The sequence below is a fragment of the Caballeronia cordobensis genome (genome assembly GCF_001544575.2).
Classification (GTDB): domain Bacteria; phylum Pseudomonadota; class Gammaproteobacteria; order Burkholderiales; family Burkholderiaceae; genus Caballeronia; species Caballeronia cordobensis.
The window spans coordinates 1-57,671 of the sequence record NZ_FCNY02000030.1; the positions used below are offsets into that span (position 1 = coordinate 1).

Consider the following 57,671-nt stretch of genomic DNA (forward strand, 5'->3'; position numbering starts at 1 on the left):
CAACGATCCGTCGGCGCTGATTCTGGGCGACAACATCTTCTACGGGCACGATCTGGCGAAGCAACTCGATGCCGCCAACAGCCGCACCGATGGCGCGACGGTGTTCGCCTATCACGTGCACGATCCGGAGCGATACGGCGTGGTCGAGTTCGACCAGAAGTTCCGCGCGCTGTCGATCGAAGAGAAGCCTGCGAAGCCGCGTTCGAATTACGCGGTGACGGGGCTGTATTTCTACGACAATGAGGTGTGCGACATTGCTGCGGACATCAAGCCGTCGGCGCGCGGCGAGTTGGAGATCACGGATGTGAATTCGCGTTATCTCGAGCGCAAGCGTCTCGATGTGGAGATCATGGGACGTGGCTACGCGTGGCTGGACACGGGCACGCACGATTCGCTGATCGAGGCGGCGACGTTCATCGCGACCTTGCAGAAGCGTCAGGGACTGGTGGTGGCGTGTCCCGAAGAGATTGCGTACCGCAAGAACTGGATCGGCGAGGAACAACTGCTCGAACTCGCGCGACCGCTTGCGAAGAACGCTTACGGTCAGTATTTGCTCAACCTTCCGAAGGACCAGGTCGCATGGCAATTCAAGTAACCGCTACGGCGCTGCCCGAAGTCAAGATCATCGAGCCGAAGGTGTTCGGCGATGCGCGTGGCTTCTTCTACGAGAGCTTCAACGCGCGCGAATTCGCGGAGCACGTGGAAGGCGGCGTCGAGTTCGTGCAGGACAATCACTCGCGCTCGGCGAAAGGTGTCCTGCGCGGGCTGCACTATCAGATTCAACATGCGCAGGGCAAGCTCGTGCGCGTGGTCGAAGGCGAAGTGTTCGATGTCACCGTGGACATCCGCAAGAGCTCGCCGAACTTCGGCAAGTGGGTAGGCGTGCATTTGTCGGCGGAGAATCACCGTCAATTGTGGGTGCCGCCGGGATTTGCGCACGGCTTCGTCGTGCTGTCCGAAACCGCGCAGTTTCTCTACAAGACGACCGATTACTGGTATCAGGCGCACGAGCGCAGCATCGTGTGGAACGATCCGGATATCGGCATCGAATGGCCGATTGACTTCGAGCCCATGCTCGCGGCGAAGGATGCGGCGGGGAAGCGTTTGTCGGAAGCTGAGGTGTTCGCTTGAATGAAGAGAAAGTCATGACCGCCCGCGCGCAACGCACGATTCTCGTCACGGGCGTGAACGGTCAGGTGGGCTTCGAACTACGACGTTCCTTGCAAGGACTCGGACGAGTCGTCGCCTTGGACCGAGCCGCGCTCGATCTCGCCGATCCGGCTAGCATTCGCGCGTGCGTTCGGTCGCTGAAGCCTGCGGTGATCGTGAATCCCGCTGCATACACCGCGGTCGATCAGGCCGAAAGCGATGCCGCAGCCGCACGCGCCATCAACGTGCAGGCGCCCGCGCTCCTTGCCGAAGAAGCGAAGCGCCTCGACGCCTTGCTCGTCCACTATTCGACGGATTACGTGTTCGACGGCGCGGGCACGCATGCCTATCGCGAAGACGACGCGACTGCCCCGCAAAACGTCTACGGTGCGACCAAGCTCGAAGGCGAGCAGGCGATTGCCGCTTCGGGCGCATCGCATCTCGTGTTCCGCACGAGCTGGGTCTATGGATTGCGCGGCCGCAACTTTCTTTTGACGATGCTCAAGCTCGGGCGCGAACGCGACGAACTGCGCGTCGTGGCCGATCAAATCGGCGCTCCGACCTGGTCGGCGACGATTGCTGCACTGACGGCATCGGTCATCGCGCAGGGCGTCGCGAACAGAACGGATTTCGCCGATTGGGCGCGAGAGAAGAGCGGCGTTTTCCATCTCACGTCGAGTGGTTCGACGTCGTGGGCCGGTTTTGCAGAGGCGATCTTCGCCGAAGCGCAGCTCGAACATCCGCCACGCGTGATTCCGATTCCGTCGTCGGATTATCCGACGCCTGCGCGGCGCCCGTCCAACTCCCGGCTGGATGGCGCCAAACTGGCCCGCACGTTTGGTCTGGTTGCGCCGGATTGGCGCGAAGCGCTCGCGCTGTGTCTGGCGTCGCGCTGAACGTGCCGCATCGCGCAGATGAAGCGAGCCTCGACCGGCTCGGCGCCGTGGTGGTTTTTTACAACCCGGATTCGAGTTGCATCGACAGGGCGAACCGGCTTTCGCGCTGGTGCCGATGCATCGTCGTCGACAACACGCCCGCACGCGCGGAGAGCGAACGCACCCGCGTGTTGCTCGACGAATCCGTCGTGTATCTTCCGAACCACGCGAATGTCGGCATTGCCACGGCCCTCAATCAGGGCATCGAGCGGCTGATCGCGGATGGCTTCGAGCTTGCCATGCTGTTCGACCAGGACAGCGAATCGACGCTCGAGCTCATCGGCGGGCTGAAGGACGTGATGCGCGCATGCCTCGCGCGTGGCGAGCGCGTGGCGCTCGTCGGACCGGCTTATGAAGATGCGCGTCTGCGCGGGCTTGCCCCGTTCGTGCGCTTCGGATACTTCAAGCTCCAGCGTGTGACGCCGGCGGGCGACGTGCCGCTCGACGTCGACTTTCTCATCAGTTCCGGTTCCTGCGTGAATCTCGCGTGCTGGCGCGATGTCGGTCCGATGGACGATGCGCTTTTCATCGATTTTGTCGATACGGAGTGGTGCATTCGCGCGAAATCGCGAGGTTTCCGTGTGCTGGGCGTGCCCTGGATCAGCATGACGCACGAACTTGGCGAAGAGCCCGTTCGTGCGTTCGGGCGAAACTATCCGATGCACAGCCCCGTGCGGCATTACTACCTTTTCCGGAACGCCGTCACACTGCTCAAGCGCGGCTATGTGCCGTCTACGTGGAAATCCACCGAGCTCATCAAGCTGCCGGTGCGCCTCGTGATCTACGCGTGCTTCGTTCCCGATGGCCGCACGCACGTGAAGATGTCTCTACGCGGCTTGTGGCACGGGCTGATCGGACGGCTCGGCCCGCTGGCCTGAACGCGCGCGCAAGCCCGCTCAGTCGAATTGCCCGATGCGCGGCTCGTCGGCAAGCGCGAACGGGCGCTTCGACGTGTCGAGGGAGAGATTCGGGTTGTAAGCCGGATCGCGCAACAGGCTGTCGCCCCAGCGGGTTTCCATGAGCCGGACTTCGCGCTGAAAGCGCTGAAACTTTTCCGGCGCCATGTCGGAGCCGCGCGTCGCCGATTCGTGATGGTACAGCTCCGCATGCGGCGTCCACACGTTGCGATAGCCCGCTTCGCGCACGCGGATGCAGAAATCGACATCGTTGAAGGCAACGGCGAACTGCTCGTCGAGGCCGCCCACTTCCTCGTAAATCGACTTGCGGATCACGAGACAGGCGGCCGTCACGACGGAAAGATTCTGCATGGCGACTGCGCGCCCGAAGTAGCCGAAGGTGCCGCGCCGCATCTTGTAGTGCATATGGCCCGCGATGCCGCCCAGCCCCAGCACGACCCCGCCGTGCTGCAAGGTGTCGTTGGGATACCAGAGGCACGCGCCGACCGCGCCGTTTCCGGGCTGCGCGGCAATCGACACGAGTTCTTCGAGCCAGTCGGGCGAAATCACTTCGATGTCGTTGTTCAGCAGGCAGACGAATTCTCCGCGTGCGAGCGCCACGGCCGCATTATTGAGCGCCGAGAAGTTGAACGGGCGGTCATCACGGATCACGCGCACGTTCGGCCGCGCGCTCAGCGTGTCGAAATAGGCGAGCGTCTCGGGCTTCACGCTGCCGTTGTCGACCACGATGATCTCGAAGTTCGGATACGTGCTCTTCGCGAAAACGCTCTCGATGCACTGTCGCAGCAAGTCGACGCCGTCGCGCGTCGGAATGACGATGGAAACGAGTGCCGCGGGCGAGGGCGGCGCATAGCGCACGCGCAGCAAGCCGATATCGCTCGCGACCTGTCCGACCGTTGCGCGCACGCCGGCGCGCGCGAGATGTTCTTCGACCGCGCGGATGCCGGCCGTGAGCGCGTAGGGCTTTTCAGTGCCGGCGCCCGCGGTGCTGCCCGGCACGATGCGCCAGTGATAAAGCACGTGCGCAATGTGATGGACCGCGTCGTGCCCTGCGATTTCGATGCAACGTAGCGCCAGATCGTGATCCTGACTCCCTTCGAAACCCTTACGGAAGCCGCCGGCCTGTCGCATGAGCGCCGTTTCGTACACGCCCAGATGCGAGAACAGATTCTGTACGAGGAACAGCTCGGGGTTCCAGTCGCTCTTGAAGTAGGGCGCGCTGCGCCGGCCTTCGGGCGTGAGTTTGTCCTCGTCGCTATAGAAGAGGCGCGCGCGGGGATGTGCGTTGATGGCCGCGGCGACGTTATACAGCGCGTGTTCGGGCAGGATGTCGTCGTGATCGAGCAGGGCGACGAATTCGCCCGTGGCGAGCGCCAGCGCGCTGTTGCTCGCCTCGGAGATGTGGCCGTTCTGCTCGCGAAGCGTGATTCTGATGCGTGAATCGCGCGCGGCGTACTCCCGCAAGGTCGCTACGACCTCGGGATGCGGCGAGGCGTCGTCGGCGATGCAGAGTTCCCAGTGCGGATACACCTGCGCCAGCACCGATTCGATCATCGCGCGCAGAAACGCAATGTCGCTGTTGTAGGTCGGAACGAGGACGGAAATCAGCGGCTGCCTCGGCAGCGCAGCTGCCCGCGCGCGCAGGATGTCACGCTTGGCGTCGTCGATCGTGTCGTGTTGCTCGATCCAGCTCGCATAGGCTTCGGGGCTGTCTTCGAACTGCTCGCTCGCGAGAATGCGGCGTCCGCGCCGCACGATGCCGTCGATGCCTTCCTTGCGGAAGATCGCGTAGTAATGCGCGAGCGCTGAACGCAGGCCGCCGCGCATCCTGACGGCGCGCGCGGCTGACTCGAACGACCGGTTCGCCTGTTGCGCGCGCACCGATGCGGCGCGCAGCGGCGCCGTCACGCGCCACGACAGGGACGTGCGCAGCGCGGTCAGTTCTGCTTCGAGCAACGCAATGGTCTTCTGTTGATCCTCGGCGGCCTGATCCGCGCGCCCGGAAGACGCGAGCCGCCGTTGCAACCCGGCGACCGTTGCTTCGAGCGCTGCGATGCGATCGGCCTCCGACGCGCCGCCGGGAACGTGCTCCGGCACGGTATCGGTGTTTTGCGGGGGCGGGGCGGTGCCGCGCGGAGTAGGTAGGGTCATTCGGGTGCGGGCTGCCTGCGGCCGGCGGGCGCCGTGCCATCTCTCGTGCCCGTATTTCGGGCGGATCGCAGATTATATCGGACCGGAACCGGACGCCGGGACCGCAAAAAATGCTTCGAAAAGTAACGCGGATGAACCGGACGGGTCCCGGACGGTCGGAAGTCCGTCGAGAGTGAGCGCAGAGCGAGCTGTATGGCTGCCGCGCGTGCGCCTGCCGCACGTTGGAGATTCGGGGCCTCGACCATTACAATACGGCCTCGATATTCAGGCAGGCCGCCTTCCAGGCGTGCCGGTCGCGCGGCGTGGGCCGCGTTCAGTTCCGCCTAGCGCAGAGCATGCGCGCCGTTACTCGCTGCGCTCCGGGCTACGATCGCCGCATGGCGGAACCGCTCATCTGGAATTTAAAGGGTCTAACTTTACAATGCAACGACAAATTACGGTACGAGGCGGCGAGACGAAAGCAGCGCTTGCCTCGCGCGACGTGCTCGACGGCATTCGAGCCTATACGATCTGGTCGACGCTCGCATGGCAGGACATTCGCCAGCGCTACCGGCGCTCGGTGCTGGGGCCGTTCTGGATCACGCTCACGATGGTCGTGACGATCGCCGGCATGGGCCCGCTTTACGGCGCGCTCCTCAATATCAGCACGGAGGAGTTCGTACCTTACCTCGCGCTCGGCATCATCACGTGGGGTCTCATTTCGACGCTGATTCTCGACGGCTGTATGGTGTTCATCGGCTCGGACAGCATCGTGCGGTCGGTGCGCCTGCCAATCACGCTGCACGTTTTCCGCACCGTGTATCGCAACGTGCTCTTCTTCGCGCACAACATCCTCGCGTATATCCCGGTGATGCTGTACCTGAGACTCGCACCGCGCGTCGAGTGGCTCATGGCGATTCCGGGGCTCTTCATCATCGTGCTCGCCGCGATCCCGCTCAACATCATTCTCGGCATTTTCTGTGCGCGCTTTCGCGACATGCAGCCGATCGTCGGCAGCGTCGTGCAACTGGCCTTCTTCCTTACGCCGATCTTCTGGAAGCCGTCGGCGCTCGGTCATCGCGCGTACGTCATGGATTTCAATCCGCTTTACATGTTCGTAGAACTCGTGCGCGCGCCGATGTACGGCGCCGGGCTCAATCCCAAGGTTTATATCGGTGCCGGCATCACGACACTGGTCCTCTATGTGATTGCGATTCCGCTCTTCATTCGCTTCCGTTCTCGCATCGCGTTCTGGATCTAAGACATGGCATTCCTCAAACTCGAAAACTGCAGCCTGCATCTCCCGGTCTATGGCGCAGGCAATCGCTCGCTCAAACAAATGGTGCTGTCGGCGGCGACCGGCGGGCGCATCGCCGCGGACAGCCGCAAGCTCACCGTCGTCGAGGCGCTGCGCGACGTCAGCCTCGAAGTGAGCGCGGGCGATCGCGTGGGTCTCGTCGGCCATAACGGGGCAGGCAAGACCACGCTCTTGCGCCTGCTCGCGGGCATTTACGAGCCAACTGCGGGCTCATTCCGCTCGCAGGGACGCGTCACGAGCCTGCTCGATCTCACGCTCGGGCTCGATTACGAAGCCACCGGTTACGAGAACATCGTGCTACGGGGCTTGATCCTGGGCGCGTCGAAGGCGGACATGATGCGCCTCACGCCGCAGATCGCCGATTTTTCCGAGCTCGGCGACTACCTGAACATGCCGGTGCGCACGTATTCCAGCGGTATGGTGCTGCGCCTCGCGTTCGCGATCGTCACGAGCGTGCACGCCGACGTCCTGCTGATGGACGAGTGGCTTTCCGTCGGCGACGCGAACTTTGTCAAGAAAGCCGAGGCGCACATGCAGGAGTTCGTCGGGAAGGCGGATATCCTCGTGCTGGCGTCCCATAACGCGAAGATCATCGAAGATCTCTGCAATGTGATCGTCGAGCTGGAGCATGGCACGGTCAAGGACGTGCGCCGCATCTGAATCTGGACGCAGGCTCAACGCGGAGCTGCGATGCTGGCGCCCGCGGCGGCATGGTTCGGCTTCCTGATTCATGGCAAACCTCAGTCAAATATCGAATAGCCTATGCTGGGTTTGACCGTTTTCGTTACGAGCGAGTTGTTCCCCTTCACGCAGGGCGGTATCGGCCGCGTGTTGACGAACATGCTCGATGCGCATCGCTCGACGAGCACCGAGGCGCACGGCACCGCCGTCGTGTTCCTCGGCGAGCCGATCGACGCGTCGCGATTCGCGGAGCGCTTTCCGGGCGTGTTGCTTGTCGATGCGTCGCCGGCGACTTACGCGGAGCGGGATGACGGCTTTCGCTACCCGCCGGCCGGGCAATATACGACTCATCCGCTGCACGTGGATTCCGTTCGCGCGATGCAGGCGTTGAAGCGCCTCGAGCGCGAGCACGGTCCCCTGCGCTACGTCGAATTCCCCGATTGGGGCGCGGTCGCATTCGCCTCCGTGCAGGAAAAGCGCCTCGGGCTCGCGTTCGAAGGGGCTACGATGGCCGTGCGCCTCCACACTTCGGGCAGCGTGCTAAACGCGATGGAATCGAATCCGGTCGATCGCTCGTCGCTCGCGCTCTACGATCTCGAACGCAAGGCGCTTTCCGATTGCGACGTCGTCATCGGGCAAGTGAGCGCCACCGCGCGCGCGATGCAGACCTTCTTCGATTTCGCCGATGACGAATGGCTGCCCCGGCTCGTCATCGATGCGCCGCCGGTCGTGCTCGATCACGGCGCGCCCGCGTCGTCATCGATCGTGCCGGGCAACGACACGCCCATCGCGTTTTCGTCGAAGATCCAGCGCATCAAGCGGCCTGACGTTTTCGTTCGCGGATGCAGCGACTTCCTGCGCAAGCATCCGGAGTATCGCGGCATCGTGCATGTGCTCGCGATGGCGCCCGATCCGGTCTATCGCGAAGAAATCCGCCGTCTCGTGCCGGCCGATCTGGCACATCGCTTTTCGTTTCAGTTCGATGCCGACAGCGAGGCGCGGCATGAACTGATACGCCGCTCGGTCTGCGTCTTCCCGAATACGTTCGAATCTTTTTGCCTCGCGGCCTACGAAGCGTCGTTGTCCGGTGCGCTGTGCATCGTGAACCGGTCCAATCCCGCATTCGCCGAGGCGACGCCGTGGACCGACGACGAGAACTGCGTCAAGTTCGACGGCACGCCCGCCGATCTCTCGCGCGCACTTACGAAAGCGTTCGCGGCCGGCGCTGCTGTGGCCGTGGCGCGGTCGCCGGCGCATGCGCGCCCATGGGAGTCGATCGCATTGCACGAGGCCGAACCAGCAACGGCCGTTACGGCGCTTCCGCTCGTCAGCGTGCTCGTGCCGCATCACAATCTTGGCGCCTATCTCGAAGCGTCGGTCACGAGTGCGCTCGCGTCGGACCATGCGAATCTCCAAGTCATCGTGGTCGACGATGCATCGACCGATGCAGAAAGCGTCGAAGTCGTCGAGCGTCTGGCGGCGAGCGCCGATCCGCGGATTCGCGTCGTCCGGTCACGGCAGAATCTCGGGCTTGCGGCGACCCGCAATCTTGCGCTCGCGCATGCTCGCGGCATGTACGCCCTCACGCTCGACGCCGACGATCTAATCGACCCGCGCTTCGTCTTTGTTGCCGTGAAGGCGCTCGAGCGTCATCCCGAAGTATCGTTCGTCGTGCCGCAAACCGCTTATTTCGACGATGCGCCGGACGCTGATCCCGCGCGCTCGCCGTGGCCGCAATGCATGACCTTCGTTGGCGAAGCGCGCGCGTCCGGACTGCTGCAGAACCGCTTTTCAACCGCGACGATCATGGGACGCATCGAGGCGTTCCGCGGACTGGTCTACGATGAATCGCTGAGCGCGTACGAGGATTGGGACTTATATATGCGCGCGGTCATGGCGCGCCGGCGCTTCATCGTGACCAATGCCGTGCACTTCTACTATCGAAGGCGCGCCGGCTCGATGATTCACAGTGAGGCGGCATTGCGCCGTATCAACTCGTATTACCACGAGATCGTGCGTCGAAAGGAAATCAGGATCGGTCAGAACACCTTGCCGATGTATATCGTGGAAGGGGCGGCCGACAGTGACGCTCTTGCGCTCCTGCGCGCGCAACTGGCCGCCTACGAGAACAGCGCGGTCGTGAAGGCGGCGCTGCGCGCGCGCGAACTTGCGAGCCGCTTGCCCAAACCCGTGCAACTGGGGTTTAGACGCGTTGCTGCCTTCGTGATGAAGGCCCGCGCCGGACATCGTGCGAAATAGCGCCCGGCGCAGGACCGGATGCGGCCGAAAATATCAGGATAACGTATGACACCCGATAACCCGAACTCTCGCGAGTCCGCGCAGGCGGAGCGCCGTCTGTATGATCTCGCTGAAGCAAACACGGTTCTCGCCAGGCAGGTCGAGGCATTGCAGCGCACCATCGACGACCAGCAGCGCGAAATGAAATCGCTGCGGGACAATCAGGACTTGCGCAAGCGGCTGTTTCAGACCATCGCAAAGGTGCATGCGGAGTGTGAGCCGATACATGCGGTTCCCGAGGCAAGCGACGACTCCGCGCAAGCAAGCTTCGCGCGTGCGTTCCCCGCCGAGCGCACGTTTGAGTGGCAGGCGACGCGCGACACGATGTACGCCAATCCCGACGAGCGTTTCCGGAAGGTCTGCCACATCTTTCATCACGACTGGGTGGGCATGCGTTCGGCTGTCGGCGCGTTGCCGGGTTGGAAGCTTTCGATTCCTTCGACGAGCGGCATACCGGTGCGCGAGATCGAACTCATCATGGGGCTGCTGCAGGAGCAGGGCGTCGAAAAGCTCGTGCTGCATGGCATCTCCGATCCGATGTACGCACTGTCGCGCTCGCTGACGCAAGCCGGATACGACCAGCAATATCTGGTCTGGCACGGCACCACGACGCAGTGGGTGTGGGATGACGAGCGGCGTTTCGCGCAACGCGCCATTCAAATGGCGCGCGAAGGCAAAGTCCGCCGCTTCAGCGCGATCCGGCGCGGCCTCGGCCCGATCGTCGGCGAGCGCAATTTCGCGCCGCAACTCGTGAACATGCCGCCGCGCTTCGCCGATGGGGCGATCGCGCATCGTGCGCACCGCGGCGATAAATGCAGCGCGCTCGCCCCGTCGTGGAACGATTTGCGCAAGAACCTCGCGACCAATGTGCTGGCCGCGCAGACCGTGGATCGCGTCAGCGAGGTTTTCGTCGTCGCGAAGGACTTCGATCTGCCCGAGTGGCTCGCGCCGAAAGTGCAGAAAGTGCCTTATCGCGATCACACGAGCATGCTCGAAATGATGGCGACGATGGACATCGTCCTTAACGTGACGACCATCGACTGTCATCCGATGGTGGACCTCGAAGCGATGTCGGTGGGAACGCCGTGCGTGCGCGGCCCGCTCTTTCTCGACGGGCTGGAGGATCACGCGTATGTCCGCGCCACCGCGGTCGACAACCCGATGAGCGTGGAAGATGTGGCGCGCCGCATCGACAGCGTGCTCGGCATCGAGGCGGGGGAACTGCAAGATATGATGAACGATTACAAACGTGCATTGCTCGAGTTGTCGCGTGAGCGATACCTTGGATTCCTGGAGATCTGAAGGCCGCCCATGAGAGTATTCGTCACGACAGAACTGTTCCCCTTCACGCACGGTGGCATTGGCCGGTCGATCGCAAACATGCTCTCGGTGTCGAGCGAGCAGGAGTTGGCGAGCACCGCCGTCGTCTGGGTGGGCGACGAGTTCGATGCCGCGCGCTTCGAGATGCTCTATCCGAAGGTCAGGCTGATCGTCGCGTCCCGCGAGACCTATCGGCTCGTCGACGACGACGGCATCAGCTATCCCCCGGAGTGGGCATTCACGGCTACGGAGTGGCACTGGCAGTCGGTCCGCGCGATGCAGGGGCTTCTGCGTCTTGCGGCGGAGAAGAGCCTCGACTATGTCGAGTTTCATGACTGGGGCGGCCTCGCCTTTGCGTCGCTGCAGGAAAAGTTGCTGGGCCGCGCGTTCGCGGATACCGTGCTTGCCGTGAGGCTCCATACGGCGGACAGCCTGCTTGCGGATGTCGACAGCCGCCCCGTCGACAAACGCGCGCTCGCGGTCTACGACCTGGAGCGCAAGGCGCTCGCCGATTGCGATGTGATCGTCGCGCAACTGCCGGAAGTGGCCCGCGCGATGCAGGCCTTCTTCGCATTCGCCGATGACGACTGGAATGCACGCCTCGTGCTGCATGCGTCGCCGGTCGTGCTGGATATCGGCGCGGTCGCTGCGCGATCCATTGAACCGTCGAGTGATACGAATATCGTCTTCTCGTCGAAGATCCAGCATCTCAAGCGCCCGGAATTGTTCGTGCGAGGGTGTTGCGGCTTCCTTCGCGCGAATCCGGACTATCGCGGTTCGATCGTGTTCGCCGCGCACTCGTCCGACGAAAATTATCAGCAGCGCATCGAGCGCATGGTGCCAGCGGATCTTCGCCAGCGCTTCCAGTTCCTGGACAAGCTGAACGTGACCGAGCGGCACAATGCCGTGTCGCGTTCCGTCTGCGTGTTCACGTCGCCGTTCGAGTCGTTTTGCCTTGCGGCGTACGAGGCATCGATGTCGGGAGGGATATGCGTGGTGAACGCGACGAACCCGGCTTTCGGCGAACATTCGCCCTGGATCGACGACGTCAACAGCATCAAATTCGACGGCGGCGCCCCGAGCCTTGCCGCAGCGCTTGGGCGCGCGATCAAGGGCGGCGCGCGCGATATCGTGCGCGTTCCGCAGACGGCGGCGCCGTGGACGCTCGCGCCGAAGCCTCGCGCGGACGCTCCGGCCGTCGATTCGATGCCGCTGGTGTCGGTCGTCGTGCCGCATTTCAACCTTGGTCACTATCTCGTCCGGACCATCGACTCCGTGCTCGCATCGACCTATGCGAACGTGGAACTCGTGGTCGTCGACGATTGTTCGACGGAGCGCTTCAGTCAGCTTGCAATCGAGCGGCTTGAGGGCATTCACGAGCGCTTGCGCATCGTGCGCAACGAAATGAATCTCGGGCTCGCTGCTACGCGCAACGTCGCATTGACCCACGTGCGCGGCGACTATGTGCTAACCCTCGATGCCGACGATCTGATCAGCCCCGGATTCATCGAGCTGGCGGTGGGCGCGCTGACTGCGCGGCCTGGCTACGATTTCGTCATCCCGCAGACCGGTTTCTTCCTGGACGCCGACGAGGGGCAGATCGGCCGGCAGGTGGCGTTCACGGACTACGCGGTGTTCTTTGGCGAGGCTGCGGCGATCGGCATGTACGAGAACCGGTTCTCCACGGCGACATGTCTCGCGCGCACACGCGTCTTGCGCGAATTGGGCTATCGCGAAGAGCTGGAGGCTTACGAAGACTGGGACATGTACATGCGCGCGACGGCAGCGGGCAAGCGCTTCGTCGTCACGAATGGCATTCACTTCTTCTACCGGCGCCGCCAGGAGTCGATGTATCACACGCCCGAGCGTTTGGCGCGTCATCGGTCGCTCTATCACGACCTCATTCGCAAGAAGACGTGGCGCACGGGCGTATTGCGGATGCCGCTCTACGTCGTGGAAGCCGGAACGAGCAGGGGTGCGGAGGCGGAGGCGCTGATGGAACGGGTCGAAGCGATGCAGGCGCGGTTGAACCACTTCGAGCGTAGCCGGGCGGTGTTCGCTGTATTGAAACTGCAGAGCTGGGCACAGCGCAATGCGCCTTGGGTGGCGCGTCTCGCGCGTAAAGGCGCGAGAGTCGCCCGGGGAATGCTGCGGCGTTTGCGGTCTCGAGGCTGAGAAGCAGCATCATTTCATCGCGATGCTTGTCGAGCCGGTTTCCGCCAGAGGCGGGCGCGAGAGCCGCTCCCGCCAATCCCTCTCTCTCAGGACTTGTCGAGCATTCGACGCAGGCGCGCCCGTGCCGAGGCCCAATCGCCGCGGAGCACGCTTGCTCCGAAGCGTAAAGGCTTGGTCATACGCCAGGTGCGAGAGTTCAGCAACTGCCGGTTCTGCGCAGTCGCGGCATTGCATTGAGTTTCTGTTGCGGCCACCTGCTGGCTCAATTCGGCCACTTGCGCGTTCAACGCTTGATTCACGGCAATCGCGTCCTGAGTACGCTGAAGCTCTGCTTGATTGGCCGCGGTCAATTCGGCGATCACGTCCTGCGTTCGCTGAAGTTCCGCTCGATTGGCCGTGTTCAACTGGCCGATGTGCGCATTGAGCGCGCCAGACTTTTCACGCTCCGAACCGAGAAGCAAATGCAGTTCGGCCACTTGCGCATCCAGCGTCGCGATTTTCTGATTCACGTATTTCGATTGCTCGGCCCATTGCCGCATCCCGTTGCCCTTGAATCGCCAAGGCACGGGCGCGGCTTCGTTCGGGTAGGACACATCGATGGTCCGCGCCAGGGACGGAGCGCGTTGAACGAGATCTTCGACCTTCGCGAGCCAGGCGCCACGCCGTTCCAGGTTGCTCGAATGATTGGCCAGATGCGGGTCTTGCATGAATGCATCGAAGTCCTGTTCGACTTGCAAGGCATCACGTTTCTGCTGATAGAAGAGATTGCTTCCGCGCAACCAGCACGGAATACCGGCAAGCTGCAGCCACAGCGCCACGTGGTAAGACGAGGAATATCCGATCGCGCCTTCGACGGGAGCGGCCAGCGTAGGCCATCGGCCGAATGCGAGTTGCGCGAGTTCGAGTACGCGATAGTCCGCAAACGGGAACGTTCTTTCGAGCTCCTTGATGGCTTCGCGCGCGTCGAAGACGTCCAGCCGGCGGTCGCCGTAAGCCTGGAGAATCGTCGTGCCCGAACGTGCCGCCGCGCTCGAGGCGAGGATAGCCAGCTCGCGCGGTATGCCTGCCGGGTTCGTCGCGTTGCCGGTATAGCCGGAGATATTCATGTGCATCAGTAAGCCGTTGCCTCGACGCAGAGGCAGATTGGCCGTCAGCTTTTGCAATTCTTCCGTGGCGTCGTCGAAAGAGAACGAGGGTTCGTAACCGGCCTCGGTCATCCACTGGTACGAAAGCTCGTCGCGTACGCCGAACAGAGCGGCCGGATATTTGCCGAGATGTTCCAGCACGCGCGATTCGAAGGGCCTCGTGATTTGCAGACCGGACGCGAAATAGAGCGCCGGTTGAATCGTTGCGAGCAAATACTCGATGATGGGCAGGTAGTATTCGCCCCACTTATCGTTGAGAAATCCGCCGCCGTACAGATGCAGTGCGCTGATATTGCGCATCGTACGGATTCGCTGAAGACTCAATCCGCTGTCTTCGAAATCGCGCGCGACGGGAGACACGAAAACGATTGCATCGGCGTCGTAAGTACGTCGCATGAACTCGGGAAATTCAGGGTCGCCGATGGCGTCAGTCGACATGACGAGCACTATCTTGTATCGGCCGAGGCGTCGGTGCAGCGCGATCGAATTCAATAACTGCGCAATGTCGCCGAAGTTGGGATAGCCGAAATCGCTGCCCAACAGAAAGATTTTTTCGTCGAGGCTGTCCAGGGCTGAGGAGCTAGCTTCGTCGCAGTAGCAACAGAATGATTGCATAGGTTCGGGGCTCAAACGAGAGAGCGCTTTAGCGTGTGGATCGTCTGAAGGGGACGCGGAAGAGCTTTGCGAAAGCGCGCGGAAAAGACTGCGGCGCCACCAAGCGCTTCAATGCCTCTGCGGTCTGATTGGCATGTCACGCCAGTGGTCCGAGCGAGAGGAACGCTCATATTCCGCAAGAGGCGTGTCGACTTGGTGCACGGTCTCTCCACATCGACGAAAATCGAATAAAGCCGGTATATCTTCGAGGCACGTCGCGGTGGTTTGGGCATTTCGTGCGGAAATTCATCCATTTTTGTGCGGCTGAAGCCAGGCAAGTATTCGTTCGGCGGAACTGAAGGCTGCCAGAAAAGAAGCCGTTCAAAACGTGCATTGAAATGACACGAGTCCAGTTTATCAATTTTTGTAACTTACCGATGCAATATCCTGTCGCTCACGCCCGCAGGGGACGCTGGAAATACAGGGTTCGCGCGCGGCCTCACATCACATCAGCGCGCCCTAAAGCATGAACCGGTCAGCGCGAACCGCGACCGTCTCCGAAAAGGCGCGTTCCGAGCCAGAGCAAGACCAGTATGTTCACGCACAGCAAGCCCAAAAACGAGAGGAGATACACGTTCGGTGCCGTGTCTCGTCTTACGAGCGGCACCGTTACGTCCTTCCAGGCAGGTGAAGGCGAGTAGAGATCGAACGTCTCGTCAAAACCAGAGGACTGGACGCGCACGATCCCGGACTGACTATGCGATCTGAATGCGAGCGTCGCTGCCACGCCGCTGCCCTGATCCTGCCAGGTTATCGTGTCTGCGGGATAGCCCGTCGAACACCACGCGCCATCGGTGAATGTCCAGTGTCCTGAGAGCGCGCCCGCGGTGACGCCGCCGTCCGCATCGCGAACCTGCTGTAGACATACATCGCTGCTCGTGGCCGCAGGATTGCGCTCGCCTGTGGCTGAAATCGAAATCGGCGCTGTGCTCATGAGCCAGTTCGCCGGGAAATGCGCTGTGAAGATGAGACCTGTCGCCAGCGTCACAGCAATGAACTTAAGGCCGGTCGATGCTTGGTTCGTGTGGCCGGATGCACGTCGTTTCGTCGAGAATTCGGCGAAGCCAAGTATGACCGCAAGCGCAATCGCGATATAGCACCAGTAGAAGTACCGAAGGTCGGACGCTACACCGATCGGAAAGTACGTGAGTGAATAGAGTGCCGCCGAGCAGGCGAGCACGAAGGCGTACTTCCCGCACGAAGAACTTCTCTCCCAAAGAAACCCCAGAGCCAGCAGGCAGGCCGCGCAGACCGCGGACCAATATATGGGCACCGACGCAGCGAGACCGACGCCGAAGGTCGTGTATCTGTTGATCCGGCGTGCTAACGCGTTCAACCGGGCGGGCACGATGTTTCCCGCGGAGATCGTATTGGGTGAATCGAGGAATGTCCTCAATCCAGGTGTCTTGAGAAAATATTGGTAGCTTGCAAGCCGGCTACGCAGAAAAGCCGCGGGGTGACGCGCAATCTCGGTGACCCAGGTGGTCATCAACAGTTTGCTGCCCCACAACTGCTGATCGCGCAATGCCGTGGAGACGAACTGGCAATCATCGAGGGGGCGTCCTGTCGACCACGAATAGTTGTCCCAGGCGTGCGGCCGGTAGCAATTTTCGACGAGCATTCGACTCTGTTGAGCGGACCACCGGCCCGGAAGCAAGTTCTCGCCGGTGTAATAGGACATTCCCCCGAGACCATAGACTTCGACGGACGAAACGGCATGGGTTCGCTCCACGTTCAGCGCCACGCTCAAGGCTGTCGATAACGCGACAACGCCGGCCAAACAAACAAGCGTGCCGACCAGCGTCGTCCATATCGAACGGCGATGCAGCGCCCACATGAGAAGCGGTGTCGCGGCGAATATTCCGTTGGGCCGCACCAGGACGCCGCACAGGATCAGGATGATGCCCGCCGTCAGCGACCAGGAAGCGCGTTTGCCGCTCCGCGCGGCGAAGGAGCGGCTGCGGAAAAGAAGGCCGGCCGCAGCCCACCAGAACGCGGCGTGCAGGACATCCTTCCAGACAAGGCCAGAGAAGTTGAGGCACACCGGCAGTAGCGGAACGGCAAAGCAGAGCAGGCTCGGCCAGCCCCATCGATGGCGCAACTCCCACGCAAAACAGGTCGCGCCTCCCCAGATGCCCGCGGAGATCAGTATCAGCATGCCGAGTGCGCCCGGCAAGACCTTGAGCATCCACGACCAGAGCAGCGCCATGAAGACGGGATGCCAGTCGGAGAAGCTGTGATGGACCGCCTGAAGATACTGATCGCCAGAGTCGGAACTGATCAGTCCAGGATAGAAAGCGGCGACATTGAAGCAGAAGCCCGCGAGCCCGACGCTCGCAATCGTCAGTGCAAGTGCCCGCGAGTGCCGATGTTTCATCGGCGCGTGCCTTGCGCCCGATATGTCGTCGACTATCGGCTTTGCTCGACCTTGTGAGTCTTGAACACCCATACTTTTGCGATGAGGAAGTTGACGAACATTCCGGCAATCGATCCGACTGCGACAGCGAGCAGCGGGCGCACGGCCGTGTCGCTGAGCAGCTTGATGGCGGTCGCGTACGCAGCGTAATTGCAGAGTCCGCCGACCAGCATCGCAAGCAGGTACTCATAGGCTTCGCGCCAAACGCCGCGTGAGTTTTGCGCGTCTTTGAACGTGAATCGGCGATTGATCTGCCAGGTCGCGAAAACCGCGCACAGGAAGGACACCACGCGTCCGACGTAGGGACCGGCGCCCAGCCAGAGCATGAGATAGAGAACGCCGCTGTCGATCAGAAAGCCGAATGCTCCGGCAAACGCGAACGTAATGAATTCGCGGTGAACCTTATGCATCGGTGTCGTCCGGTTCCAAAGCCGGAATGGCGAGATAGGCGAAACGCTTGTTCTCGTAGCGTCCGCGCGTCACGGTATCGAGCACGATGCCGCAGATGAGCAGAATCGCACCCAGCAACATCAGTCCGCTGCTCAGGATCACGGTCGGGATGCGCGGAACCAGCCCCGTTTCGATGAAAGTCTCGAAGACGGGCACGGCGAGTCCGACCGACAGCAACACGCACAAGGCAAAGCCCGTCGAGAAGAAGGCCAGAGGCTTTTCGGTCTTGAAGAGCTTGAGGATCGTCATCAGGATCCGGAAGCCGTCGCGGTAAGTGTTCAGCTTGCTCGCGGAACCTTCCGGACGCGACTTGTATTGCGTCACGACCTCGGCGACCGGCATACGCATGCTCAATGCATGAACGGCGAGCTCCGTTTCGATTTCGAAGCCGGCCGAGTGCGCGGGGAAGGTCTTCGCGTAACGGCGCGAAAACACGCGATAACCCGAGAGCATGTCCTTGAACGTTCTGCCGAAGATGGTGGCCGCACATCCCGTCAGCATGACGTTGCCCAGGCGGTGCCCCAGTCGATACGCGGTTTGCTCATCGGACAGGCGCGAGCCGACGACCATGTCGAGCCGGTTCTCGACGAGCATCGTGATGAGCTCAGGCGCAGCCGAGGCGTCGTAGGTGGCGTCGCCGTCGACCATGACGAATACGTCGGCATCGATGTCTGCGAACATTCTGCGCACGACGTTGCCCTTGCCCTGCAGCGGCACCGTGATGACCCGGGCGCCGGCGGCGCGGGCGACTTTCGCGGTGCCGTCCGTCGAGTTGTTGTCGAAAGCATAAATCTCCGCTTCCGGCAGAGCCGCCTTGAAGTCGCGAACGACGGTGGCGATGGCCGCCGCCTCGTTATAGCAAGGCACGACAACTGCTACGCGCGGTGTAGATTCATTGCTCATATGGCGGCTTGTTGCGTTTAATTTTGCTTGCAAAACCGTTTTCACGTGATAATTCTTCGCGGAGATAAGAAAAAATCCGCAAAATATTAAGAAGGGATCCGCGGAATGTTAGCGCATTCTCAACACGTTGCGAAACCAATGGCAGTTTTCACCGCGGCCCGCCATATGCCGTTCTGAAGCATGGGCTAGCCGGGTCTGTGGCCGGATGGTCTTGCTGTACACTGGCGCGTCCTTTCAGGCAGGTGGTTTCCCCGTACCCGGCGAGCCGGTTTGGCCGATCGGCTGTCCCCGCGCTCGCGGCGGCTTCGCAATATTTTCTTCCGCACGCCGGCGACTCTCGGAGATGAAGCGGTGCATTTGAATGATGGGGCCTCCACGGCCGTCGGACCGTCGAGCCGCCTGTGCAGCGGCCGAACGCTGTATAAGCTGTACGTTCTCTATTCGCTGTTTCTGGGCGTGTTTCTCGTATTCGCGACGCCGCCTTTTCAGACACCCGATGCCATCGCCCATTTCGAGCGGGCAATTCAGATTTCATCCGGCACGCCGTTCGGGCAGAAATTCGACGGCACGTCGGGCGGCGAATTGGATAAGTCGGCAATCGAGTTCTCGGATATCTATTCGGTCATTCCGTTCCATCCGGACGTCAAGGCAACCGACGACATGCGACAACGCGCCGATCGCCTTCGATGGTCCGATTCGACGGCACGCGCCGTGTTTCCGAATACGTCGATCTATCCGGCGTACACGTATGTGCCGCAAGGCATCGTGATCGCGCTCGGACGCGCGTTCGACGTCAAGATACGAGATGTTTATATTGTCGTGTGTCTGGTCGACTTGCTGATCAGCGTATCGATTACAGCATGGGCAATTGCAATCGCGCCCAGAGTCGCGCCGCTGCTCTTTGCACTCGCGCTTCTGCCTTCGACCTTGATGATCTATTCATCGGTCAGTCAGGAGATAACGATTCTTCCGCTGTGCTTGCTTCTCGCCGCCTATATCGATCGCTTCAGCGCGAACGGACTGCCGCTCTCAGCAAGGTGGCGATGGAGACTCGTCGCTGTATTGGCCGTCTGCGCGTCTGCGCGTCCTCCGTACGCGGGGTTGCTGTTCCTCTTTTTCATTCCGACGATCGTGATGGACGAAGAGGGCGCTTATCGTTTTGGGCGACGCCTCGTGTTGTTTCTCGCGTGCGCCGCGGCTTCCGTGGCGGGAATCGTCCTGTTCGGGTTTCGTGCATGGTCGAACTTCGGGCCGGAGCATTCCGTCGCTGGCCAGTTGTCGTACCTGCTGCACACGCCTTCGGCTGTCGTATCGATCGCGGTCGAGACGCTGCGGGTGCAGGGCGCGTTTTATTTCACCAGCTTCGTGGGCATTCTGGGCTGGCTGGATACATTTCTCGGCGTCGGATACTACAAGGCCGCATTTGTCATGTTGATTGCGGCGCTCCTGAGCGTGGCCTTGCGCGATCGTGAATCGGCACCGCCACGCGCCATGCAGCGCATGACGATCCTCATCCCGTTGCTGATCAGCGTCGCGATGATTTTCGGCTCGCTTTATCTCGCGTGGACGCCGGTTCAGAAGAACGTCGTGGACGGCGTTCAAGGGCGCTATTTTCTTGCGCTCGCTCCGCTGCTGGGAATAGCCATTCCTGCTATGGGTGGGAGCGGTTCGACGAACCTGTGGCCGCGAATTCGTCTGGCCGCCATGACCTGCGTCGTCCTGTTTCCTTGCTATACGTTCGTGCGGCTGATCGAAGCCGTGATCGAGCGCTTCTATCTGCACTGAATCCGGCGGTAACGGAGTTCTGTCTCGTTGGCAAGCACAGTCTGCCCGATCGATCTTTTTTCCGGCGGCGCGCGTCTTACGCCCCTAGGCGTGTTGCCGAAACCCCCAACATTAAGGAAAATCGAGCCGTCTTCCACCCCCCAGCCGGTCCGTTTGTCTTTTCGTGGCGCGGACAACCTGCCAGTCCGATGAACACGACCGCTCCGTCGATCACCCTCAGCATTTCCATCGTCGTCTACCGCCCGGACACGGCGCTGCTCGCGCGCACGGTCGAGACGCTCGAAGCCGCGCTCGCGCAGTTGCACGACGTCGCGGGCCGCCCGTGCCTGTATCTGATCGACAACGGCAATGCGGGCGAACTGGCCGATCTGCCGACCCCGTCCGATGCCGAATTCGACACCGTTGTGCTCAAAGGGCACGGCAATGTGGGCTACGGGCGCGGCCACAATCTCGCGATCGAGCGCGCGCAAAGCCGCTTTCATCTGATCCTGAATCCGGACGTCGAACTCAATGCCGACGGCCTGCGCCGCGCGCTCGCCTTTCTGCGCGATTCGCCGGAAACGGGCCTGCTCGCGCCGTGGATCGGCGGCGACGACGGCCGTCAGCAGTTCCTCTGCCGCCGTTATCCCGCCGTCCTCGATCTCTTCGTGCGCGGTTTTCTGCCGTCCGCGCTGCGCAGGCCGTTCGCGCGCCGACTCGCGCGCTACGAGATGCGCGATGTGATCGGCGAGACGAATGTCGTGTGGGATCCGCCGATCGTGAGCGGCTGCTTCATGCTCTTTCGCACCGACGTGCTGAAGTCGCTCGGCGGCTTCGATCCGCGCTATTTTCTCTATTTCGAGGACTACGACCTGAGCCTGCGCACGCGCCGCGTGGCGCGCATCGCGTACGTGCCGTCGGTGCGCATCCTGCATCACGGCGGCGGCGCGTCGAAAAAAGGCTCGACGCACATCAAGCTCTTCGTGACCTCGGCGTGCCGCTTTTTTAACCGCTTCGGCTGGAAGTGGCTATGAGTGAAGCCAGCGGGCGCATCGCCATCACCGGCGCGAACGGTTTCGTCGGCCGGGCGGTGAGCCGTGCCTTGCTCGGGCGCGGCATCGCGGCGACGGGCCTCGTGCGGGGCGGCGCGCAGTGCGAGCCCGGCGTCGACGCCCGCCGCATCGGCGATCTCGGCGCGCTCACGCCGGACGCGTTCGAAGGCTGCGGCGCGGTCATCCACCTCGCCGCGCGTGTCCACATGATGGGCGACGCCGCCGCGCAGAAGACCTCGACATCGCAGGCGCAGGCGCTGCTGCAAGCGTATCGGGCAATCAACGTCGATGGCACGCTCGCCGCCGCCGACGCCGCCCGCCGCGCAGGCGTCACGCGCTTCGTTCTGATGAGCAGCATCAAGGTGCTCGGCGAACGCGATCCGGGCCGTCCCTTCACCGAAGACGACGCGCGCGATCCGCCCGATGCCTACGGCGTCTCGAAGGCCGAAGCCGAGGTGAAACTGCTCGAATTCGGCAGCCGCACGGGGCTGGAAATCGTCATTGTCAGGCCGCCGCTCGTCTACGGCCCCGGCGTGCGCGCCAATTTCCTCGCGATGATGAACGCGATCGCGCGCGGCATGCCGCTGCCGCTCGGCGCGATCGACGCGCGGCGCAGTCTCGTGTCCGTCGACAATCTCGCGAGCGCGACCATCGAATGCGCGCTCGATCCGGCCGCCGCGGGCCGCGTGTTCCATGTGACCGACGGCTACGATCCGAGCGTGGCGGAGCTCGCCCGCAAGCTCGGCGAGCATCTCGGCAAGCCGGCGCGCCTCGTGCCGGTGCCGGCGAGCGTATTGCGCGGCCTCGCGCGCGTCGCGGGCAAGACGGCGCAGATCGATCGTCTGACGGGCAGCCTGCGCGTCGATTCGCACCGCATCCGCGAGGCGCTCGGCTGGCAGGCGCCGCAATCGCTCGACGAAGGACTCGCCGCAACGGCCGCGTGGTTTCGTAACCGTAAGCCATGAAAGCTAAAATACGCGTCAACGTGAATTTCTTTGTTCGTCAGACAGTTAAAGCAAAACTCGACAAACGTTCGCGTATCCTTTGGCTCTCTTCGGAAAACGAGTAGCCAGAACGAACAGGGCCTCGTTTCGACAACTCGATAACACTGCATGCTGCTTTCGTATTTTGAAGCTTCGCCGCTGCTGGCCGCGTCGGCGGTTGCGGTATTGGCGTTCGCCGCGTGCGCGCTGATTCTTCAGACGCTCATCCGCACCGGCCTCGCGTGGCGCCTCGCCACGGACATCCCCAACGAGCGCTCGCTGCACGAACGTCCGACGCCGCGCGTCGGCGGCTGGGGCGTGGTGCCGGTCGCGGTCATCGCGCTCATCGTCACCGCGCCGTCGATGTGGCTCGTCGCCGCCTGCGCCGTCTTCCTCGCCGCCGTCTCGCAGCTCGACGACCGGCGCGGCTTGCCCGCGCGGGTGCGCTTCGCGGCACATATCGTCGCGGTCGTGCTCGTCATCGCCGCGCATCCGGCAAACGTGCCGTGGTGGGCGCTCGCGCTTGTCGGCTTCCTGATGCTGTGGCTCGTCAATCTCTACAACTTCATGGACGGCTCGGACGGGCTCGCCGGCGGCATGGCGCTCTTCGGCTTCGGCGGCTACGCGCTCGCGGCGCTGGCCGGACCCGCGCCCGATGCCGGTCTCGGTCTTGCGAGCACGGCCGTCGCGGGCGCGGCGCTCGGGTTTCTGACGCTCAACTTCCATCCGGCGCGCATTTTCCTCGGCGACGCCGGTTCGATCCCGCTCGGCTTTCTCGCCGGCGCGTTCGGCTATTGGGGCTGGCAGCGGGGCGCGTGGCCGGTCTGGTTTCCGGCGCTGGTGTTCTCGCCGTTCATCGCGGATGCTTCGGTGACGTTGCTGCGGCGTCTCGCGCGCGGCGAAAAATTTTGGCAAGCGCACCGGGAGCATTACTATCAGCGCATGGTGCGCCTCGGAATGGGGCATGCGCGCACCGCGCTCACGTGGTATCTGCTCATGCTGGCGGGCATCGTGCTGGCAAACTGGGCACTGCGGTTTCCCTTCGCGGGGCAGTGGGCGGCAGTGGCGGGCTGGGCAGTCGTGGTTGTGGCAGCGGGCGCGTGGGTCGACTCGCGTTGGCGGCGTCATGAGACGCGCCATTCCGGACAATCTTGAGGGTCCAAGCTGATGAATCGAATAAAAGCATCGTGGCTGTCGGCGGGGGCATTCTTCTTCGATCTGGTGGCGGTCGCCGGGTCATGGCTCGCCGCCTATGTGATCCGCTTCAACGGGGCCGTGCCGCAGGATTTCCGCCACGGCGCGCTCATGGCGCTCTTCTGGGTGCTGCCGGTCTACGGCATCGTGTTCCGCGTCTTCGGCCTCTATCGCGGCATGTGGGTGTTCGCGAGCCTGCCGGACCTGATGCGCATCTCCAAGTCCATCGTGGTGGGCGCGCTCGTGGTCATGGTGGGCGCGGTGATGTCGCAGCCCATGCCGATCATCCCGCGCTCGGTGCTGATCGTCTCGCCGCTTTTGCTCTTTCTCGCGATGGGCGGCGCGCGCGCGCTCTATCGGGCGGGCAAGGAGTTCTATCTGTACGGCGGACTCGTCGGCCAGGGCAAACCCGTGATCGTGCTCGGCGCGGGCACGGCGGGCGCGATGCTCGCGCGCGAGCTGGCGCGTTCGAGCGAATGGCGTCTCGTCGGCCTGCTCGACGACGATCCCGCGAAGCAAGGCCGCGAAGTGCTCGGGCACAAGGTGCTCGGCTCGTTCGGCGATCTGCCGCGCTTTGCCGAGCAGCTGAAGACGGATTACGTGATCATCGCGATTCCGTCGGCCTCGGTGGCCGAGCAGCGGCGCGTGGCCACGCTGTGCGTGCGCGCCGGCGTCAAGGTGATGGTGCTGCCCGCGCTCTCGCCGCTCACCGAAGGCACGAACTTTCTGTCGCGCGTGCGCCAGATCGACCTCGAAGATTTGCTTGGCCGCGAGCCGGTGAAGATCGACATGCCGCACGTCGAGCAACTGCTGCACGGGCGCGTGGTGATGGTGACGGGCGGCGGCGGCTCGATCGGCTCGGAACTCTGCCGCCAGATTCTGCGCTTCTCGCCGGCGCAACTGATCGCCTACGATCTCTCCGAATACGCGATGTACCGGCTCATCGAAGAGCTGCACGAGAAGTTTCCGGAGTGCTCGGTGATTCCGGTCGTCGGCGATGCCAAGGATTCGCTGCTGCTCGATCAGACCATGGCGCGCTTTACGCCGCACATCGTTTTCCATGCGGCAGCCTACAAGCACGTGCCGCTGATGGAAGAGCAGAACGCGTGGCAGGCGGTGCGCAACAACGTGCTCGGCACGCTGCGCGTCGCGCGCGCGGCGATCCGCCACGACGTGCGCCATTTCGTGCTGATCTCCACCGACAAGGCCGTCAACCCGACCAACGTGATGGGCGCTTCCAAGCGTCTCGCCGAGATGGCCTGTCAGGCGCTGCAACAGTCCGCGCCGCGCACGCAGTTCGAAACCGTGCGCTTTGGCAACGTGCTCGGCAGCGCGGGCAGCGTGATTCCGAAGTTCCAGCAGCAGATCGCGAAGGGCGGTCCGGTGACAGTCACGCATCCGGAAATCACACGCTTCTTCATGACGATTCCCGAGGCCGCGCAACTGGTGCTGCAGGCGTCGAGCATGGGGCGCGGCGGCGAAATCTTCATTCTCGACATGGGTCAGCCCGTGAAGATCGTCGATCTCGCGCGCGACCTGATTCGTCTCTACGGCTTCTCGGAAGAGCAGATTCGCATCGTGTTCACGGGTTTGCGGCCGGGCGAAAAGCTGTACGAAGAACTACTGGCGGACGACGAAACCACCACGCGCACGCCGCATCCGAAGCTGCGCATCGCGCAGGCGCGCGGCGTGCCGGATCATTTCATCGACGAACTGCTGCCGTGGCTCATGCAGCATCGCGTGCTGTCCGACGACGAAGTGCGTCGCGACCTGCGCCGCTGGGTGCCGGAGTATCAGACGGCGGCATTGCCCGTGCTGCAGAGCGTGGCGAGCGCGCAAGCGGCGCAGACGGCGCGCCAGCACGGCGCGGCGGGCTGACGCCAAAGGGGTCACGCATGGCGACGCTCGACGAAGTTCATGCGCTGACCCATGCGGGCTCGCTGCTGTCGTCGAGCGGGGAAATCGTCGCGCCGTACGATCTCGAAGTTTCGCATGCCGATGCATCGGGGTTCTCGGCGTTGCCCGAAGGCATCCGCAACGCGGGCCGCGAAGCCTTCGAAGCCGACTACGCGCACGCGAGCCGCGTCCATCTCGTCAATGCGTTCGGCGTCACGCTTGGCGATTCGATCATCGGGCTGTCGGCGCTCGCGGCGATCCGGCGGCGGCATCCGCATCTCGCCTTCACGGTGTATCGTCCGGCGCGCGCGCCGCGTTACGTGCAGCGGCTCTACGAACTCGCGCGCGGTCTGTGCGATCTCGTCGATCTGCCCGTGCCGCTAGCCAGTCTTCCGGCCGATGAACTGCGCATCGATATCGGCAATCAACTGTTCTGGCCGCGCTTCGCCTCGATGCCGATGATCGATTTCTTCCTCTGGGCGATGGGCGTCGCGCCCGGCAGCATCGCCGCCGAAGACAAGCGCAATCGCTGGCTCGCCGATGTGCCGCTGCCATCGATGTCCAGCGAACCCTGCGCGCTTTTCTGTCCCGACGCGAGCACGCCGGTGCGCAGCATTCCCGCGTCGGCGCGTGCGCGTATCGTCGCGCGGCTCGCGGATGAAACCGGTCTGCCGGTGGCGGGTTTCGGCGCGGTCGATCATCCGCGTTATCGCGACATCGCACCGCTTTGCGCCGATACCGACCACTTCCTCGCGTGGATCAGGCACGCGCGCTATGTCGTGACGGCCGACACGGCGGCGCTGCACGTCGCGGCGGGCTTCGACGTGCCGACAACCGCCTTTTTCTCGACGATTGCCGCATCGATGCGCGCGCGCGACTACGCGAACTGCGTCGCGGTGGAAATGGATGTGCCGCATCTGCAAGGCATGCACGCCAGCGCGCGGCCGGCGGATCTCGACGCGCTGGAGCGCGCCTATCGCGATTACGACTGGCGCGCGATGCCTTTTGCGCGCGACGTTCAGTTCGGCCTGACCTGAAACACCGGCAACCGGCTGTACAGCTCCGCGACCCAGTCGATGAACACGCGCACGCGGCGCGGCTGATGCCGGTTGGCCGCATACAGCACCGACACCACGCGCGGATGCGACGGGTATTCCCTGAGCACTTCCGTGAGCGCGCCGCTCCTGATGAGCGGATCGAGCGTATAGCTCGAACTCTGGATCAGCCCCAGCCCCGACACGCCTGCCGCGATATACGAATCGCCGTCGTTCACGGCGATCTTGTGCTTCATCGCGATGGTGCGCGTTTCGCCATCGGCGACGAATTCCCAGTTGCGCACGCGCCCCGAGTTGTTCAGCACGTAGCCGACGGCGAGATGATGATCGAGATCGTCGAGCGATACCGGCTCGCCATGCGTCTCGATGTACTTCGGCGCCGCGCAGGTGATCTGCGTGTAAGCGCCGATGCGTTTCGCGACCAGGCCGACGTCGCCGACCGCGCCCACGCGCACGACGCAATCGACGGCTTCCTCGACGAGATCCACTTGCCGGTCGGTCAGCAGCAACTCGACGCCGATATCCGGATACGCCGCGAAGAACTCCGGCAGCGCGGGAATGATGGTGTTTTTCGCCATCACCTGCGGCAGGCTGACTTTCACGTTGCCCTTCGGACTCAGCTTCGAGTGCGACAGCGACGCCTCCATGTCGTCCACTTCGCCGAGCACGCGCACGCAGCGGTCGTAATACGCTTCGCCGTCTTCGGTAATGCTGATGCTGCGCGTCGTGCGGTTGATGAGGCGCGCGCCGAGATGCGCCTCCAGCGCCTGGAGCGTGCGCGAGACGCTCGCGGGCGGCAGGCGCAGGGCGTCGGCGGCTTTGGAAAAACTGCCCGCCTCGACGACGCGCGCAAACACTTTCATTGCAAGGAAGCGATCCATGCTCGGGGTCCGGAAACAAAGATTGTTTTTAGCCGACGATGATACAAGCGATCAGCCGGCTCGCGCCCAATCCCCGCACAACGGTCGTTTCAGAGCCCGATGCCCTGGCAGAACCACCACGAGTAGTGTTCGATCATCCGCTGAAACGGCGCGTGATGGCCGTAGGCGATCGATGAGACGGCGAGAAACCCGAGACCCGCGACGAGCGCGCTCGGCATCTTGCGCGGACGGTCGAAGACGCGCGCGAGGAACATCGCCGCGATGGCCGCGCCGAGCATCCATCCCGCGACGACTTCGGCGGGCGTGTGCGCGTCCTGCATGATGCGGCTCGCCCCGATGGCCGCCGCGAGCGCGAGTCCGCCCGCCGCGCCGAGGCGATACCAGCCGCCGCCCAGCGCGCCGAAGAGCAGGCCGCCCGCGACCGTATAGATGGACGCGGCGAGCATCGTATGCCCGCTGATCATGCGCATGTCGATGGCGGAGAATTCGAGCCCGCAGCCGGCGTAGAGAATCTTCGAGAGGCCCACGAGCCCCATGCCGGCCGCGAGCAGGAGCGCCCAGCGCAGCGCGAGGCGCGTATCGACCGAGCGCAGCCAGAGCGCGCAGACGAGCGCGAGCGGCAGCAGAAGCGCCGCGTCGCCGAGATTCGAAAGCGTCCAGAGTACCTTTGATTCCATGCAATTTTTGAAGGTCTCGCGGGCGCGAGCGTCATCGGCCCCGAACCCGCTTAAGACGTGTCGCCCTGTTTCCGGCGGCCCGCCATCCGGTATTCGGTCGGAGAAATGGAAAGCCGCTTGCGGAAGATTTTCGCGAGGCCGTCGCCGCTGCCGGCGCCGCAGCGCCGCGCGATCTTGTCGACGGGCAAGTCGGTCGCGGCGAGCAGCATGCAGCTCGCATCGAGCCGCGCACGAAGTAAATATTCCGATGGCGTGAGCCCGATCTGCGCCTTGAAGCGGCGCAGGAAATTGCGCTCGCTCATCGCGGCGACGCGTGCGGCATCGGTGATCGAGATCGGCCGCACGTAGTTCTCGCGAATCCAGCGCGCGGCGGCCTCGATCTTCTGGCGCACGCCGCCCCCTTCGGTATCGTCGAGCACGGTGGCGAGCTTTTGCCACGCGCCGGGGATCGAGCGCTCCGACACTTCGCGCGCGACCGCCGCGCCATGATCGCGCTTGACGATCGACAGCGCCGCCGCGATCGGCCCTTTCGGGTCGTCGAGCGTGAGCGTCTGCTCGGCGATGAAAAGCGGATTCGACAACGTGGACATCAGCGCGGGCGACGGCGCGTGATCGTCGGCGTCGCCGATGAAATCGAGCGAGCGGTTCTGCACGCTCAGATTGGCCGCGGCGAGCATCAGCGCGCCTTCGCCGATCGCCTTGATGAACGGAATTTTCGGCGCGACGCGGCCGAGGCGCTTCTTCAGCGCCGCGTCGTGCCGTGCCTGCCGCGCGCCCGCGCCGCCCGCGATGAAGAGCGCGTCGCACTCGTTCATCCAGCGCGTTTCGAGGCTTTCGGTCCAGATGCGCATCGAGCAACTGCTCGCGACGCTGCCGCCCTCGCTCGACAGAAACATCAGCGAATAGTTGGGCGCACGAGCGGGCTGCCCGGCCTCCGCAGGCAGGCGAACCTGATTCGCGAGCGAGAAGACCTCGGAGATGGAGCTGACCTCGACGAGCGAGAAGTCCTCGAAGATCAGAATGCCGATCCGCTTCGCCGCGCTGGCCATCTCGGCGGGCGGCGGGTCGGCTGCCCGCACGACCTGGAGCCTGCCCGTACCATTGGCGTACACCATCGACTTCTCCCCTGTGCGGACCGGGAGCCCGCGTGCGGCGCTCGTTCCGGTCCCATCCATGAAGGAACGCAAGTAGCGGGAAAGTGAGTTACATGGGTCGCACTATACGCGGCGGCCAACAGTCGCCGCGCGCCGAGTCCGAAATTGACGAACTGTTGGCAGATGATCTCGATACTCGCGGGATACGCTCACATCATTGATGTCATCCGATGAAAACGGGGGATTTTCCGGGATCGGGTGAGCGGGTTTCTTGGCGGAAGGGCGGGCGGCGCGCAGCGATGCGCGCCGTTTGTCTTTGGTCCGGTCAGCGGAAGTAGGCCTTGGTGTTCTCGTGGACGTCGCCGCGCGCGAGCAGTTCGTCGGGCGGCAGCCAGAGATAACCGCTGTGCTGATCGAAGCGGCCGATCGGCACGGTGCCGGAGAGCGTCATCGCGTAGGCGAGCACGATGTAATGCGTGCCGATGCCGTCCGCGCCCGCGAAGTTGTCGTCGTAGTGATGTTCGTAGACGCCGAAAAAGCGCGATGCCGAACGCGCCGCGCTCGCCACGCCGAGCTCGTCGCTGACAATGCGCTTGAACGCGACATCGAGCGTCTCGTTTTTCTTGATGCGCCCGCCCGGCACGAACCACGTGCCCTGCGCCGGCCGGTTGCGTCGATGGCCCAGCAGAATGCGCCGGTTGCCGTCGGTGACGATCAGGTCGATCGCCACGAGCGGCGTGAGCCGCACCACTGTCAGAAAATCGGCCTGGCTGAGCATCGTCTCTCCGTGTTTGGTTTCTGCCCGCCTCATCGGTCCGCCTGCGCGCCAAGCGCACACGATGATGCCTGCGCCGCCGCCCGACCGACCGTGCGCACCCGCACGCCCCGGCGTGCTTCTCACGATTGAAACATCGCGCGCTGCGTCCCGTTGTACCGCTCACCGTGTTGCAAAGGCGGCAAAGCTGACCGATTTGTGAACGGCCGACATTGCGCACAACCCCCAGGCGATGGAAGCAATTTCTCGTCGCCGCTAAAAACCGTATTCCACCGAAGAATGCGAAATGCGCATTCGTTCGTGCCGGAATTGGCAACGCGCGTGCGCCGCCGCAAAACGCCCGAACGAACTTGGCGGTGAAGGTCGCCCGAGTCCCGCGTACATGCGGCTTTAGCGCCGACTCACCGATGCCGCAGCGCAGCATGGAACATCATATGAAACGACCGCATTATGCCGTTGAATAAAACCCGCGCGAGATAATCCGAGTTAATCTTGTCGGGCTGCGCGGATTAATCGGAAAATCCGGATTAATTAACGGGCAATCTAATTCCGGTTTTACATCGGCGTCTGCGGGGATGATTACATAAGGTTTTAAAATGTAACGACGCCGCCAAAATTTGCCGATTCATCCGGTCCGAACGATCGATTCAGGCGCGGCGCATGTTTCATAAATGTATCAATTTGCTTTGTCAGACAAACGAGGATTACGCGCCGGAAACCGCCGAGGGCCGTGGGTCGGGGCTCTGCGTTGGTGTGTTTGGCCGATTCGGCGGCTTTCGAAGCAGAATCCGCTAGCACGGGACCCAGAAGTTTGTATGACAAAACCGCATTTGTTTTTCATCCACTGAAAAATGGAGTGAACCGAATTGCGCGATGCATATCCAAATGTGCGCTCACCCTCACAGCGGAACAGAAATTGTGGTTTAAGAGCGAAAACATAGAGCGCAAAAAAGATTGTCTGCTTATTATTCAAGCCAGCGGATCGATTCCGCCAACACTTCGTTCCAATCGGTCACGGCAACCCGGCGAAGTTCGGGATAGTCCATTGATGCGCCGCAATGGCCGAGCAACGCTTTCCGCGCCTTCCAGGAAACAAGCAGCAGAGGATGACCATGCCCTACGCCAATGTAGAACCCGCCGCTGTGGGCTGGACGCCCGCCGCGACGCGAGCCTCGCAGACCGAGGTGCGCAACATCGCGATCTTGCTGTTCGACGGCTTTTCCCTGCTCGGCGCGGGAATCGTCGCGGAGGTCTTCCATATGGCGAACGAGTTGTCGTCGGCGAAGGCTCGGGCGGAGTGTGTGTACGACGTGCGGTTTCTGTCCGTCGAGGGCGGCAATGTTGCGTGCTCCTCGTCGGTGCGTGTGTGGACGGACGGCCTCGATGCGCGTCACTACGGCGGCTTCGACGCGCTCTTCGTCGCGGGCGGCCGCGGCGCGGACGACGCAGCCAAGGACGATCGCATCGTCGAATGGCTGCGCCGCGTGCAGTCGAAGACCACGGTCGTGCGCGCGATCTCCGAAGGGCGCAAGGTGCTCGATGCCGCGGGCATCGGCCACGCGCAGGACGCGCAGCGCTACGGCAACGCAATGATTCACCTCGTGCGCGAGGAGCAACAGGGCGATGCGGGCGACCGCTATGAATCGATGAAGGGCGCGCTGCTCATCGTGAAGCGCGATCTGGGCATCGACGTGTCGCGCAGCGTCGCCGAGCGCCTGATGCCGGGTTCCGCCGCGAAGCTCGTGTCGATTCTCGGCGACAGCGGCGCGGCGTCCGCGGGCGACAAGATCCGCGCGGCGGCGCGCTGGCTGCAGGACAACTGCGAACGGCCGATTTCGGTCGTCGATGCGGCGCAGGTGGCCGCAATGAGCGAGCGCAACTTTTTGCGCCGCTTCAAGATCGAGATGGGAATCACGCCATCCGATTATTTGTTGCAGGCGCGGCTTGCCGTGACCTGTGCGCTTCTGACGGATTCGGAACTGCCGGTCGACAAGATCGCGCGCAGAAGCGGCATGGGCAACGGCGACAGGCTCGCCAAGATTTTTCGCAAGCGCCTTCTGATCTCGCCGACGGAATACCGGACGCAGAGCAGGCGCGAGGCGAATGGCTGAGCCCGCGCAAAGTGTGATGCGGGCCGCGCAAGCGCCAACTATGGCGTAAAGCGTCGGACATTTGGCCGGACCCGATCGGTCCGGCACTGAATCATTCTCGGGCGGCATTGCCGTTCGCTGAATACGCAGGCAGGAGTCCTCTATGACGAATGAAGCACGCACGGAAGGTGGGGTGGCGCAAGGAGCAGCAGGTGTGGAGGCGGGTCCGGCCAGGGCGGCCGGACCTTGCCGACGCCTCGTTCCCGTCATTCTCGCCGGCGGCTCGGGCACGCGCCTGTGGCCGATGTCGCGTGAACAGTTCCCGAAGCAATTGATCGGCGTCGTCGGGCGTGACTCGTTGCTTCAGGCCACGGTTTCGCGCCTGAAGGGCTTTTCGGGCGATTTCGCGGTGGACGGCGAGCCGATCATCGTGTGCGGCGAGGAGCATCGCTTCACCACCGAAGAGCAGACGCGCGAAAGCGGCGTGGATGCACGCATCATCGTGGAGCCCGCGCGCCGCGACACCGCGCCCGCGCTCACGCTCGCGGCGCTCGAAGCGATCAAGGGCGGCGAAGACGCGATCATGGTCGCGATGCCCGCCGATCATTCCATCGCCGATATTCCGGCGCTGCATCGCGCGATTGCAATCGCGGCGGTGCATGCGGAGCACGGCATGATCGCGACGCTCGGCATTCCGCCGACGCGCCCCGATACGGGCTTCGGCTACATCCGCCTGGGCGATGCGCTGGAAGACGGCGCGCATCGCATCGACCGCTTCGTCGAAAAACCCGCGGCCGAACTTGCGGCGCAATACGTCGCGGCGGGCACGTACTGGTGGAACAGCGGCATTTTCATCGTGCGCGCGAGCGTGTGGCTCGCGGCGCTCGAAAAGCTCAATGCCGACATGCACGCCGCGTGTTCGGCCGCCGCGAAAGACGGCGAGCACGACGGCAAGTTCTTCCGTCCGCAGGCCGCGCAATTCGGCCGCGCGCCGTCCGATTCGATCGACTACGCGGTGATGGAACACATCGGCACGCCGAGCAAGCCGTGCGATGGCGTGGTCGTGCCGCTCGTCGCGGGCTGGTCGGATCTCGGCTCGTGGGACGCCGTGTGGGACGCGATGGACAAGGACGAATCCGGCAACGTAGCGAGCGGGCGCGTGGTGTTCGAAGGCGCGACGTCGAGCTATGCGCGCTCGGAAGGCGGGCGGCTCGTCGCGTGCGTGGGCACGACCAACGTGATCGTCGTCGAGACGGACGACGCCGTGCTGGTCGCGGACCGCTCGCGCGTGCAGGACATCAAGGGCCTCGTTGCGCGCATCCGCGAGCAGCATGCGCCGGAAGCGGACACGCATCGCAAGGTGCGCCGTCCGTGGGGTTTCTACGATTCGATCGAGCATGGCGAGCGCTTTCAGGTGAAACGCATCGTGGTGTCGCCGGGCTCGAAGCTGTCGCTGCAGATGCATCACCATCGCGCGGAGCACTGGGTCGTCGTGTGCGGCACGGCGCTCGTCACGCGCGGCGAAGAGCAGTTTCTTCTGAGCGAGAACGAATCGACGTTCATTCCGCTCGGCGTGCGGCATCGCCTGGAGAACCCGGGCAAGGTGCCGCTCGAGATCATCGAGGTGCAATCCGGCAGTTATCTCGGCGAGGACGACATCGTGCGCTTCGACGATACCTACGGCCGGAGTTGATCCAGCGTGTAGCAGCGGGCGTTGCAACGGCTTTCATTCGAAAAAGACGGGCACGGGCGACGGAGGAGACAAAGCGGAGCAGTAAGGGGCTGATTGCGTTTCGGGGAGATGACATGCGCGATTTACAAGGGTTGCTCGCGCGCCTGTTCGACGTCTTGATGATCGTTGGCGGCGCGGCGGTAGCGTCGCAAATCAGGTTCGAGTACATCGAGGCTCACACCTATTCGGTGGCGTTCGTCGCGTTCGCGGCGGCGTTCTCGCTCGCGCTCTTTCCTGGCTTCGGCGTCTATCAGTCGTGGCGCGGCCGCAGCAAGCTCCAGCTTGCCTGCCAGGTCTCGCTCGGCTGGCTCGTCGTGCAGGGTTGCGCGCTCGCGCTGATGTTCTCGCTGCACCGGCTCGACTACGTGTCGCGCCTCTGGTTCGCGTACTGGACGGCGATGTCGGGCGGCCTCATGATCGCCGGCCGCCTCATCACGCACGCGATCCTCGCGCATATGCGCAACGCCGGCATGAACCTGCAGCAGGTCGCGATCGTCGGCGGGGGCAGGCATTGCGATTCGATCGTCCGCAAGATCGAACGCTCGCAGGACACGGGCTTTCGCATGAGCGCGGCGTTCAACGCGGTGCCCGGCAAGGGGCGTCTCACCGCGCGCGTGCCGGTCTACGACAACTACGATGCGTTCATCAGCTTCGTGCGCTCGCAGAACGTGAACGAAGTGTGGCTCGCGCTGCCGCTTTCCGAGGAGCGCACGATCCTGCGCTTCGTGAACGAATTCCGCGACGATCTCGTCAACGTGCGCTTCATTCCCGACGTGCGCAGCCTCGCGCTGTTCGAAAGCGGCGTGACGGATCTGCTCGGCCAGCCCGCGATCGATCTCGTCGCGTCGCCGCTGTCGGCGTCCGCGCAGTTGCAGAAGGAACTCTTCGACCGGGCATTTGCGCTCGGCGCGATCATCGCCGTTTCGCCATTGCTGATCTGCATCGCGCTCGCCATCAAGCTGACCTCGCGCGGGCCTGTGTTCTTCAAGCAACGCCGCAAGGGCGCGGACGGCCGCGTCTTCACCATCTACAAGTTCCGTTCGATGCGCATGCACACGGAACGGGCCGGAGTGCTCCAGCAGGCCACGCGCAACGATCCGCGCGTGACCCGTGTCGGAGCGTTCCTGCGCCGCACCAGCCTCGATGAGCTGCCGCAGTTCTTCAACGTTCTGCTAGGCGACATGTCGGTCGTGGGCCCGCGTCCACACGCGCTCGAACATGACGACCTGTATCAGAAGGTCGTATCGGGGTACATCCACCGTTACCGGATCAAGCCAGGCATCACCGGCTGGGCCCAGGTCAACGGTTTTCGTGGGGAAACGGATCGGATCGAAAAGATGGAAGGACGCGTCGCTCACGATTTGTACTATTTGGGTAACTGGTCGTTCGGACTCGATATGAGAATCATCGCCGCAACGATCTTCAAGGGACTACGCCACACCAACGCTTACTGATGCAGGGGACGACCATCATGCACAACCAACAACAACCGGGCACCACCTCACTGGCCGCCAACACCAACGTGTCGCGTATCTTCCGCCTCACGAGCCTGGCCGCGGCAGCTTCCATCTGTGTCGTCATGACGGGCTGCGGGCTCGCGCCGGGCATGCATTTCGAACAGCCGCCGCAACTCGTCGAGACGTCGAACGATCAGGGCGACCCGGCATCGACCGTGAACATTCCGATCACGCCGATCGATCTCACGCTCATCAAGAAGATGCGCACCACGCAGGCCACGGCCACCAACGATCCGAACGCGTCGCTCTACGGCAAGCCGGCGCCGTACAAGCTCGGCATCGGCGACGTGCTGCAGATCACGGTGTGGGATCACCCCGAACTCGTCGCGGCGCTCGGCCAGCCGCTGGCTCAGGCGCGCACGTCGGACGCCGCGCCCGGCTTCGTCGTCGATGCGGACGGCAACATCCAGTTCCCGTACGTGAACAAGCCGCTGCATGTCGTCGGCAAGACCGAGACGCAGGTGCAGCGCGAGCTCTATTCGGAGCTGTCGAAAGTGTTCGTGAAGCCGCAGGTGACGGTGCGCGTCGCATCGTTCCGCGCGTCGCAGGTGTATATCGACGGCGACGTGCGCACGCCGGGCGCGCAGCAGATCAACGACATTCCGATGACGCTGACCGAAGCCGTGGGCCGCGCGGGCGGTTTCGCGCCGACGGCGGACCAGAGCCGCGTCACGCTTATCCGCGACGGCGTCACGTATCACATCAACATGGCCGGCATGACCTCGAAGGGCAAGAGCCCGTCGGACATCATGCTCAAGCCGGGCGATGCGCTGCGAGTCGATTCGCGCGACGAAAACGGCGTCTACGTGATGGGCGAAGTGACGCGTCCCGCCACCGTGATCCCGATGCGCAACGGCAAGATGACGCTCTCGGATGCGATCTCGCAGGGCGGCAGCTTCAACGCCGAGACGTCCGATCCGAAGCAGGTGTACGTGATCCGCAACGGCCAGACGGACCAGCCGGAGGTGTATCACCTCGACGCGCGTTCGCCGGTGTCGATGCTGCTCGCGAACGGATTCGAGTTGCAGCCGAAGGACGTCGTCTACGTGGACAACAACGGGCTGGTGCGCTTCTCGCGCGTCCTGAACCTGTTGCTGCCGGCGATCAACGCGGGTCTGACGGCCGCCGTGCTGACGAAGTAATAGCAAGCGTCTGACCGGCGCGCACGGGGGCGCGCCGGGAATCATTGTTCGACTTACAAGAAAACAGCAAGCGAGCGAGATCATGGCGACAAACTTCGATTCACGGTACGTGGACGTATCGACGGGCGACGAGTTGCGGCTGTCCGACTATCTGGCGGCGGTCATGCGCAACTGGAAGCTCGTGACCGTCGTCATGCTCGCCGTGACCGCGATCGGGACCGCGTACGCCTTCCTCGCGACGCCGACCTACAAGGCGGACGCGGTGATCCAGGTGGACGAGCACGACAAGAACACCGCGAACGTCCCTGCCAGCGCGGGGCAGCAGGCCATCCCGCAGACATCGGAAGCCAAGTCCGTCACCGCCGCGCAGATCGAGCTGTTGCGCTCGCGTCTCGTGATCGAGGACGCCGTGCGACGGTTTCATCTCGACGTGAGCGCCGCGCCGCGTTCGATGCCCGTTCTGGGCGGCGCGATCGGCACAGCGTTCTCGATGCTCGGCAAGCCGGTGCCGCAGGGCTATCTGTCGCGTTTCGCGTGGGGCGGCGAGCAGATCGACGTGCCGCTCTTCGACACGCCGAAAGCGCTCTACGACAAAAAATTCACGCTCGTCGCGGGCCAGAACGGCACCTACGCGCTCAACGATCCGGACGGTCTCGCGGTGCTCACGGGGCACGTCGGGAAGGAAGCTTCCGGCATGACGCCGCAAGGCCCGGTCACGCTCAGGGTCGACAAGCTCGACGGCAAGCCCGGCGTGCAGTTCGAACTGCAGCGTTTCTCGACCGTTACGACGATCGACCGTCTTCAGAAGCGCCTGACCGTTGCGGAGGCCGCATTGCAGTCCGGGATCATCGGCGTATCTCTGGAAGGTAGCAATCCGAAACAAATCACGGAAATTGTCAATAACATTGCGCACCGCTATGTGCAGCAGGACGCGGAGAAGCGCTCGTCGGATGCGGAGCATACGCTGTCGTTCCTGGACCAGCAATTGCCGCTCGCGAAGAAGCAGCTCGACGAAGCCGAGCAGCGCTACAACACATTCCGCAACAAGCAGGGCAGCGTCGATCTCAACGAGGAAAGCCGTCTGTTGCTGCAGCAGATCGTCGATAACAAGACGAAGCTCGCGGACCTGCAACAGCAGCGCGCCGAACTCTCGCTGCGCTTCACGGCGAATCATCCGTCGGTGCAGGCGCTCGATGCGCAGATCGCCGCGCTCACCAACGCGCAAACGCGCCTCGGCAAAAACGTTTCGACGCTGCCCGATACCGAGCAGACCGCGCTGCGCTACATGCGCGACGTTCGCGTCAACACGGAGCTGTACACGAACCTGCTCGCCAGTGTGCAGCAGATGCGCATTGCGAAGGCCGGGCAGGGCAGCAACGTGCGCGTCGTCGATTTCGCGCAAGTGCCCGACGATCCCGTGCGCCCGAAGCGCATGCTCGTGATCCTGATCGCGGCAGGCATCGGGCTCGTAATCGGCATCATCGTCGCGTTTATCCGCAAGGCGCTGTATGGCGGCGTCGAGCGTCCGGAAGATATCGAGCGGCAACTGGGCACGCGCGTCTTCGCGATCGTGCCGCGCAGCACCCAGCAGCTTCGCCTGCAACGGCAGGTGGGCATGCGCCGCGAAGGCCTGCACGTGCTCGCCGCGCAGGCGCCGGAAGATGCGGCGGTCGAAGGCATTCGCAGCCTGCGCACGTCGCTGCAACTGCAGCTCACGGATGCGCGCAACAACGTCGTGATGCTGACGGGATCGCGCCCGGAAGCGGGCAAGTCGTTTCTGTCGGCGAATCTCGCGACGCTCGTCGCCTCGACCAGAAAGCGCGTGTTGCTGATCGACGGCGACATGCGCCGCGGCGACATTCACTCGCATTTCGGCGTGCGCCATTCGCCCGGTCTCTCGGACGTGCTGATGGGCGCCGACGTGATGAGCACGATTCTTCACGACGTGCTGCCGGGCGTCGATCTCATCACCAAGGGCTCGCTGCCGTCGCATCCTTCGGAGCTGCTCGCGAGCGATCGATTCGGCGAAGTGCTCGCCGAGCTCAAGCGGCATTACGATCTCGTGGTCATCGATACGCCGCCGGTCCTCGCCGTCACCGACGCGACCGTGATCGGCAAGCACGCGGGCACGAGCCTGCTCGTCGTGCGGCACGGCAAGAATCAGGTGCAGGAGATCGGCGAGACGATGAAGCGTCTGCACAACGGCGGCGTGCACATGAAGGGCGTGCTGCTCACCGACGTGCCGCAATCGAAGGTATTGAACGGCAGCACGTACGCGGGCTACTACAGCTACGAAAGCATCGCGGAGTAGTCGCCGCACTTCCCACCGCGCGCCGGCATTGCGATGCCGGCGTTTTCTTTTCCGGCGTTTAAAGCATTCGAAACGTTCGAAGGGTTCAATACGGCGACTTGTAGATGTCGCGCGCGCGGGCCGGGTTCGTCTTGGGCGTCTTGAAGCCCGGCGGCGGCGGATAGAGGATCGCGGCGGCGCTCTTGGGCGTCGTCATTGAACGGCTGTCGGCCGTGCGTGCGCTTGGACGAAGCCGCGCGCTGCCTGCGGGATTTCCCGCGTAACCGTTTTCCTGGGCGAGCAGCCGCCCGCTCGATCCGCTGCCGGACAAAGCCAGCTCGGCGGACGCCGCGTCGGCCAGATCGCTCGCGTGCGCAGCCGCCGATGCGACCAGCGCGAGCGGCAAAAGCGCCTTGCATAGCGCATGTTTCATGGACACCTCCGATAGTGGAAAGCTGCGGGCGACGGCACGTTGGCGCGGACGCTTCCCGCGCGGTGCGGGCGGGCGTCGTTATAATCGCCGTCCGACCTGATCTTTCGCTTTACGCCCGTGAAAAAGCTCATCGCTCTCGCAGTCGCTTCGATTGTCCTTACGGCCTGCTCGTCCGTCGAGAAGGAGCAGCAGAAGGAACGCACGTTCCTGCTTTCGCAGCAGTCGCTCGACACGGCGCAGCGCAATGCGACCGTCGCGTGCCGCGACGCCGCGCAGTGCGATGCGGCGTGGAAGCTCACGAAGACGTACGTCGAGCAGAACTCGAAAGAGCGCCTGACCCGCGCCGACGACGCCGCGATCGAAACCGACGTGCCTTCGGGCACCGGCAAGCCGGTGTTTTCCGCGACGCGCATCGCCAACGGCAACGGCGCGACGATCTCGCTCTTCGCGCAATGCAAGGGCATGTTCGAAGACGAACGCGCGCGCGGCTCCGACTTCGACGACTGCGCCACCAAAATCATCTCCGTGCAGAACGGGTTCGCGCAATATCTGCGGACGCATTTGCCCGCGCAGTGAATCAGGCGTAAGGCGTGAGCGAGCTGGATTCCGGCGGCTCCTGACCGCCTTGCCCTCGCGCGCTGCCCGCAGGCAGCAACTCCGGCAGCGTTTCCTCGGGCGGCACACCATAGTACGGATAGCCGCGCGGCGGCTGTTTGCCCGATTCAACTGCCGCGCGAGTCTGCATCGCGTACGCGATGCGCCCGTACGACGCCACACTCACGCCCAGCGCGACGCCGAACACGGCCGCCGCAAAACCGTTGCCAAGCGGATTGCCGCCGAGCGACGTCGCGGGCAGCGCCGCGAGCATCAGCAGCGCGCGCCCGAGTTCGGGCAGATGGCGTGCATCGGGCGCGCGAAGCCGCCACGCGCGATAGGCCATCGAGCCTCGCCACAGCGCCCACAGCACGGCGACCGGCAACGCGAGCCCGAACAGCAAGCCGCCTGCGAAGAACTGATAAACCCAGAAGTCGTGGCCGGCGGTCCAGTTTCTGATCGCTCCGTCAAAAGAGCCGTAATCGTGGCCGTAGCCCATGCCGACTATCGTCGATAGCGCCGACGATGTCGTCTGTTCGACCTGTTCCCTCATTTCGGCGAGGCGCGCGAGCGCGGCGTCGTCACGGACGAGCGAGACGTCCGGCAGCCAATGCCCGGCAACCGTCGGGAAAAACGACGCAGACGCAGCCGCCATCGCGCCGAGCAGCGCCAGGATCGCGATCGCGCGCAGGGTCGCGCCGAAGAAATGCCGGAGCGACGGCGCGGCGAGCCACGTCGCATAGACGAAGAGCAGCAAGGTGCCGACGAGCAGACTGCGCGTGACGAACAGCAGCTCGATCACGATAGTCGCGAGAAACAGCGCCACGTTGAATCTGGCCATGCGCTTCGCAAAGACGAGCTCATGCAGCAGCAGCGCCTGGAGACAGAGGAACGTGATGGGGACGAGGCCGTCGCCCGCGCCCACGCTAACGCCGAAGCCGACGCTCACGACGAGCGATGCGACCATCGCGCCGGCCATCGCCCGCTCGATCTGTCCGAGGCGTTGCAGATCCCATGGACGGCAGCCGACGAAGTAGCCGAGCAGCATGAGGAGGAACGGCAGGATCACGCGCGCGTAGTTGCCCGCGTCGTTGCCTTGCAGCGCGTGCGTGGCGGCGCTGCCGGCGAGCGTGATCAGCAGCAGCGACGTGACGAATGTGCGCAGGCGCGAGCGGCGCGCGAAGCGTGGCGCGATCAGCAGGACGGCGCAGGCCGCGCCCATCGATGTCACGGTGAGCAGAATCGGAATGGCCCTGTCGACGCTTGCCACGCCTTTGATGTCGAAGGCGAGCGGAAGCAGAAAAAGCCAGATCCAGACGACGGCGAACTTGTTGCGCATGACGTCCTCGGGCACCCCTTTTATTTGTGGGTCGAATATATCAGCGGGTTTCGTCGTGCACGTGTGCGCCAAATAACGCTGCGCGAAGGCGCGGCGATTTCCGTGTGCGGCGGGCGACGCGCGCGTGCCGCGCTGTCCGTAAAGGGCGTGATTCTGGCGGATCGCCTCGCATGGGCCGACAGAAGATGAATGGCCGGATGTGGCATCGTCCGGCGACAGACCAATCCATAGGTGCGATGTGCGTGCGCGCGCCGATACGAGGCGCCCCGCGATGGCGGGACGGCGAGCCCACGAGGATGCGCGGCGGCTGCCGCGCGCGCCACACGTCAACGAGCGTCCCTCGCAGAAGGGAACGGCATGGGCTCGTTCGGCGCGTCACGCATGCCGGGACCCGATCGATCGATTCGAATCGATTCATCCGGGGACTCGCGATCATCGCCAGGACGAGTAAACGGGCATGCTGCACGGCGTGCCGACACCTGCCTTGCCTGCCGCCCGGCGAATCAATGCTGGCGCGCGTTCCATTTTTCGCGTATTTACCAATAGGTTCCCGCTGCGCGATGCGCGGACCAGGCGTGCGCGTCGCGCTGTCACACGAACGTTTCACACAAGCGTTTCACACTTCGGCTGCCCATCCGGCGCACGCTCGTTCGAGCGCGATCGCCGGACAGGGCGCATCTCCCAACTGTTGAAATAGCCAGGAATTCTCACGATGAGCACGATCAAGACGAAGGACGGCACCTCGATCTATTACAAGGACTGGGGCAGCGGCAAGCCGGTGGTGTTCTCGCACGGCTGGCCGCTCGACGCCGATGCGTGGGACGCGCAGATGCTGTTTCTTTTGGGCAAGGGCTATCGCGTGATCGCGCACGACCGGCGCGGGCATGGCCGCTCGGATCAGCCGTCGGAAGGCAACGAAATGGACACCTACGCCGACGATCTGGCCGCGCTGCTCGACACGCTCGACGTGACGGGCGCGACGCTCGTCGGCCATTCGACGGGTGGCGGGGAAGTCGCGCATTACATCGGGCGGCATGGGACGAAGCGCGTCGCGAAGGCGGTGCTGATCGGCGCGGTGCCCCCGCTCATGCTGAAGACCGAGGCGAATCCGGAAGGCTTGCCAATCGACGTGTTCGACGGCATCAGGAAGGGCGTCGCCGCCGACCGCTCGCAGTTCTACAAGGATCTGACGATGCCGTTCTACGGCTACAACCGCGACGGCGCGAAGATTTCGCAGGGCGTGATCGACCTGTTCTGGCTGCAGGGCATGCGCGGCGGCATGAAGGGGCAATACGAGTGCATCAAGCAGTTTTCCGAAGTGGACTACACGGCCGATCTCGAGAAATTCGACGTGCCGACGCTCTTCCTGCATGGCGACGACGACCAGATCGTGCCGATCGGCGCGGCGGCGCAGAAGGCGGTGAAGATCGTGAAGAACGCGACGTTGAAGGTGTATCCGGGCGGCGCGCACGGGATGTGCACCGTGGAGGCGGACAAGGTGAATGCGGATTTGCTGGCGTTCATCGAGTCGTGAAGCAGGGTGCATGAAGAAGCGCCGGCGCACGATGCGCCGGCCCCCGCCACAAGGAGACTTCCATGTCCGACATGCTCAGCATCTCCACGCCCGACGGCAATTTCGATGCGTACGTCGCCTATCCCGCGCAAACGCCCGCGCCCGCCGTGGTCGTGCTTCAGGAAATCTTCGGCATCAATGCCGACATGCGCGAAACCTGCGAGGAGTATGCGCGCCAGGGCTATGTCGCGCTGTGCCCCGATCTCTTCTGGCGTCAGGAGCCGAACGTCGTCCTGACCGACAAGACCGAAGCCGAGTGGCAGCAGGCGATGAAGTACTACACCGGGTTCGACATGAACACAGGCGTCGAGGACATTGCGGCGACCATCGGCTTTGCGCGCGGGCTATCGCAGGTGCAGGGAAAGATCGGGTCCGTCGGTTTTTGTCTTGGCGGCTTGCTGTCGTTTCTGACCGCCGCGCGCACCGATGTCGATGCATCGGTTTCCTACTACGGCGGCGGCACGGACCAATTTCTCGGCGAATTGCCGAAGATCCGTGTGCCGCTCATGCTGCATCTCGCGGAAGCGGACGAGTTCATCAACGAGGAGGCGCGCAACCGCGTGCTCGCCGCGGTGCAGGGACACGCGAATGTCGAGGCGTTCACGTATCCCGGCTGCCATCACGCGTTCGCGCGCAATCAGGGTGTGCATTACGATGCGGCGGCCGCGCAGCTCGCTAACGGGCGCACTGCGGAGTTTTTCAGGACGCATTTGAAATAATCACATCTGCAAGCTCGGCCTTCTTCGCGGACGTGCGGGCGCTCGATCGGGCGCCCGCCGCCGTTCGAGTTTGACAAATATCCACGAGTTGCGCCTCTCGACACGTTATGTTGTCCGGCATCCGTAGGGATGCCAAATAAACAACTGCCGTGTGAGAGTAAGCAATCATCGTGTCTGGTTACAGTCCCAAGTGCGATAACCCGCACTGCCCCGTGTGTTATCCCAACTGGAAAGCGGAAGAAGAAACAGCAAGACGCAAGGCCGAAGAGGACGTGCAGGATTGCATTCGTTGCTGGCGCAACTTGCAGAAGTCCGCTGAAGAAATCGCCTCGGACCCCGACCCCATTGCGCGAAACAAGCGCATCAATGCGGCCTACGCTCGACTGTGGTGGGATGACCGCCGGTTCCAGTGGGCGGGACTGGCCGCGTTCGCCTCGAAGCAGGTTGGATGCGGCCTGCTGAACGCCGCCGAGATGATTCAGAAGTCGAATCGGCAGCGCGACGCGTACCAGCGCTGGGATCGAAATGCTTCAGCGATCGAAAAAATATCGCCCTATGGCAGCCCCCGAATGCCGATGCAGGATCAGGCGATGGGCGAAGGCGCGACCAGGGTGTATCAGATGCTGGCGATGGGCAACACGGCACTGTTTCTCGAAGTCTGGCCGCTGCACAAATTCTACGAAGCCTTCGGCCTGGAGCGGCTGCTGCGCTGTTATCACCTGCGAAAAACGATCAGTGCCGAGGTGAAGTGGCCGCTGAAATCGATTCCGTTCGGAAATGTTTGGCCTGAAGTGCGTGACGCCTTTTCGGCAATCGACCGTGGCGATATCAAGAGCGGCATGGAGTTTCTCGCGCGTCACGAGCAACTCAACATATTGCAACCTGCCATCTACCAAGACCCGATGTTCGTCACGCTGATGCGCGGCAATCAATTTGCATGGGCATTGAACATTCCTACCGGATCGGCCAAAGAGATTCAGTTGACGCTCGCGAACCAATGCACCGTGACGGGAGGCAATGCCGCTCAGGTGCTCTTCAGCAAAGACCCGAGGGCTAATCTCGCTGATCCGGTCCAACGCATGAAATTCGTCAGAAATGCGGCGGATCGGTTCAATGAATTGCTTCACAAGCCGTTGGAGAAATACGACGTGGAGAATTCTCTTTACCTCATCGCTCATCCGAGGTGACCATGCGACGACCAATGATCAAGGCGCTGGGCACTATCGTGTTGCTGAGCGCGACGGGATGGGGTTTGTACGCATGGCTGACGCCACCCGATGAGGTGGTGTTGACGCTTGGGGAACCCTATGAACAGGTGCGCGAACGGTCGCGGTCTACGCTGCCGCCCGCGGAAAAGAATACGAATTGGGCGGGGGTGGTGTCCCGTCCCACAAGGTTGCGCCTCGTGGCGTACGAAAAAGTCCTTGTCACGCCGCCTTCAATGTTTCTGGCGGTGACGTACGACAGCCGCGGGAGGGTGGATGGAGTGCGCCTTTCACCCCAGGTGGAACCGCTGCCGTTGGACGAAACATTGAAAATCGTCCGCAACTTGCAGGACCAGTTGCGGCGCGGTTGGACGCCGTTCAGGTCCAGGCAATCGCAACCGATCCGGGACGACGTTGCGACGCGTGATGCGATCAGAAACTGCGACGATCCGACTTCCCGCTGGAACAGTGGCCCTGAGCTCCAGATCGCAATCGACATTCGATGTTTCAAGGCCGACACTCGACCCGACGATGAGCGATACCTGATTACGTTGATTCTGAGTCGACCGTGGGTTGATGACCGGCCCGAGAGCGATCGATGACGCAAAGACCGATCACTTCTTCACCGTATGCGGCCGGCGAAACACCAGCCAGCGCGGCGACTTGAAGCGCACGATGCTCATGTAGAGCCACACGTACGTCGCCGCGAACACCACGACGAAGCAGAACAGATGCAGCGTGTGCCGCCAGAAGAGCGTCGCGGGAATCACCGCGATGAGACACAGCAGCCAGAGATACGGTGACGTGAGCGAGTTACGCCGCGTGAGTTCGTGCGCGTTCTTCGCGCCCACGGCCCAGCGCATCAGCCGCTTGTAGACGAGCATGTGCAGATGCACGCCGTCCGGAATGCCCGGCGAGATCCCGCGAATGAACTTCTTCCGATAGATCGAAAAGCACGTCTCGAAGATCGGATACATGAAGAGCAGCACCGGATACCACGCGGACACATCGCGGTTGCGCATCACGAGCATGATCGCGAGTTCGGCCAGCATGAAGCCGGCGAAGTACGCGCCGCCATCGCCGAGAAAGATCAGTCCGGCGGGGAAGTTCCAGATGAAAAAGCCCATGACCGCGCCCATCATGATGAGCGAGCCGGACAGCACGACCGGATCGTGAACCTGGAACGCCACGTAGGCGAGCGAGGCGAACATCATGAACGTGACCATCGACGCGAGGCCGTTGAAGCCGTCGATGATATTGACCGCGTTCGCGAGCGCCGCAACGGCAAGCACCGTCACCGCGCACGAAACGACCGCGTAGGACAGCAGGAAATCGAGCGGCGGCACGCTGATGCGCGTGACCGCGATGTTCAGGAATGCATAGGCGAGGCCCGCGGCCGCCATCGTGCAAACGAGGCGCGCGAGCGGCGAGACGCGCTTGGTCAGATCTTCGACGAGCCCTGAGAGAAACGCCGGCAAGCCGCACGCCACGATGCCGAGAATGCCGCCCGACACGGACGGATAGCCCCATCGCAACTGCACGGCCGATGCGGTGAGCCCGCAAATGATGCCCACGCCGCCGATGCGCGGCACCGGGCGCGCGTGAAACTTCTGCACGCCGGCGAGATCGGTGTCGCCGAGCACGCCTTCCTGCAGGTGTGCGAAGCGCACGATCAACAAGGTCACGAAGAGCGAGACCAGAAAAGCAAGCGCGAAACTAAGCATGAAATTGAACCGATGGAAGAAAGCGGCGCCGCATCGAACCGCGGCGCCGTGATGCCTTTACGCGAAGCCTTGCGGATTCTGCGACTGCCAGCGCCAGTGATCCGCGCACATGCGTTCGATGCCGTGCTCCGCGCGCCAGCCGATAAGTTCCGCGGCGGCGGCCGGGTCGGCGTAGCAGGCGGCGACATCGCCCGGGCGGCGCGGCACGAGCTCATACGGCACGCGCTTGCCCGATGCGCCCTCGAACGCCTTCACGACATCCAGCACGCTGTAGCCTTGCCCCGTGCCCAGATTCACGACGAAACTGCGATCGAGCGACTTCAGCGCATCGATGGCGGCGATATGCCCGCGCGCCAGATCCACGACGTGAATGTAATCCCGCACGCCGGTGCCGTCGTGCGTTTCGTAATCGCTGCCGAACACGCGCAGGCGCTCCAGCTTGCCGACGGCCACCTGCGCGACATACGGCATCAGGTTGTTCGGAATGCCCGCCGGATCTTCGCCGATCAGGCCGCTTTCATGCGCGCCGACGGGATTGAAATAGCGCAGCGTCGCGATGCGCCATGACGGATCGGAGACTTCGAGATCGCGCAGGATCTGCTCGGCGATCAGCTTGCTCTGTCCGTACGGGTTGGTCGCGGAGAGCGGGAACGATTCGTCGATCGGCACGCTCTGCGGCACGCCGTACACGGTCGCGGACGAACTGAACACGAAGTTGCGCACATTGCGCTCTTTCATGACCTTGAGCACGGCGAGCAGGCTGCCGATGTTGTTGCTGTAGTAGTCGATCGGCTTCGCGACCGATTCGCCCACGGCCTTGAGCGCGGCGAAGTGAATCGCGCCGGTGATCGCGTGCGCGTCGAAGATGCGGTTGAGCGCGGCTTCGTCGCGGGCGTCGGCCTCGTACATCGCAACGCGTTTGCCCGTGATGCGCTCGACGCGCCTGACCGATTCCGCGCGGCTGTTGACGAGATTGTCGACGACGACGACCTCGTAGCCCGCATCGAGCAGTTCGACGCATGTATGCGATCCGATGAAGCCCGCCCCGCCCGTGACGAGAATCGTGCCTTTCATCGACTGGTTGCCATTCATCATGTGTTCTCCAGATTGCTGAGATCAGAGTGATATGCCGGTGATGGCATGTATTGTGCCCTTGTAGCGTTCGACGACATTTTTTTCGTCGAATTCGCGCGCGACCTTTTCGCGGCCGCGCTCGGCCATCGCTTCGCGTTCGGCGGCGGGCAGCGTCAGCATGCGTTCGAGAGCCTCCGCCAGGCTGTCGGCGCTCTTCACCTCGCAGAGCAGGCCATTCACGCCATGCTCGACGACTTCGCGGCAGCCGGGCACGTCGGTGGCGACGATCGGGCGGCCCATCGCCGAGGCTTCCATCAGCGTGCGCGGCACGCCTTCGCGATACGAAGGCAGCACGACGCAATCCGCTGCGGCCACGAGCGGACGCACGTCGTTCGCTTCGCCGAGATATTCGACGATATTCTCGGCTTCCCACTTCTGCACGTCCGTGCGGCTGATCGCGCTTGGATTATCGACGCCGACCGGCCCGAGCAACTGAAAACGCGCGTGCGGAAATTTCGCGCGGATACGGCGCGCGGCTTCGACATATTCCGCCACGCCCTTGTCCCACAGAAGACGCCCGATCAGGATGAACACGAAATCCTCACGCGCGGGGAGCGCCACGCGCGCGAACTCGTCGAGATCGACGCCTTCGCCATGCAGGCGCCGCGCGCGATCCGGATGCGCGAGCAGGTTCTCGTGCTTGAACGCGTGATGATCGTCCTTGTTGAGAAACCACACTTCGCGCGGAAAGCGGAACGCGAAACGGTACAGCAGTTTCGCCACCTGCGCCGTGCGGCTCTTCTGGATGAAGACATAGCCGAGGCCGGTCGTCACCGCGATCGAGGGCACGCGCGCGAGCATTGCGGCAAGCGAGCCGTAGATGTTCGGCTTGATCGTGTAGTGAAACACGATATGCGGGCGCGTCGCGCGGTATTCGCGATAGAGCGCGGCGAGCGTTTTCAGATCCTGGCGCGGGTCCGTGCCCTTCGAGGCCACCGGCAACTCGACGCAGCGGCAGCCCATTTCGGTAAGCGGCTCGAACGTGCGGTCGCGCGGCGCGATGATGGTCACCTGCGCGCCGCGCGCGGTGAGCATGCGCAGCACGCCGCGCCGGTACGTGTAGATCGCCCACGCCGTGTTGCAGACGAGGGCGATGCGAAGACTCGATTGTTCTTTCGTCATCCGGAAATCATGGTTCGCCCGCGCGCGATCTCGCGAGAGGCTAAACGGAAAAGTATCGTCATGCCGGCGACGCGGGCTTGAGCAGCCGCGCCTTCAGGCCACGCAGCGCGCGATACGGCAGCAGCAGATGCGCGACGCTCTTCGCGACGCCCGCCCAGTCGAGCGGATTCGTCACGCGCAGGTAACGCAATTGCAGGCGCAGCGTCGACATCACCTGCGCGCGCCGCTTCGTCGCGCTGATGCCGCTTTCGTTCAGCTCGTAGAAAAGGCCGAACTCGGGCAGATTCGCGCCGTCGTGACGCTGCATCAGGCGCAACACGAGATCGAGATCCTCGGCGGCGCGATAATGCGCGCGATAGTTGCCCGCTTCGATCACGGCATCGACACGCAGCATGAGCGACGGATGCGCGAAGCACGAGCGCGCGAGCATCGCGCGGCGGATCGCGGCGGGTTCGGTGGGCGGCGTGAGGTCGAAAAGCGGCGCGCCTTCGGTCGATACGACGTGCGTCCACATGCCCAGCACCGCGACGCGCGGATGCGCTTCCAGATAGGCGCGCTGCTTGGCGAGCCGGCCGGGCGTCGCGAGGTCGCCCGCGTCGATGCGCGCCGCGTAGCGCAGGCCGCGCGCAGCCAGCGCGCTCATGCCCGCTTCGAGCGCGCGCTCGATGCCGCCGTTCGCAGGCATCCGCAGAATCTCGATGTCCATGCCGTCGATGGCGGGCGCGGCGATCGGCGGCGTGCTGCCGTCATCGACGATCAGCACGCGGATTGTCGATGCTTCGCTGAACGACGCGAGCGTGCGCTCGACATCGGCCTGGCCGTTGAAGGCTGGAATGAGAACGGCGACGTCGGAGAGAGCGTTCATGCGCGCAGCCGGAAACGAATGTAGTAAAAGTTCACCGACGCCGCCGCGACATAACCCGCCGCGAGGCCGATCAGCGCGCCGTAGCCTTCGATGCGCGCAATCGCGAACCAGTTCACGACGAAGGCCACCGCGAGCGCGAACAGCCATTTCGCGAGCAGCACATATTTCGCCTGATATTTCAGCACGACGAGATTGCCGATCGCCTCGATGCCCGCCGGCACGGAAAGCCAGACGGCCCAGCGGAAGATATCCGCCGCGCCCGCGTAGTTCGGGCCGAACACGCGCGCGATGATGAAGCCCGCGAGCGCATCGAGAACGGCCGCGCCCGCGATCATCAGCGCGGCGGTCATCGCGAAAAGGCGCACGAGATTGCGCCTGAGCCGCGCGGTGTCCTGCACGCGATAGACGAACGCGGGCGCGATGGTCTGCGAGAGCATCAGCGCGAGCGCGATCCAGTTTTCATTCAACTGCTGCGCGGCGGAATACAGCCCGAGCTCCGCGAACGACACGCGATGCGCGAGCATCAGCCGGTCGAGCTTCAGGAACAGATACATGCAGATGAGTCCGAGCCAGAACACGGTGCCCGCGCTCGCGAAATGCCTGAAGAGCGCGCGATCGAAACGCCAGCCGAGCTTGCCGCCATGCCGCCGCATGTAATAGACGACGAGCGCGCCGCCGATCGCCGCCGCTTCGAGCGCCCAGAGCCAGCCGAAGCGTTGCGGCGCGGCCGCGAGGCGCACGAGCGCGAAAACGAGCGCCGCCTTGACGATGGCGGCCGCCATGCTCGCGATGAGCTGCGGCTTGCTGTACGTGAGACTTTGCAGCCACGAATTGACGACGCCGATGAACGGCTCGCGAAAGAGCATCGTGACGGCGAGGCCCGCGAGCATCAGGCCGACCATCGGATCGGTGCCGCCGGCCGCGATCCAGAGCCACGTCAGCGCGAGCGCGACGACGGAGACGCCCATGCGCAATACGAACGCGCTGCCGAGCACCGCGCCGGTTTCGGCGCCCGCGCGGTTGACGATCGTCGGCACGAGAATCTCCGCGCCGCACACCCAGGTGATCGGCGCGATCACGAGCAGCAGCGTGTTCGCGTATTGCCACTTGCCGAACGTATCGGGGCCGAGATAACGCGCGAGCAACCCCGAAATGGCGATCGCAACCGCGATCTGCGTGAGCCGCTCCAGCCCGAGCCACACGATATTGGCGAGCGCGCGGGCGACGTCCGGATTGCCGGAGCGCGTCAGCACCTTCATGCGGCGCATGCCTGTGTGCGGCCGGGCACGGCGCGTGCTAGCCGAGCCTGATCATCGGTGAAGTTTTGTGTGTTTGCGCGCGGACGCGCCTCATTCGAAGGCATCGAGGCGAAAGAGCGTTTGAGCATTGGATTAGAATGAACGCGCAGGCTTGAACCGGGTTTCGAGCCCGGCGCGCGCGACCGCGAGAGCGCCGAAAGACAGCGATTATAAGTGCGAACCGATGCCCGCCCGCCGCCGCGGTTGCGCCTCCATTTGCTTCGAATTGTTTCTTTCGTATTGCTTTGACACACGCATAGGCAAAATTCGATACGTCCGACATGTCATCTGGCAGCCGTTGGCGCGCTTTGCCCGTAGCCGCATCGGCGCGCCAACAGTCACGACCTGCATGCCCTCATGGCTGCATCGCCGGAAAACATCAAATTAATACAGAAGAGGTAGCCATCTCATGAGCCAAATCAGCCAATCCATCTTCAAGGCCTACGATATTCGCGGCATCGTCGGCAAGACGGTCGATCGCGACGTCGCGAAAAGCATCGGCCAGGCGTTCGGCAGCGAAATCAGAAGCCAAGGCGGCGATTCGGTCGTGGTCGCGCGCGACGGCCGTCTCTCCGGCCCCGAACTCGTCGGCGCGCTCGCGGACGGCTTGCGCTCGGCGGGCGTCGATGTCGTCGATGTCGGCATGGTGCCGACGCCCGTCGGCTACTTCGCGGCGAGCGTGCCGCTGCCCTTGCCGTCGGGCGAGCGGCGCGTGGATTCGTGCATCGTCGTGACGGGCAGCCACAATCCGCCCGACTACAACGGTTTCAAGATGGTGCTGCGCGGCGCCGCGATCTATGGCGAGCAGATTCAGGGCTTGTACAAGCGCATTGTCGATAACGATCTCGCGCAGGGCGAGGGCAGCTATACCGAGTTCGACGTGTCGCAGATGTATCTCGACCGCATCGTGTCGGACGTGAAGCCGGTCCGCGCGATGAAGATCGTCGTCGATACGGGCAACGGCGTCGCGGGCGGACTCGCGCCGAAGCTGTTCAAGGCGCTCGGCTGCGAGATCGTCGAACTGTTCACGGAGATCGACGGCAATTTCCCGAATCATCACCCGGACCCGGCGCATCCCGAAAACCTGCAGGACGTGATCCGCGCGCTGAAGGAAACCGACGCCGAAATCGGCTTCGCGTTCGATGGCGACGGCGATCGTCTGGGCGTGGTCACGAAGGACGGCGAGGTCATCTATCCGGATCGTCAGTTGATGCTGTTCGCGCAGGAAGTGCTGTCGCGCAACAAGGGCGGCCAGATCATTTATGACGTGAAGTGCACGCGCAATCTGGCGAAGTGGGTGCGCGAGCAGGGCGGCGAGCCGCTGATGTGGAAGACGGGCCACTCGCTCGTGAAGGCGAAGCTGCGCGAAACCGGCGCGCCGCTCGCGGGCGAAATGAGCGGTCACGTGTTCTTCAAGGACCGCTGGTACGGTTTCGACGACGGTCTCTACACCGGCGCGCGCATGCTCGAAATCCTCTCGCGCGTGGCGGACCCGAGCAAGCTGCTCAACGATCTGCCGAATTCGCTTTCCACGCCTGAATTGCAGTTGAAGCTCGAAGAGGGCGAGAACTTCGCGCTGATCTCGAAGCTGCAACAGAACGCGAAGTTCACCGGCGCGGACGACGTGCTGACCATCGACGGTTTGCGCGTGGAGTATCCGGATGGCTTCGGGCTCGCGCGTTCGTCGAACACGACGCCGGTCGTCGTGATGCGCTTCGAAGCGGACAGCGACGCCGCGTTGAAGCGCATTCAGGAGGATTTCCGCCGGGTGATTCTGGCGGAGAAGCCGGACGCGAAACTGCCGTTCTGAGCGCTTTCGGTTGAGGATAAGGAAGCGGCGCGGTCGATAACCGTGCCGCTTTTTGCTTTTTTGTTGCACGCGCCGCGCTAAAATCCCCGTTTTCCCGCTCACACCGCCGCGCGCCCCCCGCGCCTTTCCATTCCAGCGTGCAAAAGATCCTGATCGTCCGCGTGTCGTCGCTTGGCGACGTCGTCCACAACATGCCCGCCATCGCCGATATCCGCCGCCGCTATCCGGATGTGCAAATCGACTGGCTCGTCGAGGAAGGGTTCGCAAGTCTCGTCGAGCTGGTTCACGGCGTGCGTCGCGCGATCCCGTTTTCGCTGAGGCGCTGGCGCAAGGGGTTCGCATCGCCCGCGAACTGGCGCGAGATCGGCAAGTTCAAGCGCGAGCTGGCCGCCGAGAAATACGATCTCGTGATCGACTGCCAGGGGCTCATCAAGACCGCGTGGGTCGCGAGCTGGGCGCGCGGGCCGCTCGTCGGCCTCGGCAACCGCACGGACGGCGCGGGCTACGAATGGCCGGTGCGCTTCTTCTACGACCGGCGCGTGCCGATCGCGCCGCGCACGCACGTCGTCGAGCGCACGCGGCAACTCGTCGCCGCCGCGCTCGGGCTGCCCGCGCCGCAGATGACCGACGACATCGACTTCGGTCTCGACACGCGCCGCGCGACGCTCGCCGTCTCCGCGCTCGGGCTGAATCTGCCGGTGCCTTATGTCGTGTTCGTGCACGCCACTTCGCGCGCGGACAAGCAATGGCCCGAAGCCGCGTGGATCGAGCTCGGGCAGGCGCTCGTCACGCGCGGCGCGTCGATCGTGCTGCCGTGGGGCAGCGAAGCCGAACGCGCGACGAGCGAGAAACTCGCGAAGGAATTCGGCGCGGCCGCGATCGTGCCGCCGAAGCTCTCGCTGCCCGCGGTCGTCGGTCTGATCGACGGCGCGGCGGCGACCGTCGGCGTCGATACGGGCCTCGTGCACATCGCCGCGGCGCTGAAGCGCCCGACCGTCGAGTTGTACAATTTCTCGACCGCATGGCGCACCGGCGGGTACTGGTCGCCGCAAGTCGTCAATCTGGGCGACGCCAGCCGCCATCCGACGTTGTCTGAAGTCAAGAGCACGCTCGCTGGCTTCGGCCTGCTGTAGCGCGTGCGTGATAGCGTGCCCGACGCGCGCCGTGCGCGGTAACTCAAGGTCGTAGACATATGACGGAATCTCAAATCATCGAAGTCGCATCGGGCGACTGGCAAGGCAAAAACCTGTCCGTGCCGCGCGAGGCGTTGCTGGCCGGCGTCGAAAACGGCAAGGTGCTGTATTTTCCCAATCTGCGTTTTCCGATCGACGGCGGCGAGCTCGCGCTGCTCGATCCGGCGATCGCGGACCCGAAGCGCAAGAACATCAGCCTCGCGCCCAACGGCGGCGCGCTCGCCGGCGTGCTCGGCGACAGCGTGATGCAGTCGGCGGTGCGCTCGCTCATCAAGCGCTATCAGGATCATGCGCGCTGGCTCGTCGACGGCCTCTTTCCCGAATACGACGGCAAGCTGCGCGTCGCGCCCACGAGCTTGCGGCTGCATCGGGTCGAAACGCGCGAGACGTCCTGGCGCAAGGACGACAGCCGCCTGCACGTCGATGCGTTCCCGTCGCGCCCGAACTACGGCGAGCGCATCCTGCGCGTGTTCACGAACGTCAATCCAAAGGGCGCGCCGCGCGTGTGGCGCGTGGGCGAACCGTTCGAAGACATGGCCAGGCGCTTTCTGCCCGCCATCAAGGCGCAGGCGCCCGGCTCGGCGTGGCTCATGAATCTGCTGCACATCACGAAGTCGAAGCGCTCGGAGTACGACCATCTGATGCTGCATCTGCATGACGCGATGAAGGCCGATCTCGACTATCAGAAGACCTCGCCGCAGGAAACCATGCCGTTCCCGCCCGGCTCGGTGTGGGTCTGCTTCTCCGATCACGCATCGCACGCGGTGATGTCCGGCCAGTTCATGATGGAGCAGACGTTCTTCCTGCCCGTCAAGGCGATGGCGCGTCCCGAGTGCGCGCCGCTCGGCATTCTCGAGCGCCTGAAGGGCAGGGCGCTCGTTTGAGCGGCGCGGCTTCCCCGAGCGCTTCGGCCGCGGTGCTGAGGCTCGTCTACCGGGCGCTCTGGTGGATCGTCGCGCCGCTCGCGGTGCTGCGGCTGCTGATCCGTTCGCGCAAGGAGCGCGGCTACCGCGAGCATATCGGCGAGCGTTTCGGACACGTTGCAAAGCGCCGCGCCGACGACCTCGCGCCGCTCATCTGGGTGCATGCGGTCTCGGTCGGCGAGACGCGCGCCGCGCAGCCGCTGATCGAAGCGTTGGCGAAAGCGCATCCCGAAGCGCGCATCCTGCTCACGCACATGACGCCGAGCGGCCGCGCGACCGGCATCGAGCTATTCGGCGATCGCGTGCTGCGCAGCTATCTTCCGTACGATCTGCCCGTGCTCGTGCGGCGTTTTCTGCGCGCGTGGCGTCCGTCGCTCGGCATCGTGATGGAAACCGAGGTCTGGCCGACGCTCATCGACGAATGCAAGCGCGCCGACGTGCCGCTCGTGCTGACGAACGCGCGCATGTCGGAACGCTCGTACCGGCGCGCGGCGAAGTTCGGGCGCGCGGTGCGCGAAGTGTTCGGCGGATTTTCGCGCGTACTCGCGCAGACGCCGTCCGACGCCGAGCGGCTGACCGCGCTCGGCGCGCGCAATGTCGCGGTGCTCGGCAATCTGAAGTTCGACATGACCGCGCCGCCCGAACTCGTCGCGCGCGGTCAGGCGTGGCGCGCGGCCATCGGCGAGCGGCCCGTGTGGGTGGCGGCCAGCACGCGCGAAGGCGAGGAGACGCTCGTGCTGCGCGCGTTCGCGGCGCTCAACGTGCCCGACGCGCTGCTGATTCTGGTGCCGCGCCATCCGCAGCGTTTCGACGAAGTCTCCGCGCTGATCTCGAGCCTCGGGCTCACGAGCGCGCGCCGCTCGGTGTGGGCGCCGAAGCCCGTCGCGGCCGGTTCGGGCGCGGACATGCCCGAGCCGTTGCCGGCGAGCGTGCAGGTGCTGCTCGGCGATTCCATGGGCGAACTCGGCGCGTACTACGCGGCGGCGGATCTGGCGTTCATCGGCGGAAGTCTGTTGCCGCTCGGCGGTCAGAACTTGATCGAAGCGTGCGCGGCGGGGGTGCCGGTGCTGATCGGGCCGCACACCTTCAATTTCACGCAGGCGACCAACGACGCCATTGCGGCCGGCGCAGCGCTGCGCGTGCAGGACCCGCAGGATCTCGCGCGCGGGCTGCGTGAAATCTTCAACGACAAAGCCAGACGCCTCGCAATGAGCGCGGCGGCTTCGGCGTTCGCGGCGCGTCATCGCGGCGCGACGGAACGGACGGTGAGCGTGCTCGGCGCGCTGCTCGAAAAGGAAAGCGACGTCGGGAAGTGACAGTGCGTCGGTCAAAACTTCCCGCCTATCGTCTGATAAAAACGGGCGATGCCACCCCATATGACGAACCGTAACGAGGGTTGAACGCTTCTCATGTAAGAGGGATACTGATTCCCCGACCCGGCCGCCCCTAGCGGGCACCATGCGAGGCAGCAAGTGGCCGGATGCCTGCGAACGTGCTTCCAATTCACATTGAGGACTCGCATGCAAGATCTGATCAAGTCCCTCGTCAAAGACGTCATGCCGCCCGGTCTCCTGCGTCTGCTGCGGCCATCCAGCGGACCCACCGATGCCTGGGGCACCGTCCGCTACGGCGCGCACGGGCTGGTCCTCCCCGGCAACCGGCGCTTCGAGTACCGGCCGTGTCAGGCGGATCGCGAAGTCTGCCGGCAAATCTTCTTCATGCGTGAATACGCCACGGACCGGCTGGTTCGCGCGAAGGAGATCATGGCGTTCTACGAGGCGTGCGAAACGCCGCTGATCGTCGATGCCGGCGCGAATATCGGCGCGGCCGCCGTGTGGCATGCGCTGACGTATCCGAAGGCGAAGATCGTCGCGATCGAGCCGGATTTATCGAATTTCGCGCTGCTCAAGCGCAACGCAGCGCCGTTCCCGTTGATCGAGCCGCTGAATGCGGCGATCGCGGCGAAGCGCGGCACGCTGTATCTCAACGATCCGGGCGGGGGCGAGTGGGCCTTCCGCACCGCCGAGCAGCCGGTCGACAAAGGCTATGCCGTCGACGCGCTCACGCTCGAAGACGTGATTCCGTCCGGCGTGACGCCGTTCATCCTGAAGATCGATATCGAAGGCGCGGAGTCGGACCTGTTCTCGCGCCATTGCGACGTGCTGAACAAGTTTCCCGTCGTCGTGATCGAACTGCACGACTGGATGCTGCCCGGCATGTCGAACAGCCGCAACTTCCTGCAATGGCACGTCGAGATGAAGCGCGACTTCGTGCAGATGGGCGAGAACGCGGTCTCGATATCGAACTCGATCGCGCTCGCGTAGCTTTTTTTGCGGTTCAGGCGAGCAGCAGCCCTTTCTTCTCGATGAAGCCGATGACTTCGTCGAGGCCGTCGAGCGCTTTCAGATTGCACATTACGAACGGCCGCTCGCCGCGCATCTTCTTCGCATCGCTCGCCATGATGTCGAGATTCGCGCCCACGTGCGGCGCGAGATCCGTCTTGTTGATGACGAGCAGGTCCGACTTCGTGATGCCCGGTCCGCCCTTGCGCGGAATCTTCTCGCCGCCCGCGACATCGATCACGTAGATCGTCAGATCCGACAGTTCGGGACTGAACGTGGCCGCGAGGTTATCGCCGCCGGATTCGATGAACACGATATCCGCGTCTGGAAACTTCGACACCATGCGATCGACGGCTTCCAGATTGATCGATGCATCCTCGCGAATGGCCGTATGCGGACAGCCGCCCGTCTCGACGCCCATGATGCGCTCGGCAGGCAACGCGCCCGCGATGGTGAGAAGACGCTGATCTTCCTTGGTGTAGATATCGTTGGTGATGGCGACGAGATCGTAGCGCTCGCGCATCGCCTTGCAGAGCATTTCGAGCAGCGTGGTCTTGCCGGAACCGACCGGCCCGCCGACGCCGACACGCAAGGGCGGCAGCTTCTTGGTTCGGCGGGCGGCGGCGGAATAGGCGGGCGTGTTCATCATGCGGGTCAGGAGCGAAAGAGTCGTGAATATTGCGATTCATGCCGCGCCGACAAAATGCCGAGCTGCGGCGCGAAGGTGTTGATCGCATCGGGCGAGGTATCGAGCGCGCGGCGCA

At 63.7% G+C, this 57,671-nt stretch carries 48 protein-coding genes (1 of these 48 running past the window's edge); 30 read left to right on the top strand and 18 right to left on the bottom strand.

What is annotated here, in order from left to right:
- The 4 genes from AWB70_RS34650 to AWB70_RS34665 form a co-directional block, all read left to right on the top strand.
- Positions 1-595 (top strand): sugar phosphate nucleotidyltransferase (locus AWB70_RS34650; protein ID WP_060854248.1); only part of this gene is annotated, 595 nt, incomplete at its 5' end.
- On the top strand, positions 580-1,131 hold the full coding sequence (rfbC, locus tag AWB70_RS34655) for a dTDP-4-dehydrorhamnose 3,5-epimerase (RefSeq protein WP_060854249.1): 552 nt from the start codon (positions 580-582) through the stop codon (positions 1,129-1,131). The genes AWB70_RS34650 and rfbC, both read left to right, overlap by 16 nt.
- 14 nt (positions 1,132-1,145) lie before the next feature.
- On the top strand, positions 1,146-2,045 hold the full coding sequence (gene rfbD / locus AWB70_RS34660; protein ID WP_053568667.1) for a dTDP-4-dehydrorhamnose reductase: 900 nt from the start codon (positions 1,146-1,148) through the stop codon (positions 2,043-2,045).
- Between the two features lie 2 nt (positions 2,046-2,047).
- Entirely contained in the window at positions 2,048-2,962 is a 915-nt protein-coding gene (locus AWB70_RS34665; RefSeq protein WP_235024414.1) for a glycosyltransferase family 2 protein, read from the top strand.
- Positions 2,963-2,980: 18 nt separating this feature from the next.
- Here the strand turns inward: AWB70_RS34665 and AWB70_RS34670 are convergent, their stop codons facing one another.
- Positions 2,981-5,152 (bottom strand): glycosyltransferase family 2 protein, encoded by a 2,172-nt coding sequence (locus AWB70_RS34670; protein ID WP_082378069.1) that lies wholly within the window; start codon positions 5,150-5,152, stop codon positions 2,981-2,983.
- Between the two features lie 421 nt (positions 5,153-5,573).
- Between AWB70_RS34670 and AWB70_RS34675 the strand changes: the two genes are divergently transcribed.
- The 5 genes from AWB70_RS34675 to AWB70_RS34695 all read left to right on the top strand — a co-directional run bounded on the left by AWB70_RS34675 (position 5,574) and on the right by AWB70_RS34695 (position 12,923).
- A complete protein-coding gene (locus AWB70_RS34675; protein ID WP_053568666.1) occupies positions 5,574-6,392 on the top strand; it encodes an ABC transporter permease in 819 nt (272 codons plus the stop codon).
- Between the two features lie 3 nt (positions 6,393-6,395).
- Positions 6,396-7,109: an ABC transporter ATP-binding protein gene (locus AWB70_RS34680; protein ID WP_053568665.1), complete on the top strand. Its 714-nt coding sequence runs from the start codon at positions 6,396-6,398 to the stop codon at positions 7,107-7,109.
- A 102-nt stretch (positions 7,110-7,211) separates the two neighbouring features.
- On the top strand, positions 7,212-9,389 hold the full coding sequence (locus AWB70_RS34685; RefSeq protein ID WP_053568664.1) for a glycosyltransferase: 2,178 nt from the start codon (positions 7,212-7,214) through the stop codon (positions 9,387-9,389).
- A 45-nt stretch (positions 9,390-9,434) separates the two neighbouring features.
- Positions 9,435-10,730 (top strand): glycosyltransferase family protein, encoded by a 1,296-nt coding sequence (locus tag AWB70_RS34690; protein ID WP_053568663.1) that lies wholly within the window; start codon positions 9,435-9,437, stop codon positions 10,728-10,730.
- 9 nt (positions 10,731-10,739) lie between these two features.
- A complete protein-coding gene (locus AWB70_RS34695) occupies positions 10,740-12,923 on the top strand; it encodes a glycosyltransferase (protein ID WP_053568662.1) in 2,184 nt (727 codons plus the stop codon).
- A gap of 86 nt (positions 12,924-13,009) precedes the next feature.
- On the opposite strand, the gene AWB70_RS34700 is transcribed toward AWB70_RS34695, so the two are convergent.
- The 4 genes from AWB70_RS34700 to AWB70_RS34715 form a co-directional block, all read right to left on the bottom strand.
- Complete coding sequence (locus AWB70_RS34700; protein ID WP_143281739.1) at positions 13,010-14,683, bottom strand: polysaccharide pyruvyl transferase family protein; 1,674 nt, start codon at positions 14,681-14,683, stop codon at positions 13,010-13,012.
- 514 nt (positions 14,684-15,197) lie between these two features.
- A complete protein-coding gene (locus AWB70_RS34705; protein ID WP_053568660.1) occupies positions 15,198-17,099 on the bottom strand; it encodes a hypothetical protein in 1,902 nt (633 codons plus the stop codon).
- Positions 17,100-17,131: 32 nt separating this feature from the next.
- Entirely contained in the window at positions 17,132-17,548 is a 417-nt protein-coding gene (locus tag AWB70_RS34710) for a GtrA family protein (RefSeq protein WP_053568659.1), read from the bottom strand.
- Positions 17,541-18,491, bottom strand: coding sequence for a glycosyltransferase family 2 protein (locus AWB70_RS34715; protein ID WP_053568658.1), 951 nt, complete (start codon positions 18,489-18,491; stop codon positions 17,541-17,543). Before AWB70_RS34715 ends, AWB70_RS34710 begins: the two co-directional genes overlap by 8 nt.
- A 456-nt stretch (positions 18,492-18,947) precedes the next feature.
- Between AWB70_RS34715 and AWB70_RS34720 the strand changes: the two genes are divergently transcribed.
- The 6 genes from AWB70_RS34720 to AWB70_RS34745 all read left to right on the top strand — a co-directional run bounded on the left by AWB70_RS34720 (position 18,948) and on the right by AWB70_RS34745 (position 26,417).
- Positions 18,948-20,276: a DUF2142 domain-containing protein gene (locus AWB70_RS34720; RefSeq protein ID WP_235024417.1), complete on the top strand. Its 1,329-nt coding sequence runs from the start codon at positions 18,948-18,950 to the stop codon at positions 20,274-20,276.
- A 188-nt stretch (positions 20,277-20,464) separates the two neighbouring features.
- On the top strand, positions 20,465-21,289 hold the full coding sequence (locus AWB70_RS34725; RefSeq protein ID WP_053568656.1) for a glycosyltransferase family 2 protein: 825 nt from the start codon (positions 20,465-20,467) through the stop codon (positions 21,287-21,289).
- Positions 21,286-22,272: an NAD-dependent epimerase/dehydratase family protein gene (locus AWB70_RS34730; protein WP_053568655.1), complete on the top strand. Its 987-nt coding sequence runs from the start codon at positions 21,286-21,288 to the stop codon at positions 22,270-22,272. The genes AWB70_RS34725 and AWB70_RS34730 overlap by 4 nt, the downstream gene beginning before the upstream one ends.
- Positions 22,273-22,419: 147 nt before the next feature.
- On the top strand, positions 22,420-23,445 hold the full coding sequence (locus tag AWB70_RS34735; protein ID WP_053568654.1) for an MraY family glycosyltransferase: 1,026 nt from the start codon (positions 22,420-22,422) through the stop codon (positions 23,443-23,445).
- Between the two features lie 12 nt (positions 23,446-23,457).
- Positions 23,458-25,362: a polysaccharide biosynthesis protein gene (locus AWB70_RS34740; RefSeq protein ID WP_014192107.1), complete on the top strand. Its 1,905-nt coding sequence runs from the start codon at positions 23,458-23,460 to the stop codon at positions 25,360-25,362.
- Between the two features lie 17 nt (positions 25,363-25,379).
- Complete coding sequence (locus AWB70_RS34745; protein ID WP_053568653.1) at positions 25,380-26,417, top strand: glycosyltransferase family 9 protein; 1,038 nt, start codon at positions 25,380-25,382, stop codon at positions 26,415-26,417.
- Here the strand turns inward: AWB70_RS34745 and AWB70_RS34750 are convergent.
- The 4 genes from AWB70_RS34750 to AWB70_RS34765 form a co-directional block, all read right to left on the bottom strand.
- Positions 26,399-27,316, bottom strand: coding sequence for a LysR family transcriptional regulator (locus tag AWB70_RS34750; protein ID WP_053568652.1), 918 nt, complete (start codon positions 27,314-27,316; stop codon positions 26,399-26,401). The genes AWB70_RS34745 and AWB70_RS34750 overlap by 19 nt on opposite strands.
- Positions 27,317-27,405: 89 nt before the next feature.
- Entirely contained in the window at positions 27,406-27,993 is a 588-nt protein-coding gene (locus AWB70_RS34755; RefSeq protein WP_014192104.1) for a phosphatase PAP2 family protein, read from the bottom strand.
- A gap of 50 nt (positions 27,994-28,043) precedes the next feature.
- Entirely contained in the window at positions 28,044-29,108 is a 1,065-nt protein-coding gene (locus tag AWB70_RS34760; protein ID WP_053568651.1) for a GlxA family transcriptional regulator, read from the bottom strand.
- Positions 29,109-29,412: 304 nt separating this feature from the next.
- Positions 29,413-29,865 (bottom strand): GDP-mannose mannosyl hydrolase, encoded by a 453-nt coding sequence (locus AWB70_RS34765; protein WP_014192102.1) that lies wholly within the window; start codon positions 29,863-29,865, stop codon positions 29,413-29,415.
- 1,109 nt (positions 29,866-30,974) lie between these two features.
- Between AWB70_RS34765 and AWB70_RS34770 the strand changes: the two genes are divergently transcribed.
- The 5 genes from AWB70_RS34770 (at position 30,975) to AWB70_RS34790 (ending at position 38,654) form a co-directional block, all read left to right on the top strand.
- On the top strand, positions 30,975-31,973 hold the full coding sequence (locus AWB70_RS34770) for a GlxA family transcriptional regulator (RefSeq protein WP_045452144.1): 999 nt from the start codon (positions 30,975-30,977) through the stop codon (positions 31,971-31,973).
- A gap of 142 nt (positions 31,974-32,115) precedes the next feature.
- Positions 32,116-33,645: a mannose-1-phosphate guanylyltransferase/mannose-6-phosphate isomerase gene (locus AWB70_RS34775; RefSeq protein ID WP_053568650.1), complete on the top strand. Its 1,530-nt coding sequence runs from the start codon at positions 32,116-32,118 to the stop codon at positions 33,643-33,645.
- Positions 33,646-33,758: 113 nt separating this feature from the next.
- On the top strand, positions 33,759-35,138 hold the full coding sequence (locus tag AWB70_RS34780) for an undecaprenyl-phosphate glucose phosphotransferase (RefSeq protein ID WP_014192099.1): 1,380 nt from the start codon (positions 33,759-33,761) through the stop codon (positions 35,136-35,138).
- Positions 35,139-35,155: 17 nt separating this feature from the next.
- Positions 35,156-36,343: a polysaccharide biosynthesis/export family protein gene (locus tag AWB70_RS34785; protein WP_374730271.1), complete on the top strand. Its 1,188-nt coding sequence runs from the start codon at positions 35,156-35,158 to the stop codon at positions 36,341-36,343.
- An 82-nt stretch (positions 36,344-36,425) separates the two neighbouring features.
- Entirely contained in the window at positions 36,426-38,654 is a 2,229-nt protein-coding gene (locus AWB70_RS34790) for a polysaccharide biosynthesis tyrosine autokinase (protein ID WP_053568649.1), read from the top strand.
- Positions 38,655-38,739: 85 nt separating this feature from the next.
- Here AWB70_RS34790 and AWB70_RS34795 read toward each other — a convergent pair whose 3' ends face one another.
- The gene (locus AWB70_RS34795) at positions 38,740-39,066 is read right to left on the bottom strand and encodes a hypothetical protein (protein WP_014192096.1); all 327 of its coding nucleotides are present in this window, start codon (positions 39,064-39,066) and stop codon (positions 38,740-38,742) included.
- A gap of 117 nt (positions 39,067-39,183) precedes the next feature.
- On the opposite strand from AWB70_RS34795, the gene AWB70_RS34800 reads away from it, so the two are divergent.
- Positions 39,184-39,642 carry a hypothetical protein gene (locus AWB70_RS34800; protein WP_045450930.1) on the top strand — a complete coding sequence of 153 codons (459 nt, stop codon included), beginning with the start codon at positions 39,184-39,186 and terminating at the stop codon, positions 39,640-39,642.
- Between the two features lies 1 nt (position 39,643).
- On the opposite strand, the gene AWB70_RS34805 is transcribed toward AWB70_RS34800, so the two are convergent.
- Entirely contained in the window at positions 39,644-40,999 is a 1,356-nt protein-coding gene (locus AWB70_RS34805; RefSeq protein ID WP_053568674.1) for a hypothetical protein, read from the bottom strand.
- A 712-nt stretch (positions 41,000-41,711) separates the two neighbouring features.
- On the opposite strand from AWB70_RS34805, the gene AWB70_RS34810 reads away from it, so the two are divergent.
- The 4 genes from AWB70_RS34810 to AWB70_RS34825 all read left to right on the top strand — a co-directional run bounded on the left by AWB70_RS34810 (position 41,712) and on the right by AWB70_RS34825 (position 45,098).
- On the top strand, positions 41,712-42,533 hold the full coding sequence (locus AWB70_RS34810) for an alpha/beta fold hydrolase (protein WP_014192093.1): 822 nt from the start codon (positions 41,712-41,714) through the stop codon (positions 42,531-42,533).
- Between the two features lie 62 nt (positions 42,534-42,595).
- Positions 42,596-43,291 (top strand): dienelactone hydrolase family protein, encoded by a 696-nt coding sequence (locus AWB70_RS34815; RefSeq protein WP_053568648.1) that lies wholly within the window; start codon positions 42,596-42,598, stop codon positions 43,289-43,291.
- Between the two features lie 212 nt (positions 43,292-43,503).
- Complete coding sequence (locus AWB70_RS34820) at positions 43,504-44,478, top strand: DUF2515 family protein (RefSeq protein ID WP_235024416.1); 975 nt, start codon at positions 43,504-43,506, stop codon at positions 44,476-44,478.
- 14 nt (positions 44,479-44,492) lie between these two features.
- Entirely contained in the window at positions 44,493-45,098 is a 606-nt protein-coding gene (locus AWB70_RS34825) for a hypothetical protein (RefSeq protein WP_053568646.1), read from the top strand.
- A gap of 12 nt (positions 45,099-45,110) precedes the next feature.
- Here AWB70_RS34825 and AWB70_RS34830 read toward each other — a convergent pair whose 3' ends face one another.
- The 5 genes from AWB70_RS34830 to AWB70_RS34850 are packed head-to-tail and all read right to left on the bottom strand — an operon-like array spanning position 45,111 to position 50,600.
- A complete protein-coding gene (locus tag AWB70_RS34830) occupies positions 45,111-46,220 on the bottom strand; it encodes an MraY family glycosyltransferase (RefSeq protein ID WP_014192091.1) in 1,110 nt (369 codons plus the stop codon).
- A gap of 57 nt (positions 46,221-46,277) precedes the next feature.
- Positions 46,278-47,312: a UDP-glucose 4-epimerase GalE gene (galE, locus tag AWB70_RS34835; RefSeq protein WP_014192090.1), complete on the bottom strand. Its 1,035-nt coding sequence runs from the start codon at positions 47,310-47,312 to the stop codon at positions 46,278-46,280.
- A gap of 24 nt (positions 47,313-47,336) precedes the next feature.
- Positions 47,337-48,476 (bottom strand): glycosyltransferase family 4 protein, encoded by a 1,140-nt coding sequence (locus AWB70_RS34840; RefSeq protein ID WP_045450927.1) that lies wholly within the window; start codon positions 48,474-48,476, stop codon positions 47,337-47,339.
- A gap of 58 nt (positions 48,477-48,534) precedes the next feature.
- The gene (locus tag AWB70_RS34845) at positions 48,535-49,341 is read right to left on the bottom strand and encodes a glycosyltransferase (protein WP_053568645.1); all 807 of its coding nucleotides are present in this window, start codon (positions 49,339-49,341) and stop codon (positions 48,535-48,537) included.
- On the bottom strand, positions 49,338-50,600 hold the full coding sequence (locus AWB70_RS34850) for an oligosaccharide flippase family protein (RefSeq protein WP_053568673.1): 1,263 nt from the start codon (positions 50,598-50,600) through the stop codon (positions 49,338-49,340). Before AWB70_RS34850 ends, AWB70_RS34845 begins: the two co-directional genes overlap by 4 nt.
- A gap of 448 nt (positions 50,601-51,048) precedes the next feature.
- On the opposite strand from AWB70_RS34850, the gene AWB70_RS34855 reads away from it, so the two are divergent.
- From AWB70_RS34855 to AWB70_RS34875, 5 genes are all read left to right on the top strand, one after another.
- The gene (locus AWB70_RS34855) at positions 51,049-52,449 is read left to right on the top strand and encodes a phosphomannomutase/phosphoglucomutase (RefSeq protein WP_053568644.1); all 1,401 of its coding nucleotides are present in this window, start codon (positions 51,049-51,051) and stop codon (positions 52,447-52,449) included.
- A gap of 137 nt (positions 52,450-52,586) precedes the next feature.
- Positions 52,587-53,582, top strand: a complete 996-nt coding sequence (gene waaC / locus AWB70_RS34860; RefSeq protein ID WP_014192085.1) for a lipopolysaccharide heptosyltransferase I — start codon at positions 52,587-52,589, stop codon at positions 53,580-53,582.
- 59 nt (positions 53,583-53,641) lie between these two features.
- Positions 53,642-54,526: a Kdo hydroxylase KdoO gene (kdoO, locus tag AWB70_RS34865; protein ID WP_053568643.1), complete on the top strand. Its 885-nt coding sequence runs from the start codon at positions 53,642-53,644 to the stop codon at positions 54,524-54,526.
- Positions 54,527-54,558: 32 nt separating this feature from the next.
- The gene (gene waaA, locus AWB70_RS34870) at positions 54,559-55,881 is read left to right on the top strand and encodes a lipid IV(A) 3-deoxy-D-manno-octulosonic acid transferase (RefSeq protein WP_053568672.1); all 1,323 of its coding nucleotides are present in this window, start codon (positions 54,559-54,561) and stop codon (positions 55,879-55,881) included.
- 204 nt (positions 55,882-56,085) lie between these two features.
- Positions 56,086-56,889 carry an FkbM family methyltransferase gene (locus tag AWB70_RS34875; protein ID WP_045450925.1) on the top strand — a complete coding sequence of 268 codons (804 nt, stop codon included), beginning with the start codon at positions 56,086-56,088 and terminating at the stop codon, positions 56,887-56,889.
- 13 nt (positions 56,890-56,902) lie between these two features.
- On the opposite strand, the gene ureG is transcribed toward AWB70_RS34875, so the two are convergent.
- Positions 56,903-57,553, bottom strand: coding sequence for an urease accessory protein UreG (gene ureG, locus AWB70_RS34880; protein WP_053568671.1), 651 nt, complete (start codon positions 57,551-57,553; stop codon positions 56,903-56,905).
- A gap of 8 nt (positions 57,554-57,561) precedes the next feature.
- A protein-coding gene (locus tag AWB70_RS34885; protein WP_053568642.1) for an urease accessory protein UreF crosses the window boundary here: on the bottom strand, positions 57,562-57,671 show its 3' end. 571 nt of this gene lie beyond the right edge of the window; only the last 110 of its 681 coding nucleotides appear in the window; the start codon falls outside the window, past its right edge — the gene reads right to left on this strand; the stop codon is at positions 57,562-57,564.

Excerpts from the sequence above, each read along its gene's own strand:
- rfbC (WP_060854249.1), top strand. The coding sequence starts at position 580 with ATGGCAATTCAAGTAACCGCTACGGCGCTGCCCGAAGTCAAGATCATC.
- rfbD (WP_053568667.1), top strand. The coding sequence starts at position 1,146 with ATGACCGCCCGCGCGCAACGCACGATTCTCGTCACGGGCGTGAACGGT.
- AWB70_RS34670 (WP_082378069.1), bottom strand. The coding sequence starts at position 5,152 with ATGACCCTACCTACTCCGCGCGGCACCGCCCCGCCCCCGCAAAACACC.
- AWB70_RS34675 (WP_053568666.1), top strand. The coding sequence starts at position 5,574 with ATGCAACGACAAATTACGGTACGAGGCGGCGAGACGAAAGCAGCGCTT.
- AWB70_RS34680 (WP_053568665.1), top strand. The coding sequence starts at position 6,396 with ATGGCATTCCTCAAACTCGAAAACTGCAGCCTGCATCTCCCGGTCTAT.
- AWB70_RS34685 (WP_053568664.1), top strand. The coding sequence starts at position 7,212 with ATGCTGGGTTTGACCGTTTTCGTTACGAGCGAGTTGTTCCCCTTCACG.
- AWB70_RS34690 (WP_053568663.1), top strand. The coding sequence starts at position 9,435 with ATGACACCCGATAACCCGAACTCTCGCGAGTCCGCGCAGGCGGAGCGC.
- AWB70_RS34695 (WP_053568662.1), top strand. The coding sequence starts at position 10,740 with ATGAGAGTATTCGTCACGACAGAACTGTTCCCCTTCACGCACGGTGGC.
- AWB70_RS34700 (WP_143281739.1), bottom strand. The coding sequence starts at position 14,683 with ATGCAATCATTCTGTTGCTACTGCGACGAAGCTAGCTCCTCAGCCCTG.
- AWB70_RS34705 (WP_053568660.1), bottom strand. The coding sequence starts at position 17,099 with ATGAAACATCGGCACTCGCGGGCACTTGCACTGACGATTGCGAGCGTC.
- AWB70_RS34710 (WP_053568659.1), bottom strand. The coding sequence starts at position 17,548 with ATGCATAAGGTTCACCGCGAATTCATTACGTTCGCGTTTGCCGGAGCA.
- AWB70_RS34715 (WP_053568658.1), bottom strand. The coding sequence starts at position 18,491 with ATGAGCAATGAATCTACACCGCGCGTAGCAGTTGTCGTGCCTTGCTAT.
- AWB70_RS34725 (WP_053568656.1), top strand. The coding sequence starts at position 20,465 with ATGAACACGACCGCTCCGTCGATCACCCTCAGCATTTCCATCGTCGTC.
- AWB70_RS34730 (WP_053568655.1), top strand. The coding sequence starts at position 21,286 with ATGAGTGAAGCCAGCGGGCGCATCGCCATCACCGGCGCGAACGGTTTC.
- AWB70_RS34735 (WP_053568654.1), top strand. The coding sequence starts at position 22,420 with ATGCTGCTTTCGTATTTTGAAGCTTCGCCGCTGCTGGCCGCGTCGGCG.
- AWB70_RS34740 (WP_014192107.1), top strand. The coding sequence starts at position 23,458 with ATGAATCGAATAAAAGCATCGTGGCTGTCGGCGGGGGCATTCTTCTTC.
- AWB70_RS34745 (WP_053568653.1), top strand. The coding sequence starts at position 25,380 with ATGGCGACGCTCGACGAAGTTCATGCGCTGACCCATGCGGGCTCGCTG.
- AWB70_RS34750 (WP_053568652.1), bottom strand. The coding sequence starts at position 27,316 with ATGGATCGCTTCCTTGCAATGAAAGTGTTTGCGCGCGTCGTCGAGGCG.
- AWB70_RS34755 (WP_014192104.1), bottom strand. The coding sequence starts at position 27,993 with ATGGAATCAAAGGTACTCTGGACGCTTTCGAATCTCGGCGACGCGGCG.
- AWB70_RS34760 (WP_053568651.1), bottom strand. The coding sequence starts at position 29,108 with ATGGTGTACGCCAATGGTACGGGCAGGCTCCAGGTCGTGCGGGCAGCC.
- AWB70_RS34765 (WP_014192102.1), bottom strand. The coding sequence starts at position 29,865 with ATGCTCAGCCAGGCCGATTTTCTGACAGTGGTGCGGCTCACGCCGCTC.
- AWB70_RS34770 (WP_045452144.1), top strand. The coding sequence starts at position 30,975 with ATGCCCTACGCCAATGTAGAACCCGCCGCTGTGGGCTGGACGCCCGCC.
- AWB70_RS34775 (WP_053568650.1), top strand. The coding sequence starts at position 32,116 with ATGACGAATGAAGCACGCACGGAAGGTGGGGTGGCGCAAGGAGCAGCA.
- AWB70_RS34780 (WP_014192099.1), top strand. The coding sequence starts at position 33,759 with ATGCGCGATTTACAAGGGTTGCTCGCGCGCCTGTTCGACGTCTTGATG.
- AWB70_RS34785 (WP_374730271.1), top strand. The coding sequence starts at position 35,156 with ATGCACAACCAACAACAACCGGGCACCACCTCACTGGCCGCCAACACC.
- AWB70_RS34790 (WP_053568649.1), top strand. The coding sequence starts at position 36,426 with ATGGCGACAAACTTCGATTCACGGTACGTGGACGTATCGACGGGCGAC.
- AWB70_RS34795 (WP_014192096.1), bottom strand. The coding sequence starts at position 39,066 with ATGAAACATGCGCTATGCAAGGCGCTTTTGCCGCTCGCGCTGGTCGCA.
- AWB70_RS34805 (WP_053568674.1), bottom strand. The coding sequence starts at position 40,999 with ATGCGCAACAAGTTCGCCGTCGTCTGGATCTGGCTTTTTCTGCTTCCG.
- AWB70_RS34810 (WP_014192093.1), top strand. The coding sequence starts at position 41,712 with ATGAGCACGATCAAGACGAAGGACGGCACCTCGATCTATTACAAGGAC.
- AWB70_RS34815 (WP_053568648.1), top strand. The coding sequence starts at position 42,596 with ATGTCCGACATGCTCAGCATCTCCACGCCCGACGGCAATTTCGATGCG.
- AWB70_RS34825 (WP_053568646.1), top strand. The coding sequence starts at position 44,493 with ATGATCAAGGCGCTGGGCACTATCGTGTTGCTGAGCGCGACGGGATGG.
- AWB70_RS34830 (WP_014192091.1), bottom strand. The coding sequence starts at position 46,220 with ATGCTTAGTTTCGCGCTTGCTTTTCTGGTCTCGCTCTTCGTGACCTTG.
- galE (WP_014192090.1), bottom strand. The coding sequence starts at position 47,312 with ATGAATGGCAACCAGTCGATGAAAGGCACGATTCTCGTCACGGGCGGG.
- AWB70_RS34840 (WP_045450927.1), bottom strand. The coding sequence starts at position 48,476 with ATGACGAAAGAACAATCGAGTCTTCGCATCGCCCTCGTCTGCAACACG.
- AWB70_RS34845 (WP_053568645.1), bottom strand. The coding sequence starts at position 49,341 with ATGAACGCTCTCTCCGACGTCGCCGTTCTCATTCCAGCCTTCAACGGC.
- AWB70_RS34850 (WP_053568673.1), bottom strand. The coding sequence starts at position 50,600 with ATGAAGGTGCTGACGCGCTCCGGCAATCCGGACGTCGCCCGCGCGCTC.
- AWB70_RS34855 (WP_053568644.1), top strand. The coding sequence starts at position 51,049 with ATGAGCCAAATCAGCCAATCCATCTTCAAGGCCTACGATATTCGCGGC.
- kdoO (WP_053568643.1), top strand. The coding sequence starts at position 53,642 with ATGACGGAATCTCAAATCATCGAAGTCGCATCGGGCGACTGGCAAGGC.
- AWB70_RS34875 (WP_045450925.1), top strand. The coding sequence starts at position 56,086 with ATGCAAGATCTGATCAAGTCCCTCGTCAAAGACGTCATGCCGCCCGGT.
- ureG (WP_053568671.1), bottom strand. The coding sequence starts at position 57,553 with ATGAACACGCCCGCCTATTCCGCCGCCGCCCGCCGAACCAAGAAGCTG.